The following is a 52,091-nucleotide window of genomic DNA, read 5'->3' on the forward strand; positions in this document are numbered from 1 at the left end:
TCAGGTTTATCCTGCACCAGATAGATGACGTTGACTTCATCAGCGTCGATTATTGCTGCGTTAGGATAATCCTTCTTGACCCGCTCAAGGGCTTTTTCAGCCAGAGCGACCATTTCTTCGCGTTCACCGAAGTTCATAGTGCCGGTGGGACAAGTCTTAACACAAACAGGCACGAGTCCGGCCTGCTGGCGATCAATACACATGTCACATTTAGCCAACAGACCGGTACCGGTATTACGACGCGGAATGTTGTAGGGACACGCTTCGGTTATTTCCTGACATTCTTCAGCACTGAGCCGTTTAGTCTGATCGGTGAAAATGACTGCGCCGGTAGTTTCATCCTTCACAACCGCGCCATTCACATACATATCACCGATGTCCTTACAGGGAGGCACATCGCAATGACGGCACTGATCGGGAAAGAAATACCACTCGACCTTGCCGTTGATGCGGTGCTCGCTGAAACGGACCAGTTTATAGTTAAAGGGGTTCAAGTCCGGCGGGTTCTGGTGCGAACCGCGCTGCTTGGTTTCTACTGCGGGCAGATCGTGCCATTCCTTACAGGCAACCTGGCAACCGCGGCAAGCCGTACATCTGGAGGTATCTACAAATAATGCTTTAGGCATGTTTTACTCCTTGGTTGCAGGTTACTCGTCAATCTCGGTGAGCTTTTTCGCTTTGCGAACGTTCACCAGACAGGCCTTGTACTCAGGAATGGTCGTGTTGGGATCACCTACAGCCGGGGTGAGGCGGTTGGTAGCATCACCGCAACCTTTAGTGGTCCAGCCGAAGCAGAAAGGCATACCGATTTCATGAACGGTCTCACCTTTGATTTCAAACGGGGTCATACGCACGGTAACCATAGCAATGGCTTCAACCTTGCCGCGTATACTTTCAACGATAACAGGATCACCGTTTTCAATGCCCTTTTCCTTGGCCAGCTCAGGGCTCATTTCTACATAAAGCTGAGGTTCGGCTTCCAGCAAAACGGGGGTGTTTCTGGTATCACCGCCACCGCACCAGTGCTCAGTCATACTATAAGTGGTTAGTACGATGGGAAAACGCTCGTCAGCGGGCTTGGCAAGCTTGTCCATATCACTGTACACGCGCTTGTAAACCGGGCTGCTGAGCTGACGCGAGAAGGGATGACTTTTGATAGGCGTTTCCACCGGTTCGTAATGATCGGGAAACGGACCATCCTGTAGGCCAGGACCGTAAAGCTGTCCGTGACCTTCCTTACGCATGATGAAGGGATAGCGGCCCTTACCAGTTGCGGTCGGCGCCCATCCGCCATCAGGGATATCGCCTTCCCACTTAGAACCGTTCCATTCGATAACGGCCTTCTGCGGTGCCCAAGGCTTACCGTTGGCATCGACAGAAGCACGGTTGTAGAGGATACGGCGGTTAACAGGCCAGCACCATGCATAGTTGGGGTAGAGATTGATCTTCGCCTGCATGGGGGTCTGTTCCAGACTGCGGCGTTTAGCCTTGTTTCCGCCCTCTTCAGTGTAACTGCCTGCGTACAGCCAGTTGAAGGAGGAAGTAGAGCCGTCATCAGCAAGAGCTACGAAGGAAGGCACCTGCTGGCCCTTTTTGTACTTCTTGCCCTTGAATTCCACATCCTTGGTGAAACGGCCGTTAATACGCTGAGCCATGTCTTCGGCATCGTAGTAAGCAGGCCAGTCAAGGGTGAGCAGAGGTTCGGGGTAGGTACCGTTCTCTTTGCTGTAGAGGCGGCGTACGTGGTTGATGATGTCCACATACATTTCACCCATGCTCTTGGATTCGCCCATGGGGCGGCAGGCTTCATAGTGCCAGAGCAGCCAGCGACCACTGTTGGAGATGGAGCCGGCTTTTTCCGCACGCTGGGCGGAAGGCAGCAGGAACACCTCAGTCTTGTTCTGGGTGGGATCAACGCCGGGACGGTGCCAGTTCTCGGAAGTCTCTGTGTGGTGAATCTCACCCACAACCAGCCAATCGAGGTTATCAAGAGCCTTACGGGTCTTGTTGGAGTTAGGCACACTCATGGCCGGGTTGGTTCCGAATGCAAAACCACCCCTGATCTCGCCTTTGTACATGCGGTCGAAGATGTAGATGTAGGAGTAATCTTCACCGTCGTCCGCCTTGGGCAGCATCTGGTAGCCGAAGCCGTTATCTGCGGAAGCGTTGTCACCGCGCCAGGCCTTGAGCAGTGAGGCCATGTACTTGGGCTTATGCTGCCACCAGTTGGCACTTTCGGGATCGTGGGAAATCGGAGTGGTTTTCTCCACGTAATCTTCATAAGATCCCATGCTGGCTTTAGGCACAGGCAGGTAACCCGGCAGGATATGCCAGAGAATACAGTGGTCAGTTGACCCCTGTACGTTAGGCTCACCGCGCAGGGCGTTGATACCGCCGCCAGCTACACCGATGTTACCGAGCAGGAGCTGCAATATGGCGCTGGAACGGATGTTCTGCACACCAACAGTATGCTGGGTCCAGCCCAGTGCGTACATGATAGTACCGGCTTTATCTTTCTTACCTGTGGAAGCGTATTCCTTGTAGACCCGAATCAGGTTGTCTTTGGAAACACCTGTGGTCTTGGAAACGTTGGACATGGAATAGCGGGAATAGTGCTTCTTGAGCAGCTGGAATACACAGCGGGGATGCTTCAAGGATTCATCGCGTTTGGGTACGCCGTCTTTATCAAGTTCAAAAGCCCATTGGGATTTGTCATATTTGCGGGCTTTCTTATCGTAACCGGAGAACAGTCCTTTAGTGAACTTGAAATCCTTACCGACGATAAAAGCTGCGTTGGTATAATTGGCAACGTATTCCTTGAAGAACAGGTTGTTCTCCAGAACATAGTTGATCATACCGCCCATGAAAGCAATATCTGTTCCCGATCTCAAGGGGACGTGGAAGTCACACCTTGCGGAAGTACGGGAGAATTTGGGGTCAACATGCATAACCGAGGCGCCTTTGTCCTTGGCCCGCAATACCCATTTAAAGGAGATAGGATGGTGCTCTGCTGCGTTACTACCGATGATAAGAACGGAGTCCGCGTTTTCAATATCGCACCAATGGTTGGTCATCGCACCGCGCCCGAACGACTCTGCCAGAGCCGCAACTGTTGCGCTGTGTCAGATACGTGCCTGGTGATCAAAATGCACCAGGCCGAGGCCGCGTACACCCTGATGGACGACTGCACACTCCTCGTTATCCATCTGTGATGTACCAAGATGGAAAATTGATTCTACACGGTTGACTTCCTGCCCCTTGGCATTGAAGCGCTTGAAGTCGGCATCACGTGTTTCCTTTACACGCCGGGCAATGCGGTCAAGCACGAAATCCCAGCTCTTTTCTTCCCATTTAGTGCTGTAGGGAGCACGATACAGGGGTTTCTCAATGCGGTGGTGGCTGTTATGCATGGCGAGCATAGCCGCACCCTTAGCACAGAGAGCACCTTCACTGACCGGGTAATCCGGATCACCTTCAGTGCTTACAATCTTTCCGTCTTTGACATGGGCGATGAAATGGCAACTGACCGAACAGAACGGACAGATGGAGATCACTTCTTTCGCACCCTTAATCTTCAACCCGGCAGCATAAGCCTGCGTAGGGGAAAGATCGAGTCCCAGCTGGCTCATACCGATACTTGCGACACCAACGCCCGCAAGTTTCATGAACCCTCGCCGTGAAATGTTCATGAGATCCTCCTCAGTTTAAATCAGGCTCACAAAACCGCGTAAATGCCTGACAATTACTTTGATGATCCCATAGAATCTTAAGCTTGAATTAAAGTCAATAATTCGAATATGTTAGATTTAGCACATATGAGAAAGATTATGCGGGGACTGAAGGGTGTGTTTTTGCGAGGCGGGGGAATAACTATTGATTTCAATTGTTCTGATGTAGACCTGATTTGGGTATCTCAGGTCTATTTATGAAAATTTTCAACCATAATATATCGGTTGAACAAAAACAAAAAGGTACATTCTATCCTTATGGCTTTTTAAAAACTAACTCAAACGTATCTGCCAAATCAATACTAAAAATAACCCAATTCGATTCATTATCGATATATGAGTATAATGAATTATGAGTCTTAAGCCTATCATCCAAAGCTGAAGAAAGAAGAGTCCGCCTATCATTTTTACCAGTATAAGAAATATCTGCAGTATTATTATGAAAAACTCCATTTAAACTCATTTTAGTTTTATCTTCATATGTAGACTCTTGGCCCATACCATAAAGCCCGAGCCCACTTTTCACAGATACTACATGTTCCCATTCAGCTTTTATTCTATTATCTTCCGATAGTACTTCTAAAATAATTCCATTGGAGTCTACCCATTTACCCAAAAAAGGATTCTCATTCATATTTCTATCTTCGTAGTATGCTGTCACATATTTATGAACATGTTGCTTAACTTCATACCCCCTTTTCTTATACAATTCCCATTGTTTATTTTCATTTTCAACAGATTTATCTATTGCTGACATTAACGCATGATTACTCTTATGGGGATTAGGACTGGCTAAACCTTTTTTCGCCATATCCCTTGCGTGATCAATAAACCCGGCATTCAAATATTTATATCCCAGATTGGCAAATGAAAGAGAATTTTGTTGCTCAATTGATTTAAAATAACTTTCAATTGCTTTATTCTTTAATGCCACCTGATCACAACTTACACCAAAATTATTCAATGCATTCTCACTTTTTGATTTAAATTCAGTCAACAAACTATAGTTATACAGAGCAAGTGATTCAACGTTTGCTTCACTTTGTGAATATGCAGTTGAAAACAGATCTTCAACATCATTGGAATTGATATCAAGCTTCTTTTCAAGACAAAAAGCACTTAAAACGGAATTACCAATCTTACCCTCGACTTCAGCAAGGACTTTATAAATACGACTTTTCTCACTATCATTTTCAATACAAATCAACCTTTCTATTAGTAAGTCATGAGCACTATAGTAATCATTCGTTTTCATCAAAGAATTGGCTAAAGACACAGTCAAAGAAGTAATTACATTTGGATCATTCACATCTTGAAGAACTTTAGAAACTACATCACGCTCTCTTTTATAATCTTCTACTTGCCTATAACACTCGCTCCACCATGTAGCCACTGTTTGTCTTTCAACATCTGTATACGACTCAGCATACATTTTCTCAAAAGACTCAATAACAGCATGTCTTTTACCACTTACAAATAACTGACTCCAAAAATACCCTTTTAAGAACTTAATATCTTCACCTTTCACTGAGGCAATAAATGAATCAAACGCCTTTTCTGCTTCAAAGGCACCATCATCCTTAATCATCCTGCAAAACTCAAAAACTTTTTCCCATGGATTTTCAGGATCTCCGCTATCAGCTATCGGTTCCACCTTATGATCTTGTTCAGGCATCGCAATCTGCTCACCCCGATCAGTAACGTCAACTTCTGCAAGTACATGATCTTCAGACTCTAGCTCAACCCCTAAGGCTTTTACTTTCTTTAGTTTGCTAAAAAAGTCACACCACGAAGAACGAAAAATAATAGCAATTGCTATCACAATCAAAAGCACTGTTCCGGGCCATACGAACAAAGCTAAAATTTTTATATTTTCTTCTGACATTGAGCCTCCAAGAGCATTAATAAATATAAAACATTTTCTTTTTTGCTCTCAAATGAATAATTTATCAAGACAAACCCATCAATCCCACTCCCCCATAGACACAATCCCCCCACAATGGCAGAATAGCACCTAAAACCATACTACCCTGCCACCATAACCAATAGGGGGATTACCTATGGGCCAGACAGTTATCCAGCATTTGCTTGAACGGCTGAAAGAAATCGGAATAACGGATATTTTCGGGGTTCCGGGCGATTATTCCTTCCCGGTGAATGATGCCTTCTGCACAGATTCAGACTTCAACTGGATCGGCTGCTGCAACGAACTCAACGCCGCATATGCAGCAGACGGTTACGCCCGCATCAAAGGTAAATCCGCTGTCTGTACTACCTACGGCGTTGGTGAACTCAGCGCCATTAACGGCATTGCCGGATGCTATGCTGAGAACCTGCCTGTCTTCCATATTGTGGGCATTCCCAAATGCTCGGTGCAGCGCAACGGCAACCTTATCCACCATTCACTAGGTAACGGTGAATTCGACCTCTTTTATAAAATGACCCAGCCTGTGGTCTGCGCCAGTACCATCCTTACTGCGGAAAATACCGTGGCAGAGGTGGAACGCTGCATTAACGCCGCGCTGACCAAGAAACAGCCCGTCTATATTGCGGTGCCTGCGGATGAAGCGCTCAAGAAACTGGGCTGCACCAAACCACATACCCTGCCCGTGCCTGTCAGCGATCAGGACACCCTTGATACGGTCATTCCTTTGATAATCGAGAGGCTGGAAAATGCTGAAAGTGCCATCGCTATGGTCGGTGCCCTTATCGGACGCTATGAGCTGCACGAACCCATGCTCGAATTCATCGATAAATCAGGCATCCCGTTCACTTCCATGTTCATGGCTAAGGGTACGCTCTCCGAAACGCATCCTAATTTTATCGGGGTCTATAACGGGCGCATTCTTGATGAGAAGGTGCAAAAAACCGTTGAATCTGCTGATCTGGTGGTCAGCTTCGGTACTATCCGCTCAGACATCAACACAGGTGCGTTTACCGTAAACATCAGGCCGAATCATGAAATCAAAATTCACCCTGACCGCGTCTGCATCGGGCATGCGGTTTACCATAATGTGCTGCTGGAAGACGTATTGCACGAACTGTCAGCGCGCATCGGGAACCTATCCCTGCCAATCCTCATGACTCCGCAGGGCCTCGGTGAACCAGTGGGGGCAGCTGATGATGAAATCACTGCGGACTCGCTTTACCCACGCATCGAACGCTTTTTTGCGGCGAATGACATCATCATGGGTGAGACCGGAACGCCTTCAATGGGGCTGGTCAATGCCCGCCTACCCAAGGATGCGGTCTTCTTCAACCAGACCCTCTGGGGCTCCATCGGATGGGGTACTCCGGCAGCTTTCGGGGCAGCACTTGCCGCGCCTGATCGCCGTACCTTACTGATCACCGGAGAAGGAGCGCACCAGATGACCGCACAGGAAATCTGCCAGTTTGCTCGCTTCAAGCTCAAGCCCATAATCATCTGCGTGAATAACGACGGCTACCTTATTGAACGGCTGCTCTGCGAAGATCCCTACATATATTATAATGATCTGGCCCAGTGGAACTACAGCAAACTGCCTGAGGCATTCGGTATGGACGGCTGGTTCAGCGCAAAGGTGACCACCAACCGCGAACTGGACGAGGCATTGCAAAAAGCCGCTGCTGCTGACAACGGTTGTTACATTGAAGTAGTGACCGGAATGATGGAAAGCCCGAAGATGGGGCGTGTCCTGAACGAAATTGTTGTAAAAGGACCGGGCTGGAAGGCTTAATTTTAAGAGCTGATACCTAACCCATAAGAAAGGGCCGTACATGTTGATTCATATACGGCCCTTATGATTTTCCTGACTCTTAACTTTCCCCGAAGCTCTTGGACTTCCAGGGAAAAATCTCCTCCGCTCTTGTGCGGGCATCCTGCTCAACCTTGTTGAACCACTCTAGATACTTGTCGCGCACAAGACGCCCGGCCTCGGTCAGACGGTAACCGCTGCGCCTGCTGCCTGCCCGTTCCATGAGCTGGAATCCCAGAACCTGCTCGGTCTGTTTGATCTTACCCCAAGCAGCGCGGTAGGACATGCCCAGCTCTTCGGATGCTTTTTTAAGCGATCCGCAGGTTTCAATCTTATCCAGCAAAAGCAGTCTGCCGTAACCGAAGAACACCCCCTCGCCTCCCTCCAGCCAGAGATGCAGCCGGATTGTTGGATTGTGGGTATCCATCTGGACCAAAGCCGCGGTTGAACCCAATTCGGGCGGGTCGATGTTCTTGTTCATACTCGCCTCCTATTTTCCAAAAGGACATTTGGGGAAAGTGCAAACCTTGCATTCCATACAGTATCCGCCGTCAGCAAGTGCGGCGAGATCACTGCGGGTGATATCCTGCCCTGCAATCACCTTGGGAAGTACAAGGTCTAAGCTGGTTGTCTTGAAAAAAAGCGCACAGGCCGGAACACCGATAACCCTTGCTTTGCCAGCCTTAGCTAACAGCAACATAGTGCCGGGGAGTACCGGAGCACCATACAGGAGGTCGGATACTCCGGCATCCACCAGGCCGTGGCGGGTCACGTCATCAGGATCAACAGACATTCCGGCGGTTGTGATGAGCAGGTCACAACCTTCTTTCATGAGAGAAAGGGCCGCGTCGCGGATTTCTTCACGATTGTCCGGTTTGATGACAGAGCGGACAACTTCGCAGCCCAATGCCTGCACCTTTGCGGTGATGACAGACTCAAATTTATCGTCAATCAGGCCGTTGAAAACTTCATCCCCGGTGATCAGGATTCCGACCTTCTTACGTTGCAGGGGAAGAACCTTGAACAGCGGATCGCCGTTCAGCGCAGAAACAGCGCGGGAAAAATTCTCGCGGGAAAGGTAGAGCGGAATGGCCCGTGTTCCGGCAATACGTGTGCCTTCTTTGACCAGAGTGCCACTCTTACGGGCCGCAACCATCACATCTGGAACGAGGTTAAAACGGTTCATCATTTCAAGATCACTGACCAGAATCCCGTCATGTTCGGCAAGCAAAGTGACCTTGCCTTCCTTGGGCTCGCCGTCGGGACAGATTCCGTCCCCGGCCATGATGCGACCAAATGTCCGGGCAGCCTCGTTCTCGTGCACCCACTCCCCTTCGGGAATATCGCCCTCATCCACATAAATGTGGTTCTTGCCGATCATCTGTAATCTACAGATATCGTGGGCAGTGAAATCATGATCCTTGCGGAATTCAGGTCCCTTGCTTTCTCCGGGAACAATACGGGTCATGTCGTGAACTGCGGTCTTGCCTTCAGCTTCATCCACCGGGACAACTTTGAGTCCTTCAGGCAGCTTAGCTGTGGAAGCCTTGAGTCCGGCATCGCGACTGGCGTACGGACTTTCTCCCTGACAGCTTCTACAGATAGCCCCGAAAGAACCGGGATACGCATCGCCGCATATGGGACAGGTAGTGATTCCGCCCTTGCTGCGCTTGATCATCGCTTCCGGTTTGATCTGCACAGCCTCGATGGAACAGAAAGAGGCTCCGGCTTCTCGGATTTCGGCATGAAGCTTTACTGAATCCTGTTCATGCTTTGGACGTCTTTTAAAAAACCATGATTCAGTTTCCGGCCAGTCTTTAAGCTTCTCGGGGTCTACCCGGATGCGCACACCCTCGCCAGTGTACTTATCGTAGAGAGACAGGGCATAGACCCCGAGATTCTTAACTCGCAACCAGCCGTTTCCTGTGCTGCACAAAGTCAGCATCTGCACGGCATCCGGTAGGCACCACGAAGTCTCGGAAATTGCATCGAAAAGTGTTCCTTCAGGAAGATGCTTGCGGGCCTCCTCCATCATATAGCCACCGAGGATAAGTCCCGGCGCAGGGCTGCCGTGAAATCTGCGGGCAGCTTCAATAAATTCATCATATGTATACGGACCTATGGAATCATCGCGGACCGGTGTGTTTTCCTGACAGATAGAGGCTTCAAGATTCATATTCTCTCCATATTCTAAAAACTTTAATTATGCCCTATAGGACACAATTAAAGAAAGCAGGAGCGAACTTCAAAAGAGATGGGATTAAGTACGGTTTGGAACAAATTGTTTTTATTATTATATATCAGCATCTTATAGTAGCAGTTTCATACCACAGCAGTAGAGAAAAGATTTTTATTTATAGCTTTAATCAAATAAATCAACATCAATTAGATCGAACTAACCTATTAATCATAAAGATTTTTCCGGTCCATAATACTGAAAAAAACCATATATGTTAAAATAAACCATTTACTGAGATCGTAAATTCTACCGCGCGCATAGCGTCCTTCTATCTTTAATAGATCACCATCGCAGTTAAGAATCACAAAAGCCAATCATAAACTCATCAAGTCATTTCAAAAACCAATTGGACGCAACAATAGTTCTGTGATCATTTAGCTCGGGAAATTATGACCTTACAAGATAAAATGAACTAACATTCACTTTTAAATAAAGGATGAAGCCGTGAACTTGAAGCCGTTCATTTCTTTTTCTGAATATAGTCTGGCAGAGCTTGAAGACTGGAAAGATCAAGGGAAAAAAGTTGCCGGGGTCTACTGTATTTATGCTCCTGATGAACTTATCCGTGCAGCAGGAATTGCTCCGGTAAGTCTTTGCGGAAAAAAGCAGGCACCAATTAAGGAAGCTGAACGGGAGCTTCCGGCCAGTTTATGTCCGCTCATAAAATCCAGTTACGGCTATGCCGCCACAGATACCTGCCCATTTTTCGGATTCTCAGACATCATCGTCGCCGAGACCACTTGTGACGGCAAAAAGAAAATGTATGAGCTGATGAAAGCCATCAAACCGCTTCATCTCATGCAACTTCCGCATACCCAGAAAGGGGAAGCCCCCTTCCAATACTGGCTGGCATCCTTGCATGAACTTGAAGATTTTCTCGTCAAATATTCCGGCGTAGAAGTTACCGAAGAAGCCCTGCACGCTGAAATCGTCCTGCAAAACAAAATCCGCAAGGAACTCTATGAACTGTTGGTTCTCTGCGCGGACAAACGTTCTCCGCTCACCGCCCGCGACATGCTCGCAGTGCAGGAAAGCAAAAGCTTCGCAGTGCATCCCGAAAATTACCTGCAAAAATTACAGACCCTGCGTACTGAGGTTGATGAATATCTGAGCCGCCCGAACCTGCCGGAAAAGAAAGGCGTGCGCATAATGCTTACCGGATGCCCGGTAGGTAAAGGATCTGAAAAAGCAATTACCATCACCGAAGAACTGGGTGCACACGTGGTCTGCATGGAGAACTGTTCCGGGCTTAAGGGCCTGACTCTTCAGGTGGATGAGACAGGAAATCCCTACGAAGCAATCGCCCGTCGTTACCTACAGGTTCCCTGCTCCTGCATGAGCCCCAACCCCGGCAGACTGGATTCCATCAAAGAGATGGCCAAAACCTTTGAAATAGACGCAATTATCGATCTCACATGGCTGGGCTGCCATACCTACAATGCAGAATCCACTATTCTGCGTAATTTCGTGGAGGACGAAATAGGTCTGCCATTCCTGCACATTGAGACCGACTATTCCGAATCAGACATTGAGCAACTACGGACCCGCATTGAAGCGTTTGTAGAGCTTGCTGAATAAACAATTCAAGGAGACAAGGATGAACGTTAAAGGATTTTTCAACAAAGGATTTATGATCCTCGCGGCACTGCTGCTGGCTTGCAGCTTCAGCGCCGGAGCTGCGCATGCTGCGAAGAGCAAACTTCCCAGCCTGTACATGGGTTACATTTTCACCACCCATCACACCCCGATCATGGTGGCGGCAATCAAGGGCAAGGAATTTCAGAATTCCGGTGCTTATCTGGAAGAAATGGTTCCCAAGCAGAAGTTCAAGCTCATGAACGCTGAAGGCAAGCCTTTGGCTGTCATCAACCTGATTGTATCCAAGAGCGGTTCCGAAACATCCACCCTGTTCGCCATGAACCGTCTGGACCTCGGCCTTGCTTCAAGCACCGCTTTCATGAGCGGAATCGACAAGGGAACCAAAATGAAAATCGTCTGCCCCCTGCACGTGGACGGCATGAGCATGGTTTTCCCGGAAGGCAGCAAGGTCAATGGTTATGAAGACGTAGCCGCAGCAATCAAAGCTTCCAAAACACCTTTCAAAATCGGCTACCACTCCCCCACCAGTGCACCGCGCATCGCTTTTGAAGGGGCTCTATACAATGCCGGATTCAAAGTTACCGGTAACCCCAACGATGCAGAAGCCGACATCCTCATGGTTGACCTCAAGTCCACCTCCAACCTTATTCCGGCACTGCTCAGCAAGCAGGTTGACTGCTGGGTCGGACCTGCTCCTCATCCCGTTGTTGCCGAGCACAAACACGTTGGTCACATCGGTCTTGATTCCCGCGATCTGCCTCCGGCAGGTGCATGGACTGATTTCCCCTGCTGCGTAATGGGTGCCAGCGAACAGATCATCGCCAATCAGCCTGAAGTTGTGCAGGCCATGACCGATCTCATGACCGCTGCTTCCAAGTGGAGCAATGCCAATAAAAAAGAAACCGCTGCTATCTCCGCCAAATGGATCGGAGTTCCTGCTGAAGCAGTAGAGAAATCCACCATCATCTACACCACCGATCCTACCGAAAACTGGATCAAAGGTGAGGCTAAGTTTATCGCCATGCTTAACAACATGAACAAATTCAAAGGCACAATGAAAGACGCGGATATCACTGCCGCAAAGCCCATTTTGTTCGATTTCTCTTTTATAGAAAAAAGCTTGAAGAAATAATTTAAGAGGCCTCCGGCTGCCCTGCCGGGGGCCTTAAACCCTTTTCCAAAAGGGTTTAAGAATCCCAAAACGTTTTAATAAATTAGCTTTGTCATGCAACGGACAAATTTGCGTGAACGATAATACGCAAGCCCTACTAAAAGTTTTTGAAGAGTCCAGAGAAACTTTTTCCAAAAAGTTTCTCTGGTCCCCGAAGGGCCGCCGGAGGCTTTCCATATGAAAACACGTACTTTGTCACTTACACTTCCTATTATGGCTCCGGCTTTGCTGGCTGTAGTCTGGATCGGCCTTGCCCGCGAGATCGGCAATCAGGTCATTCTACCCGGTATAGAGCAGGTCGGTCATATCGTATTCAATCCCACAGAAGACCTGATCAGCATGGGGTCTCTGGCTGGCAATGTGCTGGTCAGCCTTGTGCGGGTAATCATGGGCTATACTTTGGCTGCTGCTGTAGCCATCCCGCTTGGGGTGGTCATGGGATATTACGGGGTGGTGTTTAAATTTTTCAACGGCTTCCTGAACCTGTTCCGGCCCATCCCGCCCTTAGCATGGGTTCCGCTGGTCATGGCATGGTTCGGTATTTCCAGCCTTGCGACACTAAGCGGTGTGGAAACAGGTCAGCTGTATATCTATCTGGACAACATCAAATTCTCCATGCTGTTCATTATCTTCATCGGAGCATTCTTCCCCATCCTGACCTCGACCATTCACGGAGTGCGTAACGTTAATAAAACGCTGATTGATTCCGCACGGGTTCTCGGTGCAAATGAACAACAGATTTTCCGCAAAGTCCTGCTCCCTGCGGCAATGCCTTCCATCATTACCGGAATGCGCATCGGGCTTGGTATTGCATGGATGTGCCTTGTTTCCGCTGAGATGCTTCCCGGATCACTTTCCGGCATCGGCTACATGATCACCCATGCTTTCACGCTGGCCTCCACGGATATCGTCATTGCCGGAATGATTTCCATCGGCGCGGTAGGAGCTGCAATGGACGCGGTATTCCGCCACATTGAACACAAACACTTTTCATGGCGCAGGCAGGCGGGCTAAATGAATCAAGAAATGGAACAAGTCATAGAAATCGACAGACTGAGCAAAGAGTACACCACCGGAACAGGAAATACAGTTCTGGCTGTAGACGGTGTCAGCCTGCAAATTCCCCGCAACTCCTTTACCTGCATAGTCGGGCCTTCCGGCTGTGGTAAATCGACCATTCTACGCATAGCTGCGGGACTGGAAAAAAGTTCTTCCGGCACAGTTCATTACAATGGAACTGCGGTCAGCAAGCCTTGTGCGGAAATCGGTCTTGTCTTTCAGGAATACTCGCTATTCCCGTGGCTGAGTGTGCTCGATAATGTTGCTTCCGGACCGGAATTAGCCGGAGTGGATAAGGATAAGCGGTACGAAGATGCCCAACGATACATCCGCATGGTCAACATGATAGATTTCAAGGATGCCTATCCCCATGAGCTTTCCGGCGGCATGCGCCAAAGGGTTGCTATTGCCCGTGCCCTTGCCAATGAACCGGATGTCCTGCTCATGGACGAACCCTTCGGGGCACTGGATGCACATACCCGTATCCTGCTGCAGAAGGAACTTCTTAAAGTCTGGGAAATGACCCGGAAAACAATCGTGCTGGTCACCCACTCTGTTGATGAAGCTATATACTTGGCAGACCGTATAGTAATTATGTCCAGCCGTCCCGGCCGCATACGTAAAGTGCTTGAAGTGGACATGGAACGTCCCCGCAGCCGGGCCATACCTGAATTCGGAGAGTTGACTGATTATATTTTAAAAGAGCTGGAGCATTAACCTCAAAAAAAAGAATAGGAAAAAAGGAGTTAGCATGAAAAAAATTTACAGTATTTTCCTCTCCATAATGATTATTTTAAGCTCTGTTGGAGCATGGGCTGCAGAATATACGCAAATAGACACTGTTGAAGCAGGTAAACTGCTTAGAAAGGATGGAGTTTCTTTTGTAGACACAAGGTCCCCCGATGCTTTCAACGGTTGGGCGCTCAAAGGCGAAAAAAGAGGCGGCCATATCCCGCTGGCAACCAACCTCTCTGCTTCTTGGATCACCCGCGATCTTAAAAGGACACCGGAAGTCACCGCTTCCAAAGGTTTGGACAAAGCCGCTATTGTCGTTGTTTACGGTGATGAGGCGAAAGAAAACACTATTGTAGCTGATTACCTCGTTAAAGCGGGAGTTAAGCCAGAAGCAATCAGGATTTACAAGGACAACTACAAAACTTGGGCAGCAGGCGAATTACCGGTCAGTCACCTGCGCCATTATGAAAGCATCGTCCCGGCTTCATGGCTCAAGGAACAACTTGATTCCAATAAAGCCATCGTAATTGAAGCTGCATGGGGCAAAGGCAAAAAATTTAACGAAGCACACATCCCCGGTGCGGTTCATCTGAATACGGACCTGCTTGAGTCGGAAAAAACGAACTGGAATTTATTGCCAGATTCAGAAATCGTCGCCAACCTGTTAAAACACGGCGTAACTGCAGACAAAACCGCAATTGTTTACGGTGAAGTAGGCATTGATGCTGCGCGTGCGGCTATTGCCATGATGAAAGTAGGTGTGCGCGATGTACGCATGCTTAACGGCGGACTGGATGCATGGCGCAGTGCCGGATATCCTTTGGAATCAGGAGCTGTAACTCCTGTTCCCGCAGAAAATTTCGGTAATGCCCAGCCTAGGAAAAATCTGGTTATCAATACACCTGAAGCCAAAAGAATCCTTAAAGATCCTAATGCAGAACTGGTCTCAATCCGCTCCTGGCCTGAATATATCGGAGAAACAAGCGGGTACAGCTACATCAAGCCCAAAGGCCGTATTCCCGGCGCTGTCTGGGGGCACTGCGGTTCAGATGCATACAATGTTGACGACTTCAGAAACCCTGACAACACAATGCGCGATTACCACGAGATCGAACACATCTGGGCGCAATGGGGCATAACCCCGGACAAGGAAGTTTCTTTTTACTGCGGAACCGGATGGCGGGCAGCGGAGACTCTTTTCTATGCTCTGGCCATTGGATTTGACAAAGCCACCCTGTATGATGACGGCTGGTTTATCTGGTCCATGGACCCCAAAAATCCCATTGCCACAGGCGATCCTAAGTGATCAAGCGATCTGTAATTATTGGGAGGATGATGATCGGCATAGGACTGAGCATGATCATCCTCTCCTGCTGTGCATATTACTTCTCTGAAAACAGCATGGGAGTGGCCCGCGATCTTGCAGTTCGAAACAGAGCCCTGAACGACATTCTTGAATTACCACTCTTCCAATGGGGAGAAAGAATAATCGCAGTACTCTGCCTGCTTGAGTTGTTACGTAAAGCGAAAACAACAACCGTAACCTCACTCTTAGGAATAGCATTCAGCATCGCATGGATTTGGATGAGCAACGGAGAACATGGGCTTGCCCTCGCAGCGCCATGGATGCATCTCAGCCTGATCATTCTAAGCCTTGGATGCGTGTTAACGACTATCCGGCTACAAACAAAACAACAATAAAAACAAATTTAATGCCCCGGTCTTCTCTAGACCGGGGCATTAAATTTTTTATAGACAGGTCTCTTGATTTTTATCCTCCGTCCCCATAGTAAAACCGGAAATACAAACCCATAATCATCAGAGATAAATATCATGCAAATCTGGGTCGACGCCGACGCCTGTCCCAAGGCCGTAAAGGAAATACTATTCAAAACCGCCATGCGCCGGGAAGTAAAACTTACCCTAGTGGCCAACCAGTATATGACTATTCCCACATCACCTTTCATTAATATGATCAAGGTCGGTTCCGGATTCGATGTCGCTGACAATGAAATAGTTAAGCTATGCAGTGACGGCGATCTGGTAATTACCGCAGACATCCCGCTGGCGGACAAGATTGTTGAGAAAGGCGCAACAGGTCTAAATCCACGCGGCGAGCTTTACACCGAAGACAACATCAAGGGTATACTTAGCATGCGCAACCTTATGGAAGAGCTGCGCAGTGCAGGAACAGTTTCAGGCGGTCCAGCCGCATTCAGTGCCAAAGACAAGCAGAATTTTACAAACCAGCTGGATAAATTCCTGACCCACAGCTTGAACCGGATTTAACAAAACATAAAAATATTCCTGTAAATATATACATCGCCTCCCTAAATCTGCTAAGCTTAGTATGAAAACCATGCTCTGATTATCGGATACGCAAGGGAGGCCAGTATGACCGATCTCCATTTCTCTGACCAAAAGACAGCTGAAAGACATCAACTGGAAAAGCTGAACCAGATTCTGGGCACTGCCGTTAAGGCTCCTTTTTATAAAAGACTTTACCAAGATATCGAATTGCCCCTTAGAAGTCTGGATGAGCTCAAGCAGATTCCGATTATTGATAAGCAGACCCTTTGTACAGAAGGGGAAACCTGCAAAAAGTCCCTTTACACCCGCACCACCGGGGGATTCTATAAGTTTTCCACCGGAGGCACTTCCGGCAGGATGAGTTTTGCCCGCTACGGTCTGGATGAATTTCAGGAAGTATGCAATGGAGCGGCCTATGGTCTAAAGGCTTGCGGGATAACTCCTGACGATCTGGTAGCCAACTGCATAAGGGCCGGAGCTTTCTGGAACGGATTCCTGATCAGCTACCGCGCCCTTGAGATAATCGGCTGCAACATACTGCCCATCACAGACAACCAGCCGGTAGAACGAACCCTTGATTATCTGGAAATGATGAGCCCGAACACCCTTTTCGGAATATCCCCCACACTGGTCCAGATTGCTCAAGCAGCCACACGGCGCGGCCTGAAGCTCGATATTGAAAAAGTAGCCTTCGCCTCCACGCCTCTGACCACGGAACAGGAAAGCTACCTTGCCTCGGTTTGGCCGAATGCTTCTTTTCATTCTGCCGGATACGGAGCAGCCGAAGTAGGCCCTATCGGCTTCCAATGTGAATACTGTACCGGAACAGAGCATCACATCCTGCAACCGCACTGCATTGTGGAACAGGATGATGACGGAAGCATCATTTCCACCTCCCTGATCAGAACCCTGCAACCTGCCATCCGAATGAAGGTTGGTGACAATGTCGAATGGGTAGATACGAAGTGCCCCTGCGGCAGGACCAGTCCACGCTTCAGATTGTTACAACGCTCCGATGAAATAATCGAATTTCAGTACGATTCCATGTCACTGGATCAGATTGATTCCTGTCTGGGTAATTTCAAAGAACTGACTCCGGTCTTTCAAATACGGCTGGACCTGAATGGAGAAGAAACGGACATAATTATACGTGTGGAAGCTGCTGACGGAGATGCTGTGGATGACTACCAGCTCAGCTCTAATGTCTATGAATGCATGACAAATAAAATCCCGGCAGTAGGCGCCAACCGTAAGAAAAACAGCATCAGAGCCTTCAAGATTCTGGTTGTACCCTCCGGCGGCATACAGAGGGTGGAAACCACGGGTAAGATCAGAAGGGTTATTGATAAGCGGTTCATGTAATTTTAAACTAAAACCCAAAGCCCCTCTTTACCGGAACAGATAAGGAGGGGCTTTGCTATGGTGAAAGTATTATTTCAATTCGTCGCATCCAATCCCTGCGCCATCATCAGTTTGAACAGCAATTCTATGAACTTGCCGGAAACAACATCCGGCAACGCAAAAAGCGGCAGCTTTCCATCCTGCATGGTTCCGGTACAGGCAAGCCATATTTCATTGGAAATTCTATTCAAACCGGGCATAAGCTCCTCGCGCCACAGCCGCCCGTTTTCTGAAGTATCCAACCCGAAGGCCCGACATTGAAGGGGGCGATAATCAAAGAGGCGGCATTTGCCTTCCTCCAGCAACGGACAAATTGAATCCACACCGGAAAGACAGAATCCGGCTTCGTTATCGCTGGAAATTTCACGCATAGCCAGCCGCTCAGCACGAGCGGTAGCGACAGCTTTTTCAATGACGGCCAAACGATCATCGTGAGTCAGCTCAAGATTCACACAATGGCTCAAATGCAGGGCCTCAGCCAGAGTCATTCTAAGCGGAGTCCGGCAACAACGATCATGATTAAGACCACATTGCTTGAGATCTTGCATCCTTGCTGCCCGCTGCTCAACTTTACCAGCCAATTCCAAGTAATCATTGAAAAATGGAGAGAGATCAACTTTACGCTTAAATTCAACACAGGGGGTTCGTGCGGTAAGTTTTCCACTTTTGCGGCCATACTTGCGAATGGTCCACCACTGAGAAAAATTGGCTGGTTTTGAGCGTAATGCCTTCATTTTCCGTCCGGCCAGTTTGTGCCCCAGACCTCGCCGCAATAGATATGCATTAAGCACGGTCCCGGTCCTGCCGATGCCATGACGGCAATGAATTAAAACCTTCTTGCCCAGATAAATTGACTCGTCCAGCCACTCAAGAGCCTTTTCCAGCTCCACCAGCTCCGGGGCCTCCTCATCTTCAAGGGGCAAATAATAGACCTCGAACCCTGCCCCCTGTTCAATCTCATGCAGATCGCAAAATTCACCACAAAGATTAATGATCCCGTCAATTCCCTGCGCTTTGAGGGAATCCAACTGGGCATGACTCATGGGGGCGCACCCCACAGCAAGCTGATCGGTCACCCAGCAGGGGGTATAGGCCTGACAGCTATTCTCCTCAGACATCAATTCCCTCCGCTACGGTCACAAATTTTGCCAACTCCGCATCCACCTGACCGGAATTTTCCAACCTCATATCCATCAGTCGAGTCACAGCCATAAGATATCCCAGAACAGCGAGTTGTTTTGCCGTATCCTTTAAATTCAAGCGGGAACTGAAGGCTAGCAACATATCTCCACGAATTTCAGTTTCAAGTCCATAATGTTCAAGAGCCTTACTAATGAACTCCAACCGCAAAATCCGGTTATCAAATCCGGCTCCACCGCCCTTAAAACGGAATTTTATATAATTATGACCGGAAACAGGTCCGCACAAAGAATCAATTTCAGAGAAATGATAACCGAAACGAACCAGCAAATGCATATAATCTTCTGCCAGCAGACCGTAGCTGGCGAGCAGTTTGGAATCCTTACTGAAAATTCCTGCGGACATACGATCAAATTCCTCCCAGTCCACATGAGTCATTTCCTCTGGCCAGTCCACCCGCTCATCGGAAAGACCCTTCCAGAATACCTGCATGGGAAAACTTTTAATTTCATCAGGAGAGACTTCCTTTTTTTGCTCAACAGTAGAATCAAGGCCCCGCTCCAAATCAATCAGGTATATCACCAACGGCAGGGAGGTCTGCAGCCGTTTTGAATTTCCCATGCCCAGACCGCGCTTATCCACCAGAGAAAACATTTCCTGCACTGCCATTTCATGACAGTACCGAATTAAATCATGCATGGATTTACAACCCGAAGGACTGAAATTTTCTGCGTTCGGGTCAACTAAATTCAGATGAACCAGCAGCGGAGCCATATCCTTGTATAAATCAAGGATACGTTGCGGAACCTGCGAATCATTGCAGCTACGGGTCAACACACTCTCTATGCAACCTTCATAGACAGCTCCGGCTGTTCCATCCACAGTAATCAACTGGCCCGGTTCAAAACGGTTCAACACATCACCCACCAGCACAGGAATTCCCATTTCCCTTGCAACAGACCCGAAATGACTGGCCCTGCTTCCGGCAACGGAGAGCACACCATTCATCTTTGCGGCAAAAGTCAACAAGGAAGGCTTCAAAGCCGGAGTGACCACGATGGCCCCTTCAGGGATTCGAGCTATCTCTTCACCACTGCGGGCAAAATAAACTTTACCGCACCCAGCTCCGCCAGCAGCACGCTCTAAACCTTCAATTAGCGGCATTGCTGCTATGGGCGCAAATTCTCGGACCTGCCCCGCCGTTTCCTGCTGCAAGGGCCGTGTCTGAAGAATATGGAACTGACCTTCCTGATCCAAAGCCCATTCCATATCCTGCGGACAACCGAACTGTTCTTCCAGCTTCAAAGCGCATTTAGCCAACTGAATAAGCATCCGTTCATCAGGCAATGCAGCACGATCAAAGGCACAATCACTGACCAGTCGAGGCTCACGGTCCCGGAACAACGACCCTTTAACCGGAACAACGCTGCCATCAACAAGGGACGCACCCAATCCCGAAACCCCGTAAATCCCGACACTATCCCGACTGAGACAATCAGGGTCCAAGGAATAAACAACCCCGGAACTGCGGGCGTCTATCATAGGCACAATAAGTACAGCCATTGCAGTATCATTATCGGTCAAACCATTGGAAATACGGTAAGAAACAGCACGTGGACAATACTTCCCAGCCAAAACCCGCTTATATGCTTCGAGAACATCATCTGGATGCACATCAAGTTCGCTTGCATATTGTCCGGCAAATGAAATTTCACTGTCCTCGGCCAAAGCACTGGAACGCACCGCCAGTCTGCCGGTACCGTCAAGATAGGTAGCAAGACCCTGCTTTATCTCTGTAGAAACTTTGGGGGGGACTTCTCCAGCGAGGAAAAGCTCTTGAAGTTCGAGGGTTAAGGATGAAAGCAGGCGAACATTACCGACCTCCATCAGACAAAGCCTCTTGTTCACAGCCTCGCGTAAATTGTTATGCTCCAGAAAAGCATGAAAAGCATTAGCAGTTACCACAAAACCGGGAAGAGCCTCTACGTGTCCCAACCCGTGCACACGTCCCAAGTTGGCTCCCTTTCCCCCAGCTAACTCAGGACATTCACCCGCAGCAGCAAGAGGGACCGAGTACGGTGGGCCGGGATTAGGAGCAGGCATGGCAACTGCGTTGCGTACTTTTAAATTGATACGCTGAAATTCTTCCATCAAATCTTTGAATTTATGGGGATGCATCTCCTGTAATTCCTCAACCATTCCATACACGGCCTGCGATATCTGGGCTTGAAGGCAATTAGCCTGCATCCGGTCTGATAGATTTCTGCCGTAGAACAACTCTTCAAGGTCAGCAACAAGATCAAGAGCTTGCGAGTCGCATTCCAGCAGAATTTTGAATGCTTCATACTTACGTTGTTGCAAAGATCTCGGGGCAAGAAAGGTTTCAGCCCAATATTTCAAACTTTTAAGAGGAAGCATCGACTCTCCGAAACATATGTGGTTTCATTTTTATGTTTTACGAACAGATTATCTTATTACAATAAAAAATCACAGTCCGGAAAATCCATTCCAACAATATATTTTATTTCAATCCCATCATCGGCAACACATCTTTTTCCCACCACATATTGATTTTATCTCTCTGCCGAGATAAATATGGAACAGTGCCCTTTGCGCTACAGATACATGATTCAGGGATTCTCCCTCGACAAAATATTCGGAGACGTTTGCAGACAATGAATTATTTAAAAAAGTGGTGGCTGACTATTTGCTTCGTTTCACTGACAGTCCTCCTGACAGCTATAATTATCATCCCCCACTCCACCACATCCCGCAAGGCCCTGACCGAACTGGCGCATGAGATTATGCTCAACATCTCTTCGTATACGCTGGACAAATCGGAGAGTTACCTCCGTCCGGCGGAAAATGCTGCAGAACTGACACGTTTCCTTGCAGACAGTAATATTGTCAGCAGCGATCATTACGAAAATATGATTCGGTATTTCAGTGAACAGCTTTCCCTATACCACCAGCTTTCGGGTATCTACTACGGGACTACCAAAGGTGAATTTTTCATGGCTTCCCGCTCCAATGCCAAGGTAAAAAACGGTCTTCTTTCAAAAACAATTCTTTTTGAAAACGGTGAGCGCAAAACCACAATGACCTGGACCACGGCTGAGAATAAATTTCTGCAAAGCGAATTGGCGCCGTTGGATAGATACGATCCCCGAAAGCGGCCATGGTTTATTGAAGCACTGATGACCAATGATGTTATCTGGACCGAACCCTATATTTTTTTCACCAGCCAGAAACCGGGGATAAGCACAGCCAGCCCGGTCTACGATGAGAATGGCAAATTGCAGGGAGTTGTGGGTGTAGATATCACAATTGCTGAACTTTCCACTTTTTTGAATACACTTACCATCGGCCAGAGCGGTAAAGCCTTTATTGTAGATACGAACGGAAATGTTGTTGCATTTCCTGATGTTGAAGCTCTCAAACAGACGACACAAAACAACAAAATACGCTTAAGCAAAATCAATGAGTTACCTGACGAAATATGCCAGAAAGCCTATAAATCCCTAAGTGTGCATCCAGACCAAATTCCTCAAAAACCGGTATTCACAACTTTTGAACATCACGGCGCACGCTATAATGCAGTTTTTACCCCTTTTAAGAATTCACACTGGCCTTGGATTATCGGACTGTACATCCCGGAAGACGATTATCTGGGGGCCATAAAAAAAGACTATAGATTAAGTCTCATGACAGCAGCCTTAGCTATTCTTCTTTCCGGCCTGATAGGCTGGGTAGTGGCCCGAAAACTAAATGCAGCAAAAGAAAACGCTGTAGCGGCAAACCATGCCAAGAGCCAATTTCTGGCTGTCATGAGTCATGAAATCAGAACTCCCATGAATGTAATTCTAGGCACAACAGATCTGCTTAAAGACTCCCACCCGCGTGATGACCAAAAAAAATATATCAAGTTGCTTGATAATGCAGGAGAAGGTCTACTCGCTTTGATAAATGACATACTCGATATGTCCAAAGTGGAAGCTGGTCTGCTGGATCTTGAAAGCATAGACTTCAATCCCTCAAAAATAATGCGCCAGTGCTGCAGTGTCTTTGAAAACTCAGCCTCCCAGAAGGGAATTGAATTGGCCTGCCGTGTAGACGGCAAATTGCCCGGTCTTGTCCAAGGTGATCCTGTAAGAGTCAAACAAATATTACTGAACCTGATCGGCAATGCGGTTAAATTCACTGAGACCGGCGGAGTATATGTTCAAGCCGGATACAAACAGCTGACGAACAACAATGTTGAATTAAAATTTGAAATTCAGGACACCGGTCCCGGAATTCCCAAAGACAGGCAGAATGCCATTTTTGAACACTTTACTCAGGCCGATAGTTCCATAACACGTGAATATCAGGGAACCGGTCTGGGACTCTCCATCAGCAAAAAGCTGTGTGATATGATGAATGGCAACATTTCAGTTTCAAGTTCTCCCGGGAGCGGAAGCACATTTACCTTCACTATCACCATGAAAGAAGTGAAAAGTTCTGACACTAAAGGAGAGAAATTCAACAACCTACCCGAAAATCGCACACTGCCACGCAAGGTGCTGCTTATTGAAGACAATAAAAGCAATCGTCTTCTTTTCAAACATTTCATTTCCGATTCGCCCCACGTTATGAAATGTGCTTCTAACGGAGAAGAAGGAATTGAAATATATAAAGAATTCCAGCCTGACATTATTTTCATGGATATCGAAATGCCGGTTATGGATGGCTATAAGGCTACGGAAGAAATCCGCGATTGGGAAAGAATAATCGGCCTGTCCCCAGTGCCCATTATTGCCCTCTCCGCACATGCCATCAAAGGTACAGCAGAATCTGCACGCGAAGCAGGTTGTACCAGTTATATGACAAAACCAATTACCAAGCTGCAATTTCTTGAGCGCATTGAGCGCGACAGTCAAACAGATAACAGGAACCATTATTGACTATTGCCAAATTTAGCGTATAAACAATTTAAATCACCATGCAAAAGTATTATAATAATGAAGCATCAACAGGAAAACCATGTAAATAAAAACCTTAAGGAGACTTTTATGAATTCCAGAAGAAAATTCATGGCTATGTCAGCTGCAGCAACTGCGGCAATCCTGATGCCTGTAACCAATGCCGCGGCTAAAAAAGGTGGCGAATATCCTTCCAACATTGTTTATACCCAGAAAGACCCCGGCGTATGGAGCAAAAAAGCAGCGACTCATCTCCCTCAAGTTGAAATTAAAAATGGTAAGGCCATTATCCGCACCCTGCATCCCATGACAGAAAAACACTATATCGTCCGCCACACATTAGTAGATGACAAAGGCAATGTTATCGGCACAAAGACTTTTGCCAATACTGATGAGAAGGCTGTTTCCAACTTCGAACTTCCGGCAGATAGTAAAGGTAAAAAATTCTTTGCAACCAGCTTCTGTAACAAGCATGATTTCTGGGTGAGCCCGGTAACTTTGTAAAAACCAAAAGCGGACTCTGCCTCTCACGCTCTAACATTGAATTCACTTCAGGAGAACGCATAAATGTACTTTAAACAGCTAACCACAGAAGGACTGGGTTGCTATTCATACGTCATCGGCTGTCCGGCCGCAGGTGAAATGGTGATAGTAGACCCGCGCAGAGATGTTCAGGAATATCTGGATATTTCGCGCGAGGAAGGCATGAAAATCACCCGGGTCATCAATACTCATGTGCATGCCGACCATGTTGGCGGTGAACAGGAGCTTAAATCCATAGTCGGTGCGGAACTGTATATCCATGAAAATGCCGATGTGGGCTATGAGCACACCTCCATTAAAGAAGGAGACTCCTTCATTGTCGGGGCGGCCAAATTGGATTTCCTTTACACTCCCGGCCATACTCCAAACGCAATTTCCATTCTGGTTACTGACACCATGCGTGGAAATGAACCTTGGATGATTCTTACCGGCGACCTGCTTTTTGTTGGAGACATCGGACGCCCGGACCTTCCGGGAGATGAAATTCTCGATGAACAGGTAGCCAACCTTTATGACAGCCTGTACATAAAACTTGGAAAGCTTCCGGACTATCTGGAAGTTTACCCTGCCCATGGGCAGGGGTCCCTCTGCGGAAAGGGTATGAGTGCAAAGCCTAGCAGCACCCTCGGTTATGAACGGCGCTATAACCCAATGCTGCAGTTCAAAACCTTTGAAGATTTCAAAGTCAAGGTATTGGAATCATTCCCCAGTCGCCCGAAATCATTTACTCACATCATCAACACCAACTTTGAAGGCGCTCCTCTACTCGAACGCTGCCCCCTTGACCGGGCCATGAACCCGGAGAAATTCAGGCAGATGATTGATCAGGGATGTACGGTAATTGATGTGCGTGATGCTGCCGGATTCGGTGGTTTCCATATTCCGGGAAGCATCAATATCGGCCTTGAAAAGCAACTCGCCAACTGGGTGGGGATGGCCGTAGAACCAGATTCCGACCTGCTGCTGGTGGTCAATTCCAAAGAAGATTATGACCGTATGTGCACGGAGCTGCACCGCATTGGTTATGATCGGATTTTCGGTTACCTGCACGGCGGAATTGCCGCTTGGCTTATGTCAGGATATCCGGTTGAAAATCTGGCTCAGAAATCAACTGAGCAATTGCATGATGCAATGGCGGAAAACAAAAAATTCACCCTGCTTGACGTACGCACCCCCGCTGAGTGGAGCAACGGTCACATCAAAGGAGCAATCCATAAGCCCTTCGCGAGAGTACTTGAAGAAGGAATTGATGTGGATAAGGACAGTCCGGTCATCGTCATGTGCGGATCGGGCTACCGTTCCAATATTGTCGGCAGTTATCTGCAAGGCAACGGATTCACACAAGTCTGCTCACTGGCAGGCGGAGCAATCGCCTGGTCGCGCTCAGGATACGAGCTGGAATAAATAAAAACAAAACCCCGGAGTAACGAACTTCGGGGTTTTTAATTACTTTTTTAAAATCAAAAGAACATCATCTACCAATCTTCGTATATTAGGCAGCAGGTCTATAAGCTGTTCAGCTGAAATTCCAATCCTGTCCCAAGCTGTTTGGTCAATAACACCTATTACCGGAGAAATTCCCAGTTCATAACCTAGGGCCTGAGCTACAAAATCAGCCACATGGGTGACCATTGCGTCAGGATCAGTCTTGATCTTACGCGGACTATGATGTCCACCAGCGGCAGCTACCAACTGCCGTGGAAAATTCCACTGCTCTAAAATATAACCGCCAAGGTCAGCATGATTGAAACCTAGAACTTCACGCTCAGCTTTGTAAAGATTGTACCCATCTTTGTTGGCAACCTTATAAAGCTCGACCCCTATACTATAGTTGCTCTCAAATATCACATGCAGACCTATATCATGCAGCAGTCCACCGGCAAAAAAACGCTCAGGATCACCAAGATTAGCGGTTATAGCAATTTCCTGTGCCACAACACCACAGGCGATGGAATGCTTCCAAAATTTAACCAGATCAAGAACAGTTTTATCAGTACGCTTAAATAAACTCAAAGACGCAGTACCTAGAGCTAGCCCTCCGGCTTTTCTGAAACCAAGTACTTTTAAAGCCTTGGAAGGAGTATCTACTTCTTCCTCTGTTTTATAAAGCTCACTGTTAGCCAGACGCATAACAGCAGCGGACAACTTGGGTTCCTTACTGATTATCCTCGCAAGGTCGCTAATAGAACTTTCAGGGTTGTTAAGAACTTCCTGTAACTGAACTTGAATATGCGGCAATAAAGGAAGGGTAACATGCCCCTTCAAAAAATCTGCGGGGCCAGCAGGTTTTATCCCATCCCATGGCTCAATATCTGTAGAGAATGTCTTGGGTAAAAAAGAATCAGGATCTTCAATCATCTGTTTATAAATACGCTTGAAGGACTCTTTTTTGAGCAACCTCACCAAACTGGAATCTCCGGCATGCAAAAAAAGTTTATTCACATAACGCGATGCCGCCTTTTTGATCTCCGGCCTGATTTTAGATGAAGCCTGAATATTACTCATTAATATCTCGTTTAAAACTGATGGCTATGCCGGATTCAGTATTTCAAAGATCTCTTCAATCAACTTCTGTACTTCATGAATCATGTCGATAAACATTTCTCCGCTAACCCCAAAGCTTTCATAGATCTCATGATCCAGCACCCCAAGCACGGGAGACAGCCCGAGATGGTAACCCAATGCTCTGGAAATAAAATCTGCCACATGGATTATTCCGGCATCGGGATCTTTCTTGGCCTTAGTCGGGTTATGATGGGCAGCTGCAGCAACCACTAAGGATTTAGGAAAATTCCAATCCTGCAGAATAACCCCACCTAGTTCCCCATGACTGAAGCCAAGCAGTTCCTTCTCAGCATCATACAGGCTGTTGCCATCTTTGCGGGCCAACTCAGCTAGGTCAGCCCCAAGGCTTTTATTGCTTTCAAAAATAACATAAATACCAATATCATGGAGCATTCCTGCAACAAAAAAACGCTCAGAATCATGAAACCCTGCCAGCTTCGCTATTTCCTGCGCAACGACACCACAGGCTACGGCATATTTCCAAAATCTTTCGACCTTCAGAACCTGTGGCCCTTCGCTCCTTTTAAAAAGACTAAGTGAAACAGTTCCAAGAGCGAGAGAACTGGCCTGCCTGAATCCTAAAAGGGCTACAGCTCTAGAAGTAGTATCAACCTCAGTTCGAAAACTAAACATGGCACTGTTAGCCAGACGCAAAATAGCAGCCACCAATTTTGGATCCTTATTGATAACAGCGGCCAGATCATCAGCTGAACTCTCTGGATCTTTAACAACTTTCTGAATTTCCAACAGAACCTGAGGTAAAGACGGAAGAACCAGCTTTGACTTCAAAAAATCTCTAGGATTATCAGGCTTAGGTCCCTCCCAAGGCCCAATATCAGAAGGACGAGGTTGAGGCATAAACTCATCCGGTTCCACAATCATCTTCTTATAAACATTTTTAAATGCCTCTTTTTGTAGAAGACGAATAAAATCAGACTCATCAGCCTGACTGAAAAGATGTCTCACATATTTGATCGCGGCATCTTTGACCTGTGGATTAAGCGTTGTGGTCTGCTCAATTTCGTACATAGATATCCTTGATGAAAATTAGGACTTAGATTTCATGGCCCAATCAACAGTTCGCGCCAATCCTTTCTCAAAAGAAACTTCGGCCTTAAAGCCTTCAGCTGAAATTTTACTTACATCTGCACGGGAATGCCTGATATCCGCGGGACGCTCGGACTTAAAATCAATTTCTTGCGGAGCAGAGGTCAAGCCCGCGACAACCGTAGCAAGCTCACGCACAGATCTGCCTATTCCGGTTCCTACATTATAAATTCCAGTCAAAGGACCCCGTCCCTGCTTATCAAGCCCTGCGGCAATTAAATATGCAGTAACCACATCGGAAACATAGAGAAAATCCCTTGTCTGCTCCCCGTCCCCGAAGATTACCATATTTTTACCAGCCAATCCGAAATCCACAAAACGGGAAATAACGCCACTATACTGGCTGGTCGGGTCCTGACGCGGACCGAAGATATTGAAAAAACGCAAAGAACAACCATAGCCGATCTCTTCAATGTACGCCGAAGATTTGTATTTGGCTACTCCGTAAGGACTTAACTGTTCAGCATCCTGAGCGAATTCTTCCTTAACCGGAAGTCGGTCTTCATTACCATATTCTGCTGCAGATCCGGCAAAGACGAAGCTGGAAATTCCAAGCTGCTTTGCGCTATCGAGCATAACCTGATTAGCTTCAAAGTTGACCTTCATCGTCAATTCAGGATGTTCCACTGAATATGGAACGCTTACAACGGCAGCCAACTGAAAAATAACATCCAGATCAGGATAAGCCTGCTTCAGTTCCTCCAGCAAGCCTGCTTCGACTATAGACCTTTCATAAAATGAAAACCTGCCATGATCGATAAAACTTTCCATATTACTGGCATATCCACTGGCAAAATTATCAACACCTACAACAGAAATCCCTGCGTCAAGCAGAGCCTGTGTCAAGTGGCTACCTATAAAACCGGCACACCCGGTAACAAGACAGGTTATCGTCATCTCCCCTCCAGTATATCATCAGAACAACGGCTGACTCGAAAAAGTTAAATATTCCAGATCACGAACACTTTTTGAAACAAGATGGTAAGCACACATCAATGCAATGAAGCATGAATAGCAATAACCATAACCGTAAAAAGTGAAGCCAAGCTGCATGCTCAACCAAGTCAGCCCCACGTTACTTATCAGAAAGACAAGGGTAACCGTCAGCACTTCCTTACGCTGGTCAAAATAAAATAAAATGATCACAGCCACAGAAAGCATAACCTGCAACAGAGAACCAACCAGAGCAATCTGCAGAAGAGGCTGTTGTAAAGGAGAAAGACCTACCAAATCAACAAACTCAGGAGCCATAAAAATACAGAGCATTGTCAGGGTCCCCTGTACAATCAAAATCTCACGCAAACTTTCCTTAAGCATTTTAATCATGCCCTTCTTTTCCTGCAAAATACTTGAGAGGTCTTCTTTGGATATTATTTTTGCAAAATAATCATGATAATGCTCGTAGAACTTAGTTTCAATTTTAACCAGAAAAATGGCCAGTGTAGGCACAATGGTCAGGTAAGCGAAGAAAATAGGGCCTTCATACATGTCATGGGTGCGTAGATAAGGAACCACCATTCTGGAATCCGGTGCAAACCAGAACATGATTTTATCTACCCAGATGGCAAGGTTGAAAGATATACCGATCAAGGCCAGTTCCCAATATTTAATAAAATACGAAAACATTTCCGAATCCCAAACCCTGCCTGGCGGGAACTCTGCAAGCAAGCGGGCCATAAGCCAGAAAAAAATTACAGCCTGCCCCAGAGTATACCCCAACAAATACCCCGCAAGCCCAATCAGCGGATAAAGGAGAAAAGCGATCCCCACGCTGCACATAGTCCCCACTGCAAAAGCCTGAACTATGGACCGGAAATCTTTAACTGCCGAAAGAAAAATCATAGTCAACCAGACCATAGATACGACAAGAAAAAGTATAACCGCAATAATCTTATAGGTTAAGCTCAGCTCAAAAAGCCAAATCCCCCCAATGCCTATGACTGCCCCAGCAGCAAGCACTACAAGAGCGCTGGTAAAAAAAGCGGTCAGGGTAACCTTCTCGTCACCCAAATAAAAACGGTCAGCAAGATAACGACTCACCACCAGTTGGATATAGCCCACATAGATAAGGGAAAAGGCATAGACATAAACAATGGTAGTCCGGAAAATATCCTGATCCATCCGGGAAAAACCGGAATAAGAATATAGACCCAGTACAGCCAGACAAAGAACGCTCATAAGCCAAGGACCGGATGAAACCATAGCCGCATATAAATATGCGGACACTTCGGAAAGGAAGCTGTCCCCGCGGAGCATTTTTCTCAGTTCAAATCCTATTCCTGCCATAATCTACTCCAGATCTTCCATTGCCATGTAATCTTTATAAATATTCAGATAGGTCTCGTTTAAATCAGACTCTTTGTAAAAAGTCTTCACCCGTTCAATTCCTGCTTTCGACATCTTGCTGCGTAGAATCGGACTGGTCAGAATCTTCAGAATCGCCTCCCCTGTACTGACCGGGTCCGCAACCTTGGTCACTATCCCGGATGGACCTAAAGCCTGATCGGCTACGGTACGCCCCTCCAGAAGTTCCCGGCAGGAGCCTACATCCGATGCAACAGCCGGAATACCCGCACAGTTTGCCTCCATAATAACCAAGGGCTGAGCCTCACTGATGCTGGTAAGTACAATTACATCAAGTTTGGGCAGGTAATCCGCAACCCGGACCTTCCCGGTAAATTCCACCACATCTTCAAGATGAAGCAAACGGACAAGGTTAACGCATTCCTCGTAATATTCCTTATCCTCCTCAGTAGGCCCCATTATGTAAACCTTAAGCTTCTCAAGCTTAATTGCTACGATCTTGATAGCCCGTAAAAAAGTTTTAACGTCCTTGATAGGCACCACGCGCCCGACAAAACCAACAGCAAAATCAGTCTGGCCCATGTAATCATGATCGAGGGGCTTAAGTCCCAGAAAATCATCAAGATTGATTCCATTAGGGATTACCCTGATCTTGTCCGGATCAGCTCCCTCCTGAATCTCGAGCTGCCGGTTTCCTTCATAGAGGGTATAAATGGCCGAAGAGTAATCATAACACAACCGGGCCAATTGCTCGAACATCCTTATCCAGAAAGTCTGAAACGCACCAAGCTTACTTTGAATGCGCATACGCTCATCTTCCTTGCGGTATACCCACTCAGCCTGAGAAATTTCAATTTTGCGCTCTTTAACGTAAATACCATGCTCGGTGAGCAATAGCGGGCGACCGGTCATAACACGGGCCACAACTCCGAGCAGTCCTGCATATCCAGTAGAAATAGTGTGGTAAACCTTAGCCTTGGGCAAATCGAGCGGCAGCATTTTGAAAATTGGCAAATGAGTAAAACGATATGTCCAGAAATAATCGATAAATGACTCATCATTTGAATCCGGCTTATATCGTTCCACAAGAAAATCCCAAGCCTTCTTTCCATGAAATAGCTCGGAAAGCGGATACTTATCATGACGAAAAAGATCGACCATATCTTTCATCATACTGATATCATTTCGCTCAAGCCGGTAATGAAATTTTTTAAGCTTCTCAATATTGGTTGCAGAAATTTTCTTAAATGGGTTCTGTGAGATCTCGACAGGGTCATGCAAGTAGACAATTTGAGGATCAATAAAATTATCCGGCACATCGTAGCGATATTCGGCTTTTTCTTTGGAAGAAGCGAGAATACAAACAGCCGTAAAGGTCAATTCCGGCATCCCTTTGATCAGGTTATGAATCCATGTGGAAACACCACCGGATACAAACGGGTAAGTGCCCTCAAGAAGCAGGCAAACATCATATTGCTTATCCGAACTCATTGCCCACCTCATTGAAATCAGCTTCTACTTTCGCTCCCTCTCCTGACATTAGATCCTCCCTCCAAAAATTATAAATCAAAGCCTTAAAAGGATCGGGGGATTCCAGTTCCGGTCGCGCCCGCAGCTGCTCAACTTCATCAAACAGTGCAATAAAATTACCCATTTCAAAAAAAGTCCTGCAAATCCCAAGGCGAGATTCCATTTCAAGCTCAGGCGTTTTCATTGTCTCACGATAGATATGTAAAGCTTCGCTGAACTTTCTACTCTCGACATATGCCTCAGCAAGACGCATCAGGTAGTCTGTACTTTCCTGATCCTCTTCGACTGCCTTACGCCAATGCTCACATGCAAGCCCCATGGAACGCTCCTGCATATTCACTTCCGGCAGACCGCTGCGGGCATAATTCCGATAAACAGAGGCAAGCTCAGCATGGGATTGCGCACTATCATATTTGTCTGCTCGGAAACGAGCCTTCTCCACCGCTTCCGCATAGTCTTCTTCAAGCCGTGTCAAAGCGGTATGAGCATAATAACGGACCTCGGCACTTTCATCGGAAAGACTTTTACGCAGCAGTTTTACCGCCTCGGCAGAACCGATACGACGAAGCAGATTGACGGCCCCCCTCTTCATCTCCATATCATCCCCGTTCAAAATATCCGCAATGGGATGGACATCAATTTCGTCATATAAAAATTCGGAAATATCAGTGGGTAGGTCTACATTGACCCCTCCACCCTCGTAAGCCTTTTCCTTGTATTCCTCAGCAAGACCATAACTTTTCATAAAAATACGGGACATAAGCAGAGTCAGCGTAATCCCGGCCAACCCGATCAAAGGCATAAAAAAAGTAAACAGAGCCGCAATACGGGGATAGTAGAATCCAATACCGGGAATTGCGCGTGGCTTGGGAGCAGTAAAAAGCAAAAAAGAAAAAGCGGAAAAAGCATGCGCCGCAATTGCAACGTAGATGTACCAAGAGGCAACGCCCCTATTCAGGTAGGCCCACACAGCTCCACCTTCAAATATATAGGAAGCAGCAAAAGCCCCCAGTAGGCGCATTCGCGCCAGTCTGATTACTTTATTCCGCAAAAAGTACACTGACCATGTCCTCTTTCACATTCTTGACCAGTTCTGCAGGATCTTCCATACCAAGCGTGTAACCAGCCACCCCGGCACGAAGCTCAACAAGATTCTGATCTGTTTCAAAAGCCATCACACTGAGGGCCTTGAAAGAGCTGAGCAGGTTATTGACCACCACCCGAGCACCGGCAGTAGGTGTGGTCGGCAGGATCAGGTAAAAAGCCCCCGGTTCATCACTGATGAACAGAATATCGATTTCTCGAACCTGATTTTTGAGGATCATACTGAAAGCCATGAGAACCTCGTCACGCCCTTCATCCGAGGCGTTGGAAAGTCCCGGGAATTCCAGCATAATCAAAGACAAATCCAGTTCATAACGCCGTGCTCTGACAAACTCCTCCCGAAGCCTGCGCAAAAAATAATCAAAAGTATAAGCATCAGTGATTTCATCGGCGATAAGCTTATCTTTTGTCTCCGCAAAAACAGTGGCATTTTCAACACTACTGCCGCACCAGTCCGCAACCAGTCCGGCCACTCGCACAGAATCACTTGTGAATTTGAGAAAAGGCATCTTCTCTACGTTCAATACTCCGACCACATGCTGGTGATTATCTGCCAGAATAGGGGCGGAAATGATAATACCGCTGGGCATGCTTTCATTGCTGGCAATATCCCGGATGGAAATAGCTCTCTTCTTAGCCGCAGCAATACTCATTAAGCTTTCACCCCAGGGAATAACTTCAGGTAAATAACTTTTCCCATGCCGCAAAGCGGTATCAAGCCTGAATTCGGTTCCATCCAAGAGGTAAATGGAACACTCCTCCACATCCATAAACTCACGGAGAATATCCAGTACTGCCGGATAGATGCTGTCGACACTCAAAGTTCGCAAACCCTGCGCGGCTTCATAAAGAGTTCCCAGAGTACTTTCCTGCGAAAGAATTTTACTATCAAGCTCCTGCTTAGCCTCACTGAGGATATCGTATTTGGTTTTAACCTTATCAAAAGCATCATGATAAGCATCCCTTTCTTCGCACACATCGGAATATTCCCTGAGATGCAATTGACGAGTCTCGCCAAGGACAACCCCGACAATAAAGAAAAGGATCGGCTTACCCCACATGGCTAAGGTTCTAAAATCCATCGGCTCAATATCAGGGATGGATAGACTTTTAAAAACTATGAAAAATAAACCGGCCATTATCCCGGAAAACAACCCTCCCGCAAAACCGTAACGAGTCGAAGTAAGCAGGACAACGATCCAGTAAGGATGAGGTGAAACAGAAAGGAATCCGGGGTCATGGCGAAAAAAGATGAGGTTGGCCGCAGTGATGGCAACCAGCCCCAGCAATACCTCGTAATATTGGGAGAGCTTATATCTTTTTGCCTCTGTATTGACTTTAAACATATTCACCGGCCTGATTATTTTCAAACACTTTAGAAAACAAAACCGATCCCACCACTGACGAACTGGGTTTCCCCGCCCCCGGCAAGCCCGGAATCACTGCTGTATTCATAATTGAGACTCAACTCAAACTTGCCCAGCCTTAAAGATAATGACGGGCTCCCGAAATAACTGGGGCTGTTCTTGAATTCATCAAGCCTGATCCCTCCGGCAGCCTGAAAAACTATTGTATCACAAATGGACTTACTAAAACTGGCGCTGAAGGTGTGGATACTCTCATTTTCCACCACTTCAAACGGCTTGAACGTTTCATCATCATACTTGAAGAAAGAACGGTAGAAAGAATAAGAAACGAAAAGATCGGGATCTGAAAGAAGCCTACGGGTCAAAATAATATTATAGATTCCCTTGGCTCCATAATTGCGTTCAGATTCCAGCTTATACTGCCGTAGCTGACCATTAAGAAAGAGTCCCCATGTATCATCATAAAATCCATCGTAAGTCAGGGACAACTGATTGTAATGACCTTCGTAATTGGCGGCCGTAGGTTCATCGAGCCAAGGATTATTGTAATCGATCATGGCAGAAAAAGTTCCGGGGTCATGGATGCGCCAATCAAAACCAAGAGCACCTGATACACCGGACGAAGTGCCTTCATATCCACCAACTCCGGCAATACCGGTAAAAGTACGGGTAAAATCACGCCTTAATAAAAGAGCAGCCTGATTAACATCCTTATCGATCTTCTCAATTCCGTCCCCTTGCGGACGGTAGATGCGGGTGTTTGCGTAATAGATCTCCCCTCTGGTCTGATCCGTAATCTGCATGGCAAAACGACTGCCCAGAGCAGTAGTTATAGATTCATCAGACTGCAGATATACACTGGGAGTCAGCTCAAGACGGGGCCTCCGTTCCATGAGCAGGCTGGATAGAGCCTGCCGTGCTTCATAGTTCTCGGGCTCAGCGTCGACAAGCTGGGAAAAACTTTCCACAGCTCCCAGCCAATCTCCTCCCTGCTGGGAACTGTAAGCCTTGGCGGAAATGGAATCAGTATCTCCGGGCCGCAACCGCAGCAGATAGTCGAGGGTGTCAATCTGTACGGAATAATTACCGGCCAATAAACGCAAACGGGCTTCCTGCCGCAGGGCGCGAGGAGATTCCGGGTCAAAGTTAAGCCAACGACGCAACATGGCTTCGGCCTTTGACAGCTCATTATTATCGATAAGTGCGCCGATATATTCTTCGCGCAAATCCAAATCATCGGGAAAAGTCTTGAGTAGTTTTGAATACTCTCTGAGACCGTCTTCAACATAACCGCGACGAATCATAATACGGGCTAAAATTACTTTTTGCTGCCGTTGCCCGGTGGCCCGCAATACATCGCCCTGATCCAGTTCGTAAAACAGAGATTCTGGTGCACCTACCAATTTAGGTTCAGTTGCAAGAGTAGTATTTGCAACAGATCCCTTCGCTTTAGCATTTTTTGCTGCCAGCTCTGCGGATGGTGCAGGCAGCAAATCTCCCGGAAATTCCAGTGTCCGCTCTTCCAACATAACTAGAGGCATGGAGCGGATAAGATAATCTAGTCTGGTTCTATCCTTAAACAGGCGTCCTGCTGTCCGTGCCTGACTGCGGGTGGGGTAATCTCCTATCTGGACCACATACCAGCCCCTTGCCTGTCTATCGTAAAGATAAACCATTGTAGGAGAATACCCTTCACTTTTCAGATAGGACATGAAATTCCATGCGGCATCTGCCTGCAAAAAGGAACTTACTCTGACCGTCCAGATAATCTCGCTCTTATTTTCTACAGCCGCAGCGGTAGTGTCCTCCGCCCGGAGCGGAGTTCCATGTATGACCGGCAGCAAGACCGTCATTAAAATAAAAGTCCAAAAAACTATTTTTTTCAAAACACTACCTATCGATTATATTTATATCCCTACCTGAAATATCCACACGACCTTCACGGCGGATTATGCGTGCAGCTCGCTTAAACTCGCGAACAGCGTCATTTTCCCGACCCATAAGTTGATATATTTCACCCAATTGATAATGTCCTTCGGCATCATTGGGAACCAACCTTAAGTATTTCCGCAACTTGGAAACAGCCCTTTTATACTGCTCCCGTTCGCCATAAATAATCCCCAGTCCCTTAAGTGCGGTATGGTTTTCCGAATTAAGCTTTAAAGCAGCCTGAAAAAGTTCATACGCATCGGTCTGGAAATTGTTAAATAAGGCTTCCGCACCCAGACGGGCCAAGAAGACTTCGTCATTATTATACTCTTTTTTCAACCTTTTATAAACATCGGAGGCCTCATCACCGCGCCCGGCCATCTGCAATGCCGAAGCCAATAAAAAGCCTTCAAAGCGGGGTATTTTTTTGAGACGGGCATAAGGTTCCAGAATCCGCAAAGCGGCTTCAGGTTCACGCCCATCAAGATAGGCCCGGGCCAGCTCTATACGCTCGGTTTCAGGGAGTTTTCCGGCAGCCTGCAATTCCCTGAAGACCCTTATCTGGTCCGCAAATTTTTCAGCAAAACCATAGACCCTCGCGAGATCAAGCTTCACCTCATAGTCGCGAGGCTTAATACTTACAGCCCGCTCATAGTAAGCTGCTGCTTTGATATACTCTCCGGAATCAGCCAAAGCCTTTCCTGCACGCTTGGCAAAATCAAAGTCTTCCGGAGATTCATCGGAAATTTCAGCATAAAGCTTAGCGGCAACTGCAGGACGTGCGGTCCATTCAGCCAATCTGGCAAGACTTTCCCTGATCTCCTTACGCTTGTAATCACGCGAATACAACTCATCATAAATACGATAAGCCTCTTCACTCAAACCAGCCTGATCAGCAAATTCCGCCCATTGGTACAATATATCCAAATTCTTAGAGCTCTGCCCTGCAAATTGCGAAATGAGCAATTTCGCTTTTTTACTATCACCGGCAGCAGCCCATACCGCAGCAGCCAGCAATGCAACCTGCTCATCATCCGGGCGCAGGCGGATGGAGGTCTCAGCTGCATCACGGAAAATAGCCTTATCACCGGTATAAGATGCAATCTGAATAAGGTTCATGACATACTCACGGTTACCCCCGGTCATGATGGCCGCTTTTTTGTAATATGGATAACCGTCTTTGGGTGAATTCAACCAAAGCATGATTTCCCCGGCCTGCGCGATTACCTTTATATCCTTGGGCGCAATCTTTACCGCATACCCAGCTGCCTTCTTTGCCAGCTCCAAATCCTGAGTTTCAGAAGCAGCCAGAAGCATATCAAGGATATCCTGTTGCTCCTGCTCCCTTTTCAACAGCTCACGGTAAATAAGGTAAGCTTTGTAAGGCTTATTAACATTTCTATATGCTGCGCCGGCAGTACGCATAATATTTATATCATCAGGATAAACTTTGAGAGCAAATTCCACAGCATCAGCAAGCAATTTGTTATCTGCGGTAGTTGCAGCCGCATCGATAAGGTTCTGGTAATCAGTAAGAGTTGCACCGGGGCTGTCCACCACCTTGCGCAAGATATCATATGCTTCACGCGGTCGTTCCAAAGTAAGCAGCAGTTCCCCGCGGGTCCGCAAATAGTCCGGCTCTGAAATATCGGCAGTCTTGGTCTCTTCAATAACTTCAGCCATTAGTTCCCGATCTTCGCTGAACAAGGCCGCCCGCAGCATGTCATGTGCATAAGAAAGCCAACTGCCGACCCGCTCAGCCAACCTGCGAAAGAGATCTACAGCTTTGCGGAAATTGCCGGTCTGCATGTAAACATCACCGAGAGCCTGTTGGTGAACAGTGTTATCCGGCTCAATCTGAACCAGTTTTTCCAGAACAACCTGCGCCAGATCAGGTCTGGCTGCAGCGCGGGCCATCCATGCTGTTTCAGTCAGCAATACTATATTATCCGGACTGATCTTAAGCAGTCTTTGCGCCACTTCCAAAGCCCTGTCATAATCTTCTGACCATCCCAGAACCTTAACCAGCTGCACTCTGCTTTCAACATCAAGTCCGGCCTGTTTATCCATTCGGGCAGCATATTCATAGCCATCTTCAATACGGTCAACTGCAACGAAATACTCCAGCACGTAGAGCACGTATTGCAAATAATCGACCTTCTCTCCGGATTCGGTACTGAGTTCGGTTTCAGCCTTAAACTGTTCCCCGACAATAAAAATTCGTTGAAGCAAAAAATCGAGATATGGATCATCCGGAGTCTTGGCGTGCTCTGCGCCGAGCAACTCAATCTCATCATTGAGCACACGCATAAAATCCCCGACAAACGGCCTTTTGCCCTGCAACGTATTAAGCTTAATTATGGCATCCACTTCCTGCGGGAACATATTGAAATAACGGTAATACATTACCATCTTTTCCAGAGGTTCCATCTTATCAGGCTCAATATTTGAAATCTTTTTCCATGTATGGAGAGCCTCACGGGGCATTACGTTCCATTCAAAAACCTGCACCAGCTTGCGCAACGCAGGGACTCGACGCGGCTTCTGTTTCAAAATCTCTTCAAGACTGGCTATAGCTTTGTCTGGCATCCCGCGCTCAAGGAATACATCCGTCCCGAGGGTTAACAATCTCAAGTCATGAGGATCTTCTTCCAGAAGCTCACTAAGCAAATCCGCCGCCTTGGAAATTTCCCCACTCCGCAGGTACAACGGGACCATATCCCTGGGAAAGGGATATATCAGCACGGTCGTCCCGATTATGATGAGTACGAAAAGCAGTACCCGCCAGAGCTTTATGTTCAAATCAGATCAATCTCCATAGGCCCGGAAGCAACGTCTTGGACTGACAAAACGCCCTCTCCATCAGTAATAAGTTCCTGTAGCGATCCGTCCTTGCGGATAAACTTGTACTTTCTGTTCGGAATCAGCCCTGCCACCTCAAATTTTCCTTTACTGAAACATTCAAAATCAAAGCGGACACCTTTGTCTGCGCGCTCAAAATCACGTACCCAGCCAGAACCGTTTTTGAGATACGGAAATCTATCGTTAACAGTCTTATCTGAGGTCAAAACAATCTCAGCCCGCTGAGTACCGGGACGTAGATGAACAAAAATACCTTCCGGTTGAATGTCATATCCGAGTACATTTTTGCATTCTTTCAGATTCGGGACCTTATCCATACCGTCCAGCCGTACGGAAAGGCAGTCGACATAATTGCTGAAACCAAACCTTTCCGGTGAAATTTTTTCCACCTTTGCAGCAAGACAACCGTTGACCATTTTGATGTAGGCGGAGGCATAAACTCGTGCAGTGTCCTGACTGAGGACCCATTCATAAACATCTTCAAGGGCCTTGAGTGAGGAAAATTTTTCACCGCTATAGAAATGGTAATAAATATCAATGGGCATAATCCGGCGCGGAGAGCCGGTCCGCTTCATGGTATCCACGATATTGCGGAACCCGAAATACGGACCGGACCAAAGATTGGTCAGGATATTCTCATTGGCCTGTCCGGTATAGATCTGGTTGTATTTGCCAAGCGCACGGTAAAGAGGCGAGACCCCGAAATAAGAATTACGACGGGCATCGAAAACAGTATCACCGCCGTTCAGATTCAGAATTCCGGCATTCTCTGCAATGGCAACCTGCTCTTCAGTGGGCTCACACATGCCGGACCAGAACAGAACCCGGCAGGGCTTTTCCACCGGAGCAAGATTTTCGGAAATATAATCGCAAGACCCCACAATCTCGTAATGAGCGTCAAATTTATATCCAGCAACCTCATATTGCCCGACAACAAAATCCTCGGCATATTCCTTGGATTCCCTTGTCTTCGCATTCCATGCATAAGGATGGGTGTAGGAATGGGATGAAGTCTCTACATTTTCTAATTCAAAAAGGGTCTTAGCAAGATCTACATTATCCAAGCTCCCCTTAACATCCGGATTGATCTCCCCGGCGATAACCGAAGCTGAATTGGGAAAGTCGTAACGCTCAAAAATGCGCTCCATTACAATTTCCCCACAAACTTTATTCTGATCCACCTCGGTGTAGCCAACAAAACCGTCACCATCTATATGGGCAAAGGCAACCCGCTTACCATTCAACGTGGTAGGGGTAAGAGCCGGCATACCCTTTAAATCCAAATTAACTCTTAGGAATTCAAACGGATTCAAGTACCACTGCTTCTTAAAATCTACCGGGTCCTGCCAGCGCATATAACCATCTAAAGCAAACCCACCACGCGGTCCCAAGCCCACAGCTGCTGCAGTTGTACTTGATTTTCCCTTCACCCCCACACTTACCCATGATTTGACGTCCTCACCCACGGGGACAATCTGAATATACCTGTCTGGAAACAATGGCAGTTTACGCTCAAAGTTCATGTTCTGCGGATCAACATACTCATATTTCAAGCGATATTCGACATTCGTAGCATTAGCCTGATATGAAAATCCGAGATTGGAAAAGACCTTCTTGATCAGCAATGGTTCAGCCAAAACATTGTCGTAATCGTTAAATGCACCCAAATTTCCAGCGATTATGACCTTCTTACCCTGCTTCTGCTGCCAAATGAGCCAGTTAAGGAACTCATTAGGATTATTCATCGAGCCTTCAGAAAAGGAAGTAAAGACCGCCCGGTATTCCTCCATGTCTTTGTCAGAAGGCAAAGGGCGCTTCGCAACATCACGCACCTCGTACAAGAAACCGAGGTAGTTAAGTGGTGCGGCAAAGCCTTCAATGAAATTATTATTCACTGCGGAGCGGTCTTCTGCTCCATTGTAGAGCACCAAAACCTTGCGCTTGACCGGCTCGGCATAAGCGCAAGAAAAAGCAAGGATGACAATCAGAAATGCGGCAAAAAGCCTATTCACCAGACTCATGAATAAACACCTCATTTAATGCCGGAGTGCTGACATAAGGAATAAAGCCCAGATTGCGCGAGAAATCGTAAGCTTTAACAATTTCCAGTTTCTCTCCAGCAGGAACGTAATCAAGGGTCAGTACCACCAGTTCGGGGTTGGCTTTCAAAGCGGAATTCGCCTTGGCAATAAGAAAACTACGATCTGCTTCCGGAACATCTTTACGAGTGGAAGTTGCCAAATCCATGGAGCTGCTCAACCCTTCAATCAACAGGTAGTTGATATAGGGAGCCGTGCGCCGCACAATTTCAAATCCTCTGTTCTGGCAAAGCAGCATTTTGGGGAATTTTTCCCTGATAGCGCGAACCAGAGCAACGCAAGAACGTTCTGTGCCCTTGAAGATATCGGGGTCGCGCCGCTGCATATCGATAGGGGAATCAAGCGTATCAAAAAAAAGCCCGTCATATCCGGCCGAGAGGGCATCGGGGATAATTCGGGCAAAAAGCAATTCGCTCCATTCCGGACGGCGCACATCCACCACCCATGAATCCCAGTTCTCATTATACCTTACAAGCAGATCAAGATGCTTGGCCTCCTCGTAATAAGGTCCGTTCGCCGCGACCTCACCAAGGCTGACATAGCTCAGAACCTTTACCCCTTTTGCACGCAAAGGTGTTGGGTCCTGCCCTCCGGAGTCAGAGACCAGCAGATCAAAACCGGACAGTTTATCCGTCCGGTCTTCACTTCCGTAATAACAAGCCCACGATTCGACATCATGACTCTTGCCAAAGGCGAAAGTCCTTCCGAAAACTGAAAAAGTAATCACAAGCAGCGCGATTATTGTGCAGAAACGGAAGACATTGCTTCTATCATTTCCGCAAGGGTCTCCTGCGCTACACTGTTCAGGGATTCCGTACATCCGAAAAAGCACCCCCCACTCTTTGAAGAAGATGAAGCCCACAGAACATTACCGGAAGAAACATCAATCATTCGCAGATTGATACCCACTGAAGGGCTCTGATTAACGCCGCGCTTATATTGGTATTCGGTAACAGAACCATAAATGACAGTATCCACTCCAAGCTTGCTGCCCAATTTCTGAGCAACAACATCTTCCATCACAAATTCCAGATCGTCCTCATCTCCTTTGATGCGCTTGAACATTTCAGTGGATTCCATGAGGTCGAACTTGGTGGAAGCATAAATTTCGGTAGTCAGCAGATCACCGACCATACGCCCGGCATTAGGTGTATTGGTCAAGTTCACCAGCGGCAAGACCGCAGCATGGCGAGCTTCACTGGCAACCCCGTTGGGCTGGACGTAATCTTTCATGTAGGTACCGGAACATCCGGCAAGAAAGAGAATAAAAATCAAAGTAGTGAAAAAGCTCTTTTTCACAGCACCCTCCTTATTTTATCGAAAATTTTAATTTTTAATCCATTTTAAACATACGAATTAAAAAACAAATTTATCCCCACCTAAAAACAAAAATTATAGCTATATATTAAATCATTCATATATTTAGAACACTATAATCAGAATCTATAGCTATGCAAAGTATTTTTATTTGTAACCTTCAAAAATTACATTATATTTTGTGCTGCATTTCAAGATTGCACACTTTAATTTTGTCTTTCACCATGCTATTATTCCAAAACACAAAAAATTAACCGGAAAATCTTAATTATGAAATTACATAACATAGCAATCCTGACATTTTTATTTCTTGTTAGCGCCTGCGTATCAAAAACAACTCCCCCGCCTTCAAGTACAGTAACAAAAAAAACGACACAGGAGACACGAATGACCCCGCCGAATAAGGAAATCAACAGCTGGGCATACCAACTGCAAGGACCGAAAATAGCGCCACTGGCTGAATCTCCATATGACCTATTGGTAATTGACTATTCAAAAGACGGCTCCGATAAAAATAGATTTTCCGCCAAAGAAATATCCGTACTACACAAATTCAATAAAACCGTACTTTGTTACTTTTCCATCGGGGAAGCAGAAGAATATCGTTTTTACTGGCAGAAAGAGTGGAAAGAAAATCCGCCCCGATTTCTAGGACCGGAAAACCCGGACTGGGCCAAAAACTATAAAGTAAAATACTGGCGCGAAGACTGGTGGGAAACAGGCTTACGCCCTTATTTGGACCGCATCATAGAAGCCGGGTTTGACGGCGTATATCTGGACATAGTCGATGCTTACTGGTTCTGGCATGAACAGGGAATGGAAGTGCGGAACACTGCAGACGATATGGTCAAGCTGATCAAAAGAATTGGAGACTATGCCCGAAAAAAAGCAGGAAAAAATTTCATTATCTGTCCCCAGAACGGTATGAGCGTATTTAACGACTGCTCCCCGGAATACAAGGATGTCTATTTCAAAACCGTAGATATGATAGGTCTAGAAAGTCTGCTCTTCAACTACTATAGCGAAAGCGACAAAAACTACCGCCTGCAACTGGCAAAACAACTTGCTGAGGCAGGCAAAACAATTCTTGATGTGGAATACATTGAAAAGTCGCAATACGCTGACTACCTGAAACAGGTAAAAGCACTTGATTTCAAGCTGGTTCCTTACGGATCAACACCTGACGCCGCCTTGGACGGGATTACGGATTTTTGGAAATTTAGAAATTAAACCGCAAAATACCCCCGGCATGCAGGGCATTCAGCGCAATGGCAATTCCTGCCAGCATGACCAATCCGGCACTTAGCACGGGCAGGTTCTCGATCCACCTGCGCGAACCGGCAAATCTTTCGGTAAGTTTCGAGGCCCGCACGGTCAGAATTCCGATAATGATCAACACTGCGGCAAGACCAAGGCTGAAAGCGAGGATCAATAAAAGACCGAACACAATTCTTCCGAAAGCCACCGAAGCAAGCAATACGACCAAAGCAGTAGGACATGGCACCATACCACCGGCAATACCGAGACTGAGCATAGACCACCATGATACAGGTTCGGATTCTTTGCCGTGATCGTGCGAGTGATCATGCGAATGTCCATGATGGTGATGGTCGTGGGAGTGCCCGTGGCTATGTAATGCTCTGCGGGCGAGCATCATGTAACCGACTCCGAACACCAATGCCCCGGAAAATGCTCCCAGCCATGGATAAAGATCGCCGGGCAGGAAGTAACGCGAAAGCAGCAAAGCAGCGATACCGAGAACAATTACACTGGCAACATGAGTAATGGTCACAATGGTTCCGAGGGTGAAGGCATCACGAATACGACCGCTGCGTCCTATGAGATACGCAGCAACCATGGCTTTACCGTGCCCGGGGCTGAGCGCATGTCCCATCCCCAGAAAAAAGGCCAATCCGAGAGCGAATAGAATTGTTCCCGGCCCAAGATTTTCCTGCGCAAGATAATCCTTAAGCGCAGCCTGACTTGAATCTTCCTTTGGAGTCGGGACCGAAAAAGATGCTCCTTCTCCCTCCACTTTCTTAGCAAAAAATTGATAATTCAATTCCCGGGAATCAGGCGAAGTCCTGACCACGCTGAATTGCGGGTCAGCCTGCACCTTCCATTTCAACCACTTCAACTCCCCGGTCTGAAAATTGTTGTCTGAAAATTTTAAGTAATGCTTGCCGAAATCCTCGTCCGGCAAAGATATGGCGTAAACAAGATTTGAGCGCAGCCCGTTATTATACCCTCCCGGAGCCGCTGAGACTGAATCATAATACAATTCAGGAACTACAGGCTTATCATCTAAGTATACTTCCAGATTTGGCAGCAGCAGGGAGTTAATATCCCGCGAAAGCTTTCTTTCTTCTGCCCCGGATACCTTACCGTCATGGTCGGCATCGGGAATAAGTGTTGCGGTAATGGAAGGGCCGATGGAAGTATCATAAACAATAAGCACCCTTGTCCCTTCGTTCATAACTGTGGTTTCCTGCACTACTTCCCCCAAAGGATGGGCTTGAACAACTACACCACTCAGGCAGCAGATTATGACAATGAATATGATAAACAGCTTTCGCACTTTGATATTTCCTCTCGGTATTCTTGGATTCACTCACACCAAATTGTCATAGATAGAAGTTGACAGCAATAGGGGGCAAAGCTATACACCATAAAAAAATGACCAGCGGTCACTTTATGACCAAAGGTCGCAAAAAGAAGTAACCAGAAAAATAAATGGCTAGAAAACAACAGGAAAAATCGCTTCAAACCAAGAAAGAACTCATGGAAGCCGCCAACGAACTTTTCGGCAAGAAAGGTTTCGTGGAAACCACAGTGTCTGAAATCACCAAACATGCGGGATACGCCAAAGGCAGTTTTTACCGCCACTGGGTAAGTAAGGACAAACTCTTTCTGGAAATTGTCGAAGAAAAACTGACCGAGTATCGCAATTCCCGCGATGATCGCTTGGGCAAGGCTGAATCCCTTGAAGAAGTCATGAACATTATCTGGGATTTTCTGGAAAACATTGTCCGCGACCAAAACTGGGCCAAAGTCTTTCTGGAATTCACCATATACGCTTCAAGGGTGCCGGAACTGCGCGAAGACCTTAGTCTAAGTCAATACCGTCTTTCCGAAGAAGTCTTTGCAGATCTGGTTCGTGATTTTGTTGAGACCGACTATCCGCCGGAAAAGATCGGAGCCTTCAACACCGTACTATTTGAAGGATACATGGTCAGAAGTTCCATTGAAACCGGATTTATGATCCAGAACAACAATGGAGCCGGATTGATCGGATTTAAAGACGTGCGCGAAGCGGCTGTAACTCTGGCCTTAACCAACGGACTGAAAAAAGCTTAATAGACAGCCATTTTTAGATAAAAAACGGAGGGAACATGAAAAAAATTTTAATTACAGTAGTGGCCGCAGCCATGTGCATGTGCGCCCTGCCGCTCACGGCAGGAGCAAAATCAATTAACCTGACCTACTCAAACTTTTTTCCGCCCACCCATATCCAGTCCAAACTGGCCCAGCAGTGGAGTGATGAAGTTAGCAAGCGCACCGACGGCCGCGTAACCATCGCCTACTTTCCCGGCGGAACCCTGACCAAAGCCAAGCAATGTTACGACGGCGTTGTGGAAGGTCTTTCCGATATCGGTATGTCCGCGCTGGCATATTCCCGTGGCCGTTTCCCGACTATGGCTGCAGTTGACCTGCCGCTGGGTTACAAATCCGGGGTTGCCGCAACCAAGGTCGCAAACGCGGTTTACGATAAGTTCAAACCAAAAGAGCTGCGTGACGTAAAGGTTCTTTTTTTCCATGCACACGGTCCCGGACTGCTCTTCACCGCCAAGAAACCGGTTAAGACCCTTGAAGATATCAAAGGAATGAAACTGCGCGGAACCGGAAACTCCGCCCAACTGCTCAAAGCTCTCGGCGCAGCTCCGGTTGCCATGTCCATGCCCGACACCTATCAGGCAATCCGCAAAGGCGTTGTTGACGGCGGCGTATACCCCATGGAAACCAACAAGGGCTGGAAAATGGGCGAAGTCGTTGACTACTGTACGCTTGATTACCCTGTCGGCTACACCACCACTTTCTTTGCAGTCATAAATAAGGATAAGTGGGAAGCTATTTCCGAGCAGGACCAGAAAATCATTATGGAAATCAGCCAAGAATTTGCAACCAAACACGGTCAGGCCTGGGATGAAAGCGACAAAGAAGGCCGCGAGTTCCTGACTGAGAAAGGTGGACAGTTCATCGAGCTGAGCGAAGCCGAAGGCAAACGCTGGAAAGAAAAAGCTGCGCCCATGATGGATGATTACATTAAGAAAGCAGGCAAGAAGAAACTCGACGGCAAAGCTGTCCTCGACTTCACAGTAGAGACTTTGAACAGCATTCAGTAATCACAGGATAATCTAGATTCCATCTCCCCCACTCTGTTATGCGGAGTGGGGGAAATTTTGTAAATTTGGAGATTGTAGTGGGTAATCAAGTCATAGTCCTCATTAATAAATTTGAGGCATTATTAAAAAATATTGCCGCCGTATGCTTGATCGGCATGGCCCTTTTAACCGGGGCGGATATTATTTCACGCGGCGTGCTGGACACCCCCATTTTCGGGGTCGAAGATATTGTAGCTGTGCTGGCTGTTCTTACCACCGGACTCGCGCTTGGTTATGCCGAGAGCCAAAAGGCAAACATAGGAGTGGAATTCCTGTACAGTAAAATGAATGCCCGCACCCGGCGCATTGTTAAGATCTGCACTACTTCCTTAAGTGTTGCCCTATTTGGACTGGTTACCTGGAGACTGTATCTTTACGGCTGCTCCATGCGTGAATCCGGGGAAGTTTCAATGACCCTTGAATTACCCACAGATATGGTCATTTTCGCTCTGACTTTCGGTTTCGGTTGTTTCACTCTCACCCTGCTGAAAGAACTCATCTTGCTTTTCAAAGGGGAAGAATAAATGGAACCGACCACTCTTGGAATTATCGGCATCTTTGTGATGCTGGCCCTGCTCATGACCCGCATGCCTGTGGCCTACGTTATGACTCTTGTCGGCTTCGGCGGATTCTCCATGCTCATCTCCGTAAAAGGCGGTATGAACCTGCTTTCGCGCAGCTTTTACGACACTTTTTCATCATACAGCCTTTCCACTATTCCCCTGTTTATCCTCATGGGCCAATTGGCCTTTAACAGCGGGATCAGCCGCAGGCTCTACAGTGCGGCTTACCATTTCTTTGGCCACATTCAGGGCGGCTTGGCCATGGCGACAGTTGCAGCATGCACCGCTTTCGGGTCGGTCTGCGGCTCCAGTCCTGCTACTGCTGCCACAATGGCGACTGTCGGTATTCCGGAAATGAAACGCTACGGCTACTCCAACTCCCTCGCAGCCGGTTCCGTTGCTTCCGGTGGTGGTCTGGGAATGATTATGCCGCCCAGCATCGTGCTCATCGTCTACGGCATCCTTACCGAACAATCCATCGGCGAACTGTTCATGGCAGGGATTCTGCCCTCGGTGGTGCTGACCATCCTGTTCATCATCGCCATTGCCATAGTCTGCCATCGCGATCCCAGTCTCGGTCCCAAGGGCGAAACTTTCCCCTTGAGTGCCAAACTTAAATCCCTAATGGGTCTTATGGATACCATCGCCGTATTCGCCCTTGTAATCGGCGGTATGTTCTTTGGATTCTTTACCCCCAACGAATCAGCGGCTGTCGGTGTACTGGGAATTCTCGTACTTGGAATCATCAAACGTCAGCTGACATGGCAGGCTTTTGTTAATTCGCTTTATGAGACCCTGCGCACATCAGTAATGGTTCTGTTCCTCGTTGCCGGGGCGCTGATTTTCGGTAAATTCCTAGCCGTAACCCGCATTCCTTTCAATGTTGCCGAATGGACTGCATCATTTGACCTGCATCCATTGATCATCGTTTCCATGATCCTCATTGTCTACTTCATCGGCGGGTGCATCATGGACGCGCTGGCCCTTATCATGCTGACTATCCCGGTATTCTACCCAGTCATCACCACTCTGGGCTTCGATCCCATCTGGTTCGGAGTCATTATCGTGCTTGTTACCCAGATCGGTGTCATCACTCCGCCTGTCGGGATCAATGTATACGTCGTCTATGGTATGGCTCAGAAATTTGCTCCCGATATTACGCTTGAGGATATCTTCAAGGGAACCATGCCCTTCCTGCTGGCAATTTTAGTAGGAATCGTACTCTTCGCAATCTTCCCGCAAATCATTTTGTATCTGCCACAAGCGATGTATTAAAAGATACGGTTCATAAAAATACAAAAACCGCAGTTTCAGTTGGAACTGCGGTTTTTATTATTTTCATTACGTAGCATCCAAAATCAGAAAAACATTCGCATCCCTGCCACTAGCACGACCAAAAAGATGATCGTCATCCCGGCACCCGCGCGTAAATAATCAACAGCCTTTAAACCTGCCGGGCGCATAACCAGAGCATTTACCTGATGCGTTGGCAATATGAAGGTATTAGACGCAGCCAAGGCCACTGTCATGGCTGCTACGCGCGGATCAGCTCCGCATGAAAGAGCTAGGTTCATGGACAATGGCACCAGCAAAACCGTGGCCCCTACATTGGAAGTAAATAGTGTAAAAAATGAAGTTAGCAGCCCGATACAGATGAGCAGCACAGTTGGCGATGGAACTCCAACAGCGTTCATAAGCATATCAGCAATCAATTTGGCTGCACCGGTATTCTCAAAAGCAAGCCCCAGTGGAATCAATCCAGCCAACAGAAATACAGTCATCCAATCCACGGAACGGTATGCTTCATCAATAGTCAAAACCTTACCGAGAATCATTGCCATAGCTCCAAATAATAATGAAATGGAAAGCTGAATATCCAACACAAGAATCATGAACATGGTCACAGCCAGACAGCCTAAGGCAAATGGAGCCTTCTCCTCACGCTGCAATTCACCTTGAATCGGTTCGGTAAAGATCAAATCGTTCTGATCTTTAAACTGATGAAAAGCGCTCCACTTACCATGTAACAGAAAAGCGTTCCCTTCACTTACAACCAAATCGGAAAGATCACTAATATTCATCTCATGTCCAACATAAACAGCCAACGGAACTACACCGAATTTCTTACGCAGCTGAATATCCCTAACGGTCATTCCGACAAATTGAGATCTGGGAGAAACAATACCTTCCATAATCCCTGAATTCGTGGGGGCAAGATCATCAGCAAAAACTTTCAATTCAAGGGAGTACGACCAGCCATAGTCAGTTGCGAGTTTTTTTATAAACATGGCCTCGCCGATTACGGCAATAGTATCTCCGGGACAAAGAGTATCTTCCGGTCGGGGAGCAACATTCCTTTTATGAGTAACTGCGTTATATGAAGCCAGAACAGAACATGCGTAGTTTGAACGGATTTGAAGCTCTGAAAGACACTGCTCATTAAAACCATGAACAGGTATTTTCATTTCATAAATCTCGCCCACGTTATGATAAGTCTTATCCAGCAAAGGAGAAAGAGGTCCACTAACCTTGCTGGCCTTAGTATGGGGCAGAATCCATTTTCCAAACACATTGAAATAAATCAGAGCAGAAATTATAAGCATGATCCCGATCGGTGTCATACTGAACATTCCAAAATGTTCATAGCTGACACCACGCACGGTCAGTAGATCATTCAGCAAAATCAAAGGGCTTGAACCGACAAGAGTCAAAGTTCCGCCGATAATGGCACAAAAAGCCATAGGCAACAAAATGTGCGAAGCCGGAACCCCGGTCTGAGTAGAAATTCGTCTCGCAGCCGGCATAAAGAGCGCAGCAGCTCCGATGTTCTGCATGAAGCCGGATATCCCGGCCACGGTTGCAGAAACCATAGAAGTAATCTTCCTTTCGTCTCTTCCGGCAAACTTGAGAATCAATTGAGCAAGCTTATTCATTACACCGGTCTTATCAAGACCGGCCCCAATTATGATCACAGCAATGATAGAAACGACGGCGTTACTGCTCAAGCCACTGATTGCCTGCTGCGGGGTAACCAAACCGAGCAAGGGCAAACAGACCATGACCATAATACCGACCATATCTACGCGTACCCATTCAAAGATGAAGAAAAGTACAACTAGAAATAAGACCGCAAGAACTAGGATAATATCGGGAGTGATAGGCATAAAAAATCTAAATTCCTTTAAACATTTAATTTACATCATCTAAAATGCCTCAGTTCTATTTGTAACACAAGGGCGCAATTAAGGACATCTTGTTATAAAATATCATCTCTTTTTATCTCTCCCCAAGCCCCCCCTTACGAATGACGTCCCTGAGCATCAAAAACAAATCCGCCCCAACAAGTAAAGCCCCCTTGAGTTAACAAGGGGGCTTTGAAAATAAAAAAGCTTGCGGCGACCTACTTTCCCACTAGCTACCTAGCAGTATCATCGGCGAAGGAGAGCTTAACTTCCGAGTTCGGAATGGGGTCGGGTGTGACCTCTCCTCAATGGCCGCAAGCAAATTTAGCTTGCTTTTTGAGCAAAAATATATGGTTTAATAGAGAAGAATTAGAGTTCCATTAGCTTCAATCGTTTAGGATTAAAGTTAAGGGAAGAGAAGAAAAATAAGTCGCACGATTTATTAGTACTGGTCAGCTGAATGCATCACTGCACTTACACCTCCAGCCTATCAACCAGGTGGTCTACCTGGAATCTTTAGATGCTAAAGCATAGGGATAACTAATCTTGAGGCAGGCTTCCCGCTTAGATGCTTTCAGCGGTTATCCCTTCCGAACTTAGCTACCCTGCAATGCCACTGGCGTGACAACAGGAACACCATAGGTTCGTCCACCCCGGTCCTCTCGTACTAGGGGCAGACCCTCTTCAATTATCCTACGCCCACGGTAGATAGGGACCAAACTGTCTCACGACGTTTTAAACCCAGCTCGCGTACCACTTTAATCGGCGAACAGCCGAACCCTTGGGACCTGCTTCAGCCCCAGGATGTGATGAGCCGACATCGAGGTGCCAAACCGCGCCGTCGATGTGAACTCTTGGGCGCGATCAGCCTGTTATCCCCGGCGTACCTTTTATCCTATGAGCGATGGCCCTTCCATGCGGAACCACCGGATCACTAAGACCAACTTTCGTTCCTGCTCGACATGTCTGTCTTACAGTCAAGCTCCCTTATGCCTTTGCACTCGACGGCTGGTTTCCAATCAGCCTGAGGGAACCTTTGCAAGCCTCCGTTACTTTTTGGGAGGCGACCGCCCCAGTCAAACTACCCACCAGACACTGTC

Annotated in this window: 38 protein-coding genes and 2 rRNA genes (2 of these 40 cut by a window edge); 17 read left to right on the forward strand and 23 right to left on the reverse strand. The window is 47.1% G+C overall.

Annotated features, from left to right (window positions below; all coding sequences use genetic code 11):
- The 3 genes from ACNI23_RS08825 to ACNI23_RS08835 form a co-directional block, all read right to left on the reverse strand.
- On the reverse strand, positions 1-626 hold the 5' portion of the coding sequence (locus ACNI23_RS08825; RefSeq protein ID WP_420248019.1) for a 4Fe-4S dicluster domain-containing protein. 109 nt of this gene lie to the left of the window's left edge; the window shows 626 of its 735 coding nt (coding positions 1-626); its start codon is at positions 624-626; its stop codon lies beyond the left edge, outside the window.
- Positions 627-647: 21 nt separating this feature from the next.
- Positions 648-3,689: a formate dehydrogenase-N subunit alpha gene (fdnG, locus tag ACNI23_RS08830; RefSeq protein ID WP_420248021.1), complete on the reverse strand. Its 3,042-nt coding sequence runs from the start codon at positions 3,687-3,689 to the stop codon at positions 648-650.
- A gap of 295 nt (positions 3,690-3,984) precedes the next feature.
- On the reverse strand, positions 3,985-5,613 hold the full coding sequence (locus tag ACNI23_RS08835; protein WP_420248023.1) for a hypothetical protein: 1,629 nt from the start codon (positions 5,611-5,613) through the stop codon (positions 3,985-3,987).
- Between the two features lie 175 nt (positions 5,614-5,788).
- Between ACNI23_RS08835 and ACNI23_RS08840 the strand changes: the two genes are divergently transcribed.
- The gene (locus ACNI23_RS08840; protein WP_420248025.1) at positions 5,789-7,444 is read left to right on the forward strand and encodes an alpha-keto acid decarboxylase family protein; all 1,656 of its coding nucleotides are present in this window, start codon (positions 5,789-5,791) and stop codon (positions 7,442-7,444) included.
- Between the two features lie 79 nt (positions 7,445-7,523).
- Here the strand turns inward: ACNI23_RS08840 and ACNI23_RS08845 are convergent, their stop codons facing one another.
- Positions 7,524-7,943: a winged helix-turn-helix domain-containing protein gene (locus tag ACNI23_RS08845; RefSeq protein ID WP_320174903.1), complete on the reverse strand. Its 420-nt coding sequence runs from the start codon at positions 7,941-7,943 to the stop codon at positions 7,524-7,526.
- 9 nt (positions 7,944-7,952) lie between these two features.
- Positions 7,953-9,638, reverse strand: coding sequence for an FmdE family protein (locus ACNI23_RS08850; protein ID WP_420248027.1), 1,686 nt, complete (start codon positions 9,636-9,638; stop codon positions 7,953-7,955).
- A 507-nt stretch (positions 9,639-10,145) separates the two neighbouring features.
- On the opposite strand from ACNI23_RS08850, the gene ACNI23_RS08855 reads away from it, so the two are divergent.
- From ACNI23_RS08855 to ACNI23_RS08890, 8 genes are all read left to right on the forward strand, one after another.
- Positions 10,146-11,279 carry a double-cubane-cluster-containing anaerobic reductase gene (locus tag ACNI23_RS08855; protein ID WP_420248028.1) on the forward strand — a complete coding sequence of 378 codons (1,134 nt, stop codon included), beginning with the start codon at positions 10,146-10,148 and terminating at the stop codon, positions 11,277-11,279.
- A gap of 19 nt (positions 11,280-11,298) precedes the next feature.
- Positions 11,299-12,432, forward strand: a complete 1,134-nt coding sequence (locus ACNI23_RS08860; RefSeq protein ID WP_420248029.1) for a CmpA/NrtA family ABC transporter substrate-binding protein — start codon at positions 11,299-11,301, stop codon at positions 12,430-12,432.
- A gap of 216 nt (positions 12,433-12,648) precedes the next feature.
- Positions 12,649-13,485, forward strand: coding sequence for an ABC transporter permease (locus ACNI23_RS08865; RefSeq protein WP_420248031.1), 837 nt, complete (start codon positions 12,649-12,651; stop codon positions 13,483-13,485).
- Positions 13,486-14,247 (forward strand): ABC transporter ATP-binding protein, encoded by a 762-nt coding sequence (locus ACNI23_RS08870; protein ID WP_420248033.1) that lies wholly within the window; start codon positions 13,486-13,488, stop codon positions 14,245-14,247.
- 34 nt (positions 14,248-14,281) lie between these two features.
- Entirely contained in the window at positions 14,282-15,571 is a 1,290-nt protein-coding gene (locus tag ACNI23_RS08875; protein ID WP_420248035.1) for a sulfurtransferase, read from the forward strand.
- Positions 15,568-15,966, forward strand: a complete 399-nt coding sequence (locus ACNI23_RS08880; protein ID WP_420248037.1) for a hypothetical protein — start codon at positions 15,568-15,570, stop codon at positions 15,964-15,966. Before ACNI23_RS08875 ends, ACNI23_RS08880 begins: the two co-directional genes overlap by 4 nt.
- A 132-nt stretch (positions 15,967-16,098) precedes the next feature.
- Positions 16,099-16,554, forward strand: a complete 456-nt coding sequence (locus tag ACNI23_RS08885; RefSeq protein ID WP_420248039.1) for a YaiI/YqxD family protein — start codon at positions 16,099-16,101, stop codon at positions 16,552-16,554.
- A 105-nt stretch (positions 16,555-16,659) separates the two neighbouring features.
- The gene (locus tag ACNI23_RS08890; RefSeq protein WP_420248041.1) at positions 16,660-17,937 is read left to right on the forward strand and encodes a phenylacetate--CoA ligase family protein; all 1,278 of its coding nucleotides are present in this window, start codon (positions 16,660-16,662) and stop codon (positions 17,935-17,937) included.
- Between the two features lie 74 nt (positions 17,938-18,011).
- On the opposite strand, the gene ACNI23_RS08895 is transcribed toward ACNI23_RS08890, so the two are convergent.
- Positions 18,012-19,094 carry a protein-tyrosine phosphatase family protein gene (locus ACNI23_RS08895; RefSeq protein ID WP_420248043.1) on the reverse strand — a complete coding sequence of 361 codons (1,083 nt, stop codon included), beginning with the start codon at positions 19,092-19,094 and terminating at the stop codon, positions 18,012-18,014.
- On the reverse strand, positions 19,087-21,534 hold the full coding sequence (locus ACNI23_RS08900; RefSeq protein WP_420248045.1) for a PEP/pyruvate-binding domain-containing protein: 2,448 nt from the start codon (positions 21,532-21,534) through the stop codon (positions 19,087-19,089). Before ACNI23_RS08900 ends, ACNI23_RS08895 begins: the two co-directional genes overlap by 8 nt.
- A 257-nt stretch (positions 21,535-21,791) precedes the next feature.
- On the opposite strand from ACNI23_RS08900, the gene ACNI23_RS08905 reads away from it, so the two are divergent.
- The 3 genes from ACNI23_RS08905 to ACNI23_RS08915 all read left to right on the forward strand — a co-directional run bounded on the left by ACNI23_RS08905 (position 21,792) and on the right by ACNI23_RS08915 (position 26,024).
- Complete coding sequence (locus tag ACNI23_RS08905) at positions 21,792-24,059, forward strand: hybrid sensor histidine kinase/response regulator (RefSeq protein WP_420248047.1); 2,268 nt, start codon at positions 21,792-21,794, stop codon at positions 24,057-24,059.
- A gap of 108 nt (positions 24,060-24,167) precedes the next feature.
- On the forward strand, positions 24,168-24,581 hold the full coding sequence (locus tag ACNI23_RS08910; RefSeq protein ID WP_420248048.1) for a desulfoferrodoxin family protein: 414 nt from the start codon (positions 24,168-24,170) through the stop codon (positions 24,579-24,581).
- 63 nt (positions 24,582-24,644) lie between these two features.
- Positions 24,645-26,024, forward strand: a complete 1,380-nt coding sequence (locus ACNI23_RS08915) for a rhodanese-like domain-containing protein (protein WP_420248050.1) — start codon at positions 24,645-24,647, stop codon at positions 26,022-26,024.
- A 42-nt stretch (positions 26,025-26,066) separates the two neighbouring features.
- Here ACNI23_RS08915 and ACNI23_RS08920 read toward each other — a convergent pair whose 3' ends face one another.
- Genes ACNI23_RS08920 through ACNI23_RS08975 form a run of 12 tightly spaced genes read right to left on the reverse strand, consistent with a single transcriptional unit; the run spans position 26,067 to position 42,786 of the window.
- Positions 26,067-27,125 (reverse strand): HDOD domain-containing protein, encoded by a 1,059-nt coding sequence (locus ACNI23_RS08920; protein ID WP_420248052.1) that lies wholly within the window; start codon positions 27,123-27,125, stop codon positions 26,067-26,069.
- 24 nt (positions 27,126-27,149) lie between these two features.
- Positions 27,150-28,214, reverse strand: a complete 1,065-nt coding sequence (locus ACNI23_RS08925; RefSeq protein WP_420248054.1) for an HDOD domain-containing protein — start codon at positions 28,212-28,214, stop codon at positions 27,150-27,152.
- 18 nt (positions 28,215-28,232) lie between these two features.
- Positions 28,233-29,189: an NAD-dependent epimerase/dehydratase family protein gene (locus tag ACNI23_RS08930; protein ID WP_420248055.1), complete on the reverse strand. Its 957-nt coding sequence runs from the start codon at positions 29,187-29,189 to the stop codon at positions 28,233-28,235.
- An 18-nt stretch (positions 29,190-29,207) separates the two neighbouring features.
- A complete protein-coding gene (gene pelG / locus ACNI23_RS08935) occupies positions 29,208-30,578 on the reverse strand; it encodes an exopolysaccharide Pel transporter PelG (RefSeq protein ID WP_420248057.1) in 1,371 nt (456 codons plus the stop codon).
- Positions 30,579-30,581: 3 nt separating this feature from the next.
- A complete protein-coding gene (gene pelF, locus ACNI23_RS08940) occupies positions 30,582-32,087 on the reverse strand; it encodes a GT4 family glycosyltransferase PelF (RefSeq protein ID WP_420248059.1) in 1,506 nt (501 codons plus the stop codon).
- Positions 32,074-33,186, reverse strand: coding sequence for a HEAT repeat domain-containing protein (locus ACNI23_RS08945; RefSeq protein WP_420248061.1), 1,113 nt, complete (start codon positions 33,184-33,186; stop codon positions 32,074-32,076). Before ACNI23_RS08945 ends, pelF begins: the two co-directional genes overlap by 14 nt.
- Positions 33,167-34,576 carry a sensor domain-containing diguanylate cyclase gene (locus tag ACNI23_RS08950; RefSeq protein WP_420248062.1) on the reverse strand — a complete coding sequence of 470 codons (1,410 nt, stop codon included), beginning with the start codon at positions 34,574-34,576 and terminating at the stop codon, positions 33,167-33,169. The genes ACNI23_RS08945 and ACNI23_RS08950 overlap by 20 nt, the downstream gene beginning before the upstream one ends.
- Positions 34,577-34,605: 29 nt before the next feature.
- Positions 34,606-36,450 carry a tetratricopeptide repeat protein gene (locus tag ACNI23_RS08955; RefSeq protein ID WP_420248063.1) on the reverse strand — a complete coding sequence of 615 codons (1,845 nt, stop codon included), beginning with the start codon at positions 36,448-36,450 and terminating at the stop codon, positions 34,606-34,608.
- A 37-nt stretch (positions 36,451-36,487) separates the two neighbouring features.
- A complete protein-coding gene (locus ACNI23_RS08960; RefSeq protein ID WP_420248065.1) occupies positions 36,488-39,328 on the reverse strand; it encodes a tetratricopeptide repeat protein in 2,841 nt (946 codons plus the stop codon).
- Positions 39,325-41,409 (reverse strand): polysaccharide deacetylase family protein, encoded by a 2,085-nt coding sequence (locus ACNI23_RS08965; RefSeq protein ID WP_420248067.1) that lies wholly within the window; start codon positions 41,407-41,409, stop codon positions 39,325-39,327. Before ACNI23_RS08965 ends, ACNI23_RS08960 begins: the two co-directional genes overlap by 4 nt.
- On the reverse strand, positions 41,393-42,214 hold the full coding sequence (locus ACNI23_RS08970; protein ID WP_420248069.1) for a glycoside hydrolase family 191 protein: 822 nt from the start codon (positions 42,212-42,214) through the stop codon (positions 41,393-41,395). The genes ACNI23_RS08965 and ACNI23_RS08970 overlap by 17 nt, the downstream gene beginning before the upstream one ends.
- A gap of 11 nt (positions 42,215-42,225) precedes the next feature.
- Entirely contained in the window at positions 42,226-42,786 is a 561-nt protein-coding gene (locus ACNI23_RS08975) for a GNA1162 family protein (RefSeq protein ID WP_420248070.1), read from the reverse strand.
- A 288-nt stretch (positions 42,787-43,074) separates the two neighbouring features.
- On the opposite strand from ACNI23_RS08975, the gene ACNI23_RS08980 reads away from it, so the two are divergent.
- On the forward strand, positions 43,075-44,034 hold the full coding sequence (locus ACNI23_RS08980; protein ID WP_420248072.1) for an MJ1477/TM1410 family putative glycoside hydrolase: 960 nt from the start codon (positions 43,075-43,077) through the stop codon (positions 44,032-44,034).
- On the opposite strand, the gene ACNI23_RS08985 is transcribed toward ACNI23_RS08980, so the two are convergent.
- Positions 44,024-45,382: a nickel/cobalt transporter gene (locus tag ACNI23_RS08985; protein WP_420248074.1), complete on the reverse strand. Its 1,359-nt coding sequence runs from the start codon at positions 45,380-45,382 to the stop codon at positions 44,024-44,026. The two genes, ACNI23_RS08980 and ACNI23_RS08985, sit on opposite strands and share 11 nt — an antisense overlap.
- A gap of 155 nt (positions 45,383-45,537) precedes the next feature.
- On the opposite strand from ACNI23_RS08985, the gene ACNI23_RS08990 reads away from it, so the two are divergent.
- The 4 genes from ACNI23_RS08990 to ACNI23_RS09005 all read left to right on the forward strand — a co-directional run bounded on the left by ACNI23_RS08990 (position 45,538) and on the right by ACNI23_RS09005 (position 49,084).
- Positions 45,538-46,161 (forward strand): TetR/AcrR family transcriptional regulator, encoded by a 624-nt coding sequence (locus ACNI23_RS08990; RefSeq protein WP_420248075.1) that lies wholly within the window; start codon positions 45,538-45,540, stop codon positions 46,159-46,161.
- 35 nt (positions 46,162-46,196) lie between these two features.
- The gene (locus tag ACNI23_RS08995) at positions 46,197-47,207 is read left to right on the forward strand and encodes a TRAP transporter substrate-binding protein (RefSeq protein WP_420248077.1); all 1,011 of its coding nucleotides are present in this window, start codon (positions 46,197-46,199) and stop codon (positions 47,205-47,207) included.
- Positions 47,208-47,284: 77 nt separating this feature from the next.
- On the forward strand, positions 47,285-47,770 hold the full coding sequence (locus ACNI23_RS09000; RefSeq protein ID WP_420248078.1) for a TRAP transporter small permease: 486 nt from the start codon (positions 47,285-47,287) through the stop codon (positions 47,768-47,770).
- Positions 47,771-49,084: a TRAP transporter large permease gene (locus ACNI23_RS09005; protein WP_420248080.1), complete on the forward strand. Its 1,314-nt coding sequence runs from the start codon at positions 47,771-47,773 to the stop codon at positions 49,082-49,084.
- 83 nt (positions 49,085-49,167) lie between these two features.
- Here ACNI23_RS09005 and ACNI23_RS09010 read toward each other — a convergent pair whose 3' ends face one another.
- The 3 genes from ACNI23_RS09010 to ACNI23_RS09020 all read right to left on the reverse strand — a co-directional run.
- Positions 49,168-50,973 (reverse strand): SLC13 family permease, encoded by a 1,806-nt coding sequence (locus tag ACNI23_RS09010; RefSeq protein WP_420248082.1) that lies wholly within the window; start codon positions 50,971-50,973, stop codon positions 49,168-49,170.
- Positions 50,974-51,196: 223 nt separating this feature from the next.
- Positions 51,197-51,311: ribosomal RNA gene (rrf, locus tag ACNI23_RS09015) — 5S ribosomal RNA — on the reverse strand.
- 101 nt (positions 51,312-51,412) lie between these two features.
- Positions 51,413-52,091: ribosomal RNA gene (locus tag ACNI23_RS09020) — 23S ribosomal RNA — on the reverse strand (it continues 2,257 nt past the right edge of the window).

The organism is Maridesulfovibrio pacificus (SeqCode), from assembly GCF_048612815.1.
Taxonomy (GTDB): Bacteria; Desulfobacterota; Desulfovibrionia; order Desulfovibrionales; family Desulfovibrionaceae; genus Maridesulfovibrio; species Maridesulfovibrio pacificus.

Coding starts and splice junctions, on each gene's coding strand:
- ACNI23_RS08890 (WP_420248041.1), top strand. CDS start 16,660: ATGACCGATCTCCATTTCTCTGACCAAAAGACAGCTGAAAGACATCAA.
- ACNI23_RS08850 (WP_420248027.1), bottom strand. CDS start 9,638: ATGAATCTTGAAGCCTCTATCTGTCAGGAAAACACACCGGTCCGCGAT.
- pelF (WP_420248059.1), bottom strand. CDS start 32,087: ATGAGTTCGGATAAGCAATATGATGTTTGCCTGCTTCTTGAGGGCACT.
- ACNI23_RS08845 (WP_320174903.1), bottom strand. CDS start 7,943: ATGAACAAGAACATCGACCCGCCCGAATTGGGTTCAACCGCGGCTTTG.
- ACNI23_RS08980 (WP_420248072.1), top strand. CDS start 43,075: ATGAAATTACATAACATAGCAATCCTGACATTTTTATTTCTTGTTAGC.
- ACNI23_RS08895 (WP_420248043.1), bottom strand. CDS start 19,094: ATGTCTGAGGAGAATAGCTGTCAGGCCTATACCCCCTGCTGGGTGACC.
- ACNI23_RS08955 (WP_420248063.1), bottom strand. CDS start 36,450: ATGACGGTCTTGCTGCCGGTCATACATGGAACTCCGCTCCGGGCGGAG.
- ACNI23_RS08885 (WP_420248039.1), top strand. CDS start 16,099: ATGCAAATCTGGGTCGACGCCGACGCCTGTCCCAAGGCCGTAAAGGAA.
- ACNI23_RS08840 (WP_420248025.1), top strand. CDS start 5,789: ATGGGCCAGACAGTTATCCAGCATTTGCTTGAACGGCTGAAAGAAATC.
- ACNI23_RS08930 (WP_420248055.1), bottom strand. CDS start 29,189: ATGACGATAACCTGTCTTGTTACCGGGTGTGCCGGTTTTATAGGTAGC.
- ACNI23_RS08900 (WP_420248045.1), bottom strand. CDS start 21,534: ATGCTTCCTCTTAAAAGTTTGAAATATTGGGCTGAAACCTTTCTTGCC.
- ACNI23_RS08920 (WP_420248052.1), bottom strand. CDS start 27,125: ATGAGTAATATTCAGGCTTCATCTAAAATCAGGCCGGAGATCAAAAAG.
- ACNI23_RS09005 (WP_420248080.1), top strand. CDS start 47,771: ATGGAACCGACCACTCTTGGAATTATCGGCATCTTTGTGATGCTGGCC.
- ACNI23_RS08995 (WP_420248077.1), top strand. CDS start 46,197: ATGAAAAAAATTTTAATTACAGTAGTGGCCGCAGCCATGTGCATGTGC.
- ACNI23_RS08910 (WP_420248048.1), top strand. CDS start 24,168: ATGAATTCCAGAAGAAAATTCATGGCTATGTCAGCTGCAGCAACTGCG.
- ACNI23_RS08905 (WP_420248047.1), top strand. CDS start 21,792: ATGAATTATTTAAAAAAGTGGTGGCTGACTATTTGCTTCGTTTCACTG.
- ACNI23_RS08965 (WP_420248067.1), bottom strand. CDS start 41,409: ATGAGTCTGGTGAATAGGCTTTTTGCCGCATTTCTGATTGTCATCCTT.
- ACNI23_RS08990 (WP_420248075.1), top strand. CDS start 45,538: ATGGCTAGAAAACAACAGGAAAAATCGCTTCAAACCAAGAAAGAACTC.
- ACNI23_RS08860 (WP_420248029.1), top strand. CDS start 11,299: ATGAACGTTAAAGGATTTTTCAACAAAGGATTTATGATCCTCGCGGCA.
- ACNI23_RS09010 (WP_420248082.1), bottom strand. CDS start 50,973: ATGCCTATCACTCCCGATATTATCCTAGTTCTTGCGGTCTTATTTCTA.
- ACNI23_RS08875 (WP_420248035.1), top strand. CDS start 14,282: ATGAAAAAAATTTACAGTATTTTCCTCTCCATAATGATTATTTTAAGC.
- pelG (WP_420248057.1), bottom strand. CDS start 30,578: ATGGCAGGAATAGGATTTGAACTGAGAAAAATGCTCCGCGGGGACAGC.
- ACNI23_RS08950 (WP_420248062.1), bottom strand. CDS start 34,576: ATGTTTAAAGTCAATACAGAGGCAAAAAGATATAAGCTCTCCCAATAT.
- ACNI23_RS08865 (WP_420248031.1), top strand. CDS start 12,649: ATGAAAACACGTACTTTGTCACTTACACTTCCTATTATGGCTCCGGCT.
- ACNI23_RS08835 (WP_420248023.1), bottom strand. CDS start 5,613: ATGTCAGAAGAAAATATAAAAATTTTAGCTTTGTTCGTATGGCCCGGA.
- ACNI23_RS08915 (WP_420248050.1), top strand. CDS start 24,645: ATGTACTTTAAACAGCTAACCACAGAAGGACTGGGTTGCTATTCATAC.
- ACNI23_RS08925 (WP_420248054.1), bottom strand. CDS start 28,214: ATGTACGAAATTGAGCAGACCACAACGCTTAATCCACAGGTCAAAGAT.
- ACNI23_RS08870 (WP_420248033.1), top strand. CDS start 13,486: ATGAATCAAGAAATGGAACAAGTCATAGAAATCGACAGACTGAGCAAA.